This is a genomic window from Francisella salina (assembly GCF_000219045.1).
Taxonomy (GTDB): domain Bacteria; phylum Pseudomonadota; class Gammaproteobacteria; order Francisellales; family Francisellaceae; genus Francisella; species Francisella salimarina.
On record NC_015696.1, the window covers coordinates 1441788 to 1499458 of the forward strand.

Genomic DNA, 57671 nt, shown 5'->3' on the forward strand with positions numbered 1-57671 from the left:
CTATCAAAGTGATAATGTTGTACCTCAGCATCATGTCTAAGAAGTCTTTCAGCAAATAATAATCCCTCATCTTTTAAAGGGTCATAGCCTGCTGTCATAACTAAAGTTCTCGGCATATTATCCAATTCTTTAATATAAAATGGAGATATTTCTGGAGAACATTTGTCCATACCTTCAGGCACGTACAACTCAGAATACCATTTTGTTTTTGCTTTAGTTAAAATATAGCCACTAGAATAGTCTTCAAGCGATTTCGTAGGCATATGCGATAAATCTACAGATGGATATAGGATAATATTATTCCCAATTTTAACACTACCTTTTTGTAATAGATTATAAGTTGCTAAAACTGTCAAATTAGCTCCTGCGCTATCACCCATTAAAGTAAATTTCTTACGAGATACACCAAGTTTTTTAGAGTGTTGATAAACATATTCTGTAACAAACTCAACATCATTCAAACCAGCTGGAAATTTATGTTCAGGCGCAAGACGATAATCAACAGCAAAAACAGCCCTATTGGTAGTTAAAGCAAGCTTGCGGCAAAAAGCATCAAATGAATCTAAAGTACCAGATACAAATCCTCCACCATGAGAAAAGATTATTACTTTAAGTTTCTCATCAACTTTAGGATTATATACTCTAACAGGGATATTGTGACCATTATCAGCATGTTTTATTTCAATATCTTCAACACTTTCTAGATCTACCTTAGGATAACTATATAAGCCTAGCGATGCCGCTGCCTTTCTCGTTGCTTCGATATCTTGTCGATTGCTATCCCTATCAAATTTACTAATAAATGTCAGTAAGTCTTGAAGCTTAGGTGGTATAGTCTTAATACCTCCATATAGATCTGGAACCTTTTTAAGAATTTCAGCTTCAAGTGCTTCTTCATGCTCAGAGTTATCCTTAGCTATAACTTTTAGCCACTCTTTCTTATTTGGAGGCAATGACTCAATAGGTGTTGATAAATATCGAGCAATACCTAGTTCATGACAATCATTTTCAGCATAAAATGACAAGTTATTTACCATCCACTTGACAATTTTTTCAGCTTTATAATTATTTGTTTCCCTTATTTCTAATACATTATACAAATTTCTAACATCATATGACCAAGGAACATAGTCAACAATAAAGTTACAGCTAATATAATTAAGCCCCGCTTCTCTTGCTAAAGCAAACTCTGGAAAAGCTGTCATACCTATGACACCACCTCCCATACTCTGGAAGCATTTAGCATCAATTATAGTAGGAAATTGAGGTCCTTCTATACAAACGTAGCTCTGCTTAAAATGAATATCAAAATCAAACTCTTGTTTCTTTGACCTAATTTCTTCGGCAATACTTTCTGTTATTGGTTTAGAAAGAGATACATAGTTAAGCAACCCCTGTTCACAAAACGTAAATTCTCGTAGAGATTTTGTTCTATCAATAAACTGGTACGGAATAACCATATCCCCAGGTTTTAACTCTTCTCTTAAACTTCTAACTGAAGATAAGGCAATAATAGAAGTAGCACCATATTTTTTCAAAGCATATATATTCGCTTTGTAGTTTATTTGATGTGGTAATATATTCTGACCTAAACCAGTTCTATTTAGAAATAATGCTTCCTTATCTTCTATTTTTATTTTAAATAAACCATTAGAACACAAACCATATGGAGTTTCTCGAGAGAGTTCTTCTATAATCTCAAAATCATCAAAAGACTCAAAACCACTACTTCCTACAATTGCCCACATATCTATTTATCCAAAAGTTGTTTCTAATATTTTTTTATCTTTACAAAAAAGTTCTATTCTAAATTTATCATTGATACTTACTACCCCGACACCTTTGGGTGTTCCTGTCATTAACAAATCATTTTCAGCTATAGTGATTTCATTTTGTTTTAAAAAATCTATAATTTGTTGGGGTTTATAAATCATTAAATTATAACTGCCTTGCTGAATTAAAGATCTATTTTTATATGCTTTGAAGTTTAAAAATTCAACATCCTGATTATTGATTTTAACAAAGTCACTAATCACAGCACTATTATCAAAAGCTTTTGCTAACTCCCATGGAAGTCCTTTTGATTTAAGCTTTGATTGTACATTCCTATCAGTTAAATCTAAACCTAAACCTACCGCTTTTATATTTGAATCATTATCAAAAGCAAAAACTATCTCACACTCATAGTGTGTTTCTCTAGCTGACGATAATTTAAGATTTTTAGCTATACTTGAGTTAGGTTTGATAAATATTACCGGACTATCTGGAACTTCATTATTCAGTTCATGAATATGTTCAACATAGTTTCTACCTATACAAATTACTTTTGATTTTGTCAGATCAATTTGCATAATTTACTTCCTTTTATGAATTGTGAATATTACAACTTAAAGTCTTCTCCGAGATATACCTTTCTAACCGTTTCATCAGCTAAGACTTCTTCTGGTGTACCAGCAGCGAGCATATTCCCAGCATTAACAATGTATGCTCTCTCACAAATATCAAGCGTCTCTCGTACATTATGGTCTGTAATTAATACACCTATTCCTCTATCCTTAAGGTGTCTCACAACTTCTTTAATCTCTATTACAGATACTGGATCAACTCCGGCAAACGGTTCATCTAGAAGTATAAACTTAGGATCCATAGCAAGAGCCCTTGCAATTTCAACTCTTCTTCGCTCTCCTCCAGATAAGCTCATACCTAAACTTTTACGTATGTGCTGAATACTAAACTCATCCAAAAGTTGATTTAGTTTTTCTTCAATTTGGATTTTACTAAGTTCTTTACGAGTCTCCAAAATAGCTACAATATTATCTTCAACACTTAGTTTTCTGAAAACAGAAGCCTCTTGAGGAAGATAACCTAAGCCTCTTCTAGCTCTAAGGTGAATTGGCATCTTTGTTACATCATCATCCCCCATACGCACCTTACCACGTGTTGCAGCCACAAGTCCTACAATCATGTAAAAAGATGTTGTTTTCCCGGCTCCATTAGGTCCCAAGAGACCAACTATTTCACCAGTTGAAACTTTCATGGAGACATTATTTACAACCCATCGCGAACCATATTTTTTACCTAGTCTTTTTGCTTCTAATGTATATTTTTCCATTTTAAACCTGTCTGCTTTAATTAAGTTGTAGAGTTATATGTATTTAAGCCTCTAACACTTCCTTTTTGTCTATCTTTCTCATAGTCACTAATAGGAGTTAGACCTGTATCAATTTTAGTCTGTTTCTGTACTCCATCTAATATTATTGTTGATCTTTTATTTTCACTACCAGGAATTGATATTAGATCATGTTCAATATCAAAAATAACTTTTTCACCCTTATAAACATTATCGTTTTGGAAAGCTACAGCCTTTCTGTACATTTCTAGATGCTTGTCATCAACATGATAGATTATCATTTTTGACTTACCCTCAACAGGACCTCTTGTCGCAGTCTTAACGTCTTTATAGTCAGGGTTTGAATTTGTTGGATATGTATAGAATTGGGAATTATGATTATCATCTGAAATCATAGTAAAAGTCTTTAGTTTATTTTTATCATCTAAATTTATTACAAGTCTCTGTCCAGATATGAAGTTACATTCTTTTTGTTCGGAACATAGTTGTTTAGCTGTTTTTAACCAACTCTCTTGTAATTGTTCCAGAGATAAATTTGCATCTCTTTCAAAATAAATAACATCTTTTCTAGGTTCTATAGGTTTATGACAAAGTATATGATTATTATGGATTTGCATTGCAAATACATTGCCTAAATAGGTAATAACATGCTGACTATCATCATATGTAGCACTATCGGCACATATTGTTACCGGTCCATATTCTTTCAAGCTATTGCCCTCAGAATTATCCTCTTTTTCATTATCAGTAACACTATCTTCTTGTGCTGCTGCATTATACATCGGAAGAGCATCATCTATTTGATTCACTTGTGTTTCTGAGAAAGCATTAGAAACAAATACTAGTAGCGTTAATCCTATCATTCTAACTAGATGCATAATAACTCCTCACATTCTGACCTAGTCTTATAACTTTTGAGTCTGAATTTCCTGATACTCCAATACCGGTTGTATTGTTACCAGTCTCAGGATCATACATCTTTGTAAATCTAGCATTATAAAAATCTTTTGAACCAGAGTTATAAAACATCTCTGAAGTTTTAATAAAGATTCTATCTAAAGAGGAGTTTTTACCCTCATTAGTTTGATTACCTGATGAATCATTACTAGTATAAATAATTGCATCAACACCATCATATAAGTGAGTCAAATTTTGACCAGTAAACTGTTGAATATAGCCATACTTAGACTTAACTTGCCACTGTAACTTGCCTGTTTTATCATCATAACTTTTTTCTGTAAGATTAATCATAAATAAGTCTTGATTAATATAACGCCTTAACTCTTTTGAAAAATAATTCGTTACTAAATTACCTTTTACATCATATTTATTGTATGTAAAATCATAAGCCTTTAATTCAACTCTATTTTTCTGTTGGCTAGATTTTAATGGTTTTGCACCATCTAAAGCATTGTAACTTATATATAGCATAGCTAAGATAATAATGACTATGGAAAGTACGTTAGCAAATAAAGAATACTTAGTGAAAAACTTCATATTTTTGTTTATTTAACCTCACCAGTCTCAATAAAATCTTTAATAACCTTATCATAAAAACCTGATTGCTTAATAATATAGTCACAAAACTCCCTAACTGCAGCATTACCACCATTATTTTGGCATACATAGTTTGCATATTCTTTTACTACTGATATTGAATCTGTAGGCGTTGCAGACAACCCTACCTTATTCATTAACACAAGATCTGGCAAATCATCACCCATATAAGCAATATTCTGATCATTTAGACTATATTTATTTTTTAAGCTTTCATATGCCTTGATTTTATTTTTTTGGCCTTGATAAATATCTTGGGGATCTAGACCTAAACTTTGAAGTCTCTGCTGAACAATCTTTGATTCTTTACCAGTTATAATTGCAACTTTAATACCCAATTTCTGTAACAGAACGATACCAAGACCATCTTTAACATTAAAGTTTTTAAACTCATTTCCGTCATTTGAGATTATTATTCTACTATCTGTAAGGACACCGTCGACATCAAAGATTACTAGTTTAATACTATTTACGACATTTTGCTTCATACTAAGTTTCATGAAAATATTGAATTCGATATGAAATATTATCACAAATGACTTAGAGACTAAAATATTAAAAACAAAAGAAGAAATTATTTATAATTATTTACAGATTTTTCGATTTCTTTTTTAGCAAAAGCGACATCATCCCAGCCATCAACTTTTACCCACTTACCAGAATCAAGATCTTTATAATGAGTGAAGAAATGCTCAATTTTTTGTTTTAAAGAAACAGGCAAATCATCAACATCATTTATATGATCATATTCCTTAGTCAATTTAGAGCTTGGTACTGCAATAATTTTTGCATCAACACCACCATCATCTTCCATTTTGAAAACACCAACTGCTCTACAGTTAATCACACAACCTACCGCAAGAGGATATGGAGCCAATACTAACACATCAATTGGGTCGCCATCATCATAAAGAGTATTTGGTACGAAACCATAGTTACAAGGATATCTCATAGTAGACGACATAAATCTGTCAACAACTATCATGTCACTATCTTTATCAAACTCATACTTAATCGGATCACTATCTTGAGGTATTTCAATAACAACATTGAAATCATTAGGAATATCTTTTCCACAAGGTATATTTTTTAGCATAACAATTTCTCCTATATTTTTGCTAAAGCATAAACGCTTGATACACTACACAAGAGTCTATCATAAAAACCTTTGTATTTATAACCTATAAATATTAAAATACTTTGAGATATTACTTAATAAGTTACACTTTAACAAAAGTTTAAAGAGGAAAATTATGAAATTTAAAAAGATGGCTTTATTAACAGCTAGTTTGGTTGCAACTACAGCATTCGCGGCACCCAATATTTCTTCTAGCTCAGACCCATATTTTAATGGAGGTAACGGACTAGCACAGAAAGATATAATAGTAAGACCTGTAAATATTGAGCTAGATGCTCCAGCATGGGTAGCTATGAATTATCGCACTGGTGATGTAGTTAGTGAGAAAAATATGGATGTGAGAAGACCTCCTGCTAGTTTGACCAAAATCATGACATCTTATATTGTTGCCAGTGAAATCAAAGCAGGAAACCTTAGTTGGGATACTATGGTACCAATAAGTGCAAAAGCTGCTTCAACTGGCGGATCTAAAATGTATGTAAAAGCAGGAGCTAAAGTATCTGTTAAAAATTTAGTAACAGGAATGGATGTTGTATCGGGTAATGATGCTACTATAGCTTTAGCAGAATATATCGGTGGTACTGCCGATGCATTTACGGATCTTATGAATCAAACAGCAAAAGCAATTGGAATGAATAATACTCACTTTGCCAACCCAGATGGGTTGCCTGGAGGAGAACAGTATACAACTGCGCATGACATGGCATTACTAGCTAGATCTTACATATATAATTTCCCTGAAGCATATGAGATATACGATGACAGAGGTTTGGTTTGGAATGCTACAGAGCAAAAATCTGTAAGCATAGCAGATCGTAAGCAATGTTTACCTAAATTTGATCGTTCAAGCGGTAATGTTTTAGAAAGTTTTACTGCAAAGGGGCTAGACTCTCAAGCTCAAGATAAGTGCTCAAAACTATTCCCTAAAGGCGACAACTTTGTACTTCAAAACAATAGAAACAGGCTTCTATTCACTTTTGATGGTGCTGATGGCATGAAAACAGGCCACACAGATGCAGCTGGCTATTGCTTAGTATCCTCTGCAAAACAAGATGGCGAAAGATTCATCTCTGTAGTACTTGGTACTAGTAGCTCAGCTAAAAGAGATTCAGAATCTTCTAAATTATTGAGGTATGCTATAAGTAAGTACGAAAATGTCTTATTATACAAAGCTAACTCTCCAGTCACAATAAGTGCTGATAACATCCCTAACGCCAAAGCTGGACAAAAGATAACTGTAGCCTCAACTCAAAATATTTATAAAACTGTACCTAAAACCTATATTCCATTCTTAAAACAAGGTATTGTGTTTACATCCGGGTTAAAAGCTCCAATTAAAAAAGGACAACCAGTAGGTGAACTAGTCATAACTCTTGGAGATACTAAAGAAAAAATAGCAAGTGTACCAGTGATATCTATGAATGATATATCACAAAGAGGTTGGTGGTAACCCTAAAATAAGAGGATTTATAATGTCTGAAGATAATAACAGTAATCAGCCAGAAACTTTTTTTGAGTTTCCCTGTCAATTTCCAATAAAGATTATGGCAAACCCACAGAAAGAGACTGTTGAATTTATTCTTAAAGTCTTTGAAAAACATGTTCCAAAACATGATGAGATTGATTTTAATACCAAAGAAAGTAAAACTGGTAAATATATATCTATTACAGCCATATTTACAGCTGATAGCAAACAACAGTTAGATAATATTTACAAAGAAATTTCTAGCCATCCTGAAGTACACATGGTTTTATAATAATCGTTACTCTATGAAAGAAGATATCATAATTAGAGATTTAGGATTACAGCCATACTCTAATGTTTTTGAACGAATGGCTGATTTCACAACTGAACGTGACAATACTACTAAGGATGAGATTTGGCTTGTTGAACACCTGAGTGTTTTTACACAAGGAAAACACGGCAAACCCGAACATATCTTAAATCCACACAATATACCTATTGTTGAAACTGATAGAGGTGGACAAGTTACATATCATGGTCCTGGTCAAGTTGTAATATACTTTATGCTTGATATAAAAAGAAATAAACTTGGTGCAAAAAAATTAGTTGATGTAGTAGAGCAAGCCTGTATCAATATACTTCAAAAGCACTATAATCTTGACCCTCACATTATTGAGAATGCCCATGGCATATATATTGATAATAAAAAAATAGCTTCTCTTGGCTTAAGAATAAAACAAAGTAAAAGCTACCACGGCATTGCTATAAATACTAAAATGGATCTTACGCCATTTAGTTATATTAACCCCTGTGGATATAGTGATTTAGAGATGTGCCAACTATCGGACTTTATCGATAACATTGATACTAAAATAGTTCAAAAACAATATGTCGATGAGTTCATAAAACTAATTAAAGCTTAACAAAACTTTAATTATTTATTTAAAGCTGCATTTTTATGCAGATCTTCTTTAACATTTCTTAAGAATCTTTTCGATTGAACTTTATCACCAAAGATATCGTACTTAATAGTTAACGTTGATGAATTGTCAGCTATTCTAGTCACACTAATACTAAACGTCCCCTTGAATCTCTCCGAGTTAACATCGCCATCAATCTCTGATGCTTGATTAGTTATAATATTCTTAGTAATAGTGACACCTGGCATTTCCCTAAGAACGTGCAAGACTGAATTGCTAACATCTATAACAGAGTAGTCAAGGTTCTCAGAGTATGACGCAGCTTGATCAACACCATAAACACCTGCTCCGATTAATAAACAGCTATTAAGACTAAAGATACTTGATATCAGTATAAATATTAATACTATTTTTTTCATCATAAAATTGAATAAATAAAAATTAGCAAAAATATAGCACAGCTAAGTATAAAAAGCCATTTTAGTTGAGAAATTTATTAATAAGAAAATTTATAAAAATGTTTTTAAGAATGCCGATCTTGATGGGTGCTTTAACTTTCTAAGAGCTTTTGCTTCAATCTGCCTAATACGTTCTCTGGTTACATTGAACTGCTTACCTACTTCTTCAAGAGTATGATCGGTATTCATACCAATACCAAAACGCATCATAAGAACTTTTGCTTCTCTTTCAGTTAAACCCGTATCAATAAGCTCCTTAATAGCCTCTCTTAAGTTCTCTAAGTTTGCTGCCTCAATTGGAGAATAATTATTCTTATCCTCAATAAAGTCACCTACTGTTGAATCTTCATCGTCACCAATTGGACTCTCCATAGAAATAGGAGTATGAGAGATATTAAGAATCTTTTTAAGCTTATCTTTTGTCATATTTGGAGTGTATTCAATAATCTCCTCTTCTGTAGCCTCGCGTCCTTTCTCTTGAAGTATTTGACGCTTAATTCTATTAACTTTATTGATAGTTTCAATCATATGAACTGGAACTCGAATTGTTCTAGCTTGATCCGCAATAGAACGAGTGATTGCCTGACGAATCCACCAAGTTGCATAAGTTGAAAACTTAAAACCTTTTCTGTAATCAAACTTATCAACAGCCTTCATTAGACCAATATTACCTTCTTGTATAATATCCAAGAAATGCAAACCTCTATTAGTATATTTTTTAGCCTCTGAAACAACTAGTCTTAAGTTTGCTTCTATCATTTCTTTTTTAGCTTGAGTAATTTTTGCTTCACTCTTAGAAATTTCAACATTAACTTTTTTAAGTTCTTCAACTTTCATCATCATCAGAGTCTGAAATTGATTAATTTGCTTAGTTAAGTTATTAATTTCTTTGATAGTATTATCTGTAAATTTATATTTTTTAGTTAAAGGCTCCAGCCACTCAACAGAGCCAATTTCATATACCTTGATAAACTCCTGACGAGGAGTTTTTGATCTTTCTACGCACAATCTAAGTATTTTTCTCTCGAACTCTTTAACTCGAGCATAAGGGAGTCTAATGTAGTCAACCAATTTCTGCAAGTGAGAAGTAGATAACCTTAAACATTCAAACTCTTTGACTATTTTGTTATATAGCTTTTTATTAGGTTTTTCCTGGTACTCCTCAAACATTTTCTCAAGGTTTACAAAGAAATTATATGCTCTTTGAGTATCAATCTTCTCATCATGATCATCTTCCGCAACTTTTTCTTCTGTAATCTGCTCATCACTGAAGCCCGCTATAATTTCATTAAAGCGAATATACTTAGCTACAGACTCATCTTCAATATCTTGTGATGACATGTAATCATCAGCTTTTTCTTCTAATTCACGAAAGCGTTCAATATAAGTTTTAATAACTATTGGGTAACTCAAAATAGTACTAAAAACTTCCGTAGTACCTTCTTCGATTCTGATGGCTATATCAGTCTCACCTTTTTTATCTAAAAGATCTACTATACCCATTTCTCGCATATACATACGGATAGGATCAGAAGTCTTACCTTTCAAATCATCTAAGTTCGCCTCACTTACTTTTCGTTCATCATCTTCATCTAATTGAGGAGTTCTATCATAAACATCAATACCAGCATCTATAAGTATAGCTTCTATTTCTTCATACTTTTTAGGATCGTCTGACACATCTCCTGGTAATGCATCCAGAATATCTGCTCTAGTTAAATAACCTCTTTCTTTACCATCAACTATCAAATCTTTTAGATCAGAAAGTAAATCTTCTCTTGTCATCTATTAATACTCCAATAGAATTTTTTATATTTTATTACCTAATTTTGCTACTAAATACTTACGTTCCATCTCTTGAACATCTGTCCTAAAAGGTAGAGACCCTAAATGATTAAGCTGCTCTTTTACACTATTAGCTTCAATCCTTTTTAAGTCATTTAATATCTGACTGCAATACTGTTCACCATCAGATTTTTTTCTAGCCTTGTTAATGCCATAACTCAATAACTCAAAGAAATACTCTCTATAGTCAGGATAGTCCTCTGCCAAAAACTGTATCAACACCACAGTTTCTATTTGATTAGATGAGTCTTCTTTTAAAATTTTCAAGCTTTTTACAAGAATATCAAGATTTTTTGAAGTAGAAAATATTTCAAAGTCATTTTCTTTTAGTAGAATGCGAAAATCATCAATATTAACAAAAATTTCAGCTAACACTACCTCTTCAAGTAAAATATTTTTTGAAAGCCTTTTTTGCTTAATCATATGATTACTCTTATTCATAGTATCAATACTAAATTTTTGCTTTCCTAGCTTGATTAATCTTTTTACTTGATCAGAACTAATATTTATTTTCTCTGAGACGGTTGATACAATACTCTCTGAATAAATATTTTCATCAACATCAGATAAAAAATCTTTTAAATTCTCCAAAATTTCTGCTTTACACTCAGCTTTAGAAATATCTCTATTGCCTATTATATGTCTTATTATAAAATCTGAAACCAACAAAGAGTTATCTAGTTCACTCTGGAAACTTATCAACCCATGTTCTTTGATATAATCGTCAGGATCCTTTCCTTCCTTTAGAGTAAGTATTCTAAGTTTTTTATTACCATCTAAAATAGGTAAAATTATTTTAATACTTCGGATAGCCGCGTTTTGTCCAGCACTATCGCCATCAAAGCAAAGTATCACTGAGTTACTCTCACGGAATAGTATTTTTGCATGATTTTGTGAAAATGCTGTTCCTAACGTTGCCACAGCAGAATAAAAACCATATTGAGCCAACCCAACAACATCCATATACCCTTCTACAACAATAAGACTTTGATTTGCCAACTCAGGATGTTGTTTTTTTCTCTCTCTATATTCATATAATCCATACAAAATATTATTTTTTTGAAAAACTATAGTTTCTGGAGAGTTCAAGTATTTAACTGTATCAGAATCATCAATCACCCTACCGCCATAACCAATAACGCTTCCTTGAATATTTCTGATAGGAAACATTATTCTATTGCGAAAACGGTCATAAACATTTCCTTTATCATTCTTTATTGAAAGACCTGTATCAATTAATATATCTTCAGATACATTAACAGATTTAGCAAGCTGGGTAATATTATTCCAACCTTCTGATGAATATCCAATACTAAACACTTTAGCTAATCCACTATCGATTCCTCTTTTCTTAAGATACTCTATAGCTTTTTCTTTTGATACTGAATTACCAAGATTCCAACGATAATATTTTTGAGCTATCGCTAAAAAACCAATGCACTTATTAAAAAGATGTTCTCTTTGCAAATCTTCTTGTGAATAATTCTCATATTCAATGGGTTTCCCCACAATCTCTGCTAAATTATTAACTGCTTCTACGAAGTCTAAATCATTTATTTTTTTAACGAAAGTTAAGGCATCTCCAGATACACCACACCCGAAGCAATGAAAAAATTTCTTTTGAGTATTAACATAAAATGAAGGCGTTTTTTCATTATGAAATGGACAACATGCTTTATAATTTTTTCCAGATTTCTTGAGGTTGACATATCTAGACACAACATCTGCAATATCAGCACTTGCAACAAGCTCTTTTATAAAACTATTTGAAATCTTTTTTGCCATACTGATAAAATCTGAAAGTTAAGATAAGTTTGACTTTACTATAGCACTTACTTTACTCATATCTGTTCTACCAGCAAGCTCTTTTTTTACACTAGCCATTATTTTACCCATTTCTTTCATTGAGGTAGCTCCAACAGATTCTATTGCTTTTTGAACAATAGTCACAACCTCTTCATCACTAAGCTGTTTGGGCATATATTTAGTCAAGATTTCAATCTCTTTTTTTTCACCCTCTGCAAGCTCAGCTCTTTCTGCTTGTATGTATTGATTATAAGAGTCTTGTCTTTGCTTGATCATTTTTGTTATTACAGCTGTAACAATGTCATCTGTAATATCAACTTTCTCATCAATTTGTTTTTGCTTAATGGCCGACATAGCCATACGAATAGTAGTTAATCTATTTTTATCTTTATTTTTCATTGACTCTTTCATATCAAGAGTCAATTGATCAAAAATTTGTGACATTTTAAAAAAGAATTCCTAGTGAAAGGGAGAGTTAAACTCTCAACGGTGAATTAAATAATATACTACCTTCTAGCCATCATATTGCTTTTGTAAGCTCTTTTGACAGCAGCAGCTTTCTTTCTTTTACGTGCCCAAGTTGGCTTTTCAAAGTACTCTCTACGACGTAGTTCAGATACTATTCCAGCCTTCTCACAAGATCTCTTAAATCTTCTAAGAGCAACATCAAAAGGTTCTCTTTCTTTAACTCTAACGCTTGGCATACCCTCTCACCTCACTTAAATGCCAGTTTAATTTAAATTTAACAAAACTACAGCTCTTTACCCAAAGCTGATAGACAAATTTACAGGCTATAATTCTACCATATAACAATATAAATGCAACATAGCTACAACTTATTTACACTAACCCAAAACCTATCTATATATTACACAGTACCCCCACTATATTTATAGTGTATAAAATGCTATTATTCCAAATTAAGAAATTAGAAACATATATAGGTTTGTCACTTTGATAAAAAGAACTAAGCTTTTAGTAGCTATATCTATATTTGTAGCAAGCGCAAACCTATCTTACGCATCTACTCGTAGCGAAATACAATCTCTTGTAAAAAAGTATAACTTATCTAATGCTAAAATTGCTGTAGCAGCCCAAAGAACTATGACAGGTGCTGATCTGTATGCCTATGCTGAAAACAGATCAATGAAACCTGCAAGTAATAATAAGGTATTTACAATCGTCTCAGGATTATTTGCTATTCCTAGTAACTTTAGATTTACAACTACTGTTATGTATCCATCTAATAGAATATCAAACCATACTCTCTATGGTGATATGTATATAAAATTTACTGGTAATCCAGCCCTTACGGGTAGTCAGTTATCATCATTGATAAGAAAGATAAAAACAGAAAAAGGAATATCTAAAATTACAGGCGATGTATATCTTGTTGGTGTATTTTCAGGACCATATATCCCTAGGGGTTGGTCTAAAGAAGATAAAACATTATGCTATGGTGCACCGGCTTCTAGCTTTACATTAAATAGAAACTGTACTGTTATAAAACTAGTTAAAAATCCAAATAGTTTAACTACTAGAGTTGTAGAGCTTAGCAATGCTAGCAACATTGACATAAAAAATTCAGCTAAATATACAAGTGCAACAAAGGCTACGATTTTATCAATGAATGATGATAACGTGGTATATATAAGTGGATATTTATCTAGAACAGCTGAAAAAATGTTTAAACTGGCAATTAGAAACCCTGCTTTAAAGACAGTAGATACTGTTAATGATTTTTTAAGTTCTAGTGGAGTAAAACATGGTAAGGTACTTATTGCTAGTGATATTCCAGCTGGTTATGAATCACAAATAACAACAAGATCAGCAACAATTGGACACTTCTTTGACCAAACTCTTAAACACTCTGACAATTTATATGCAGAAACTATACTAAATACTATTGGTTTACAAGAAAAAGGAATTGGCTCAACTAAAGCGGGTACTGAAGCTGTTCAAAGCATCTTATATTCAAAACTAGGATTAGACACGTCTGCTTTGACTATGTATGACGGATCTGGATTATCACATCTGGATAGAGTTAGTCCTGAATTTATGGTTGATTTCTTGACTAAAACTTTTAACAGTAAAGTTGGTAAACAATTCTATAATTACCTACCTTCATCTGGAATAAGTGGTACCATCGCATATAGAATGGGAGGCAAACTGCTTGGTCGAGTACATGCAAAAACAGGTACATTATCTGGAGTATCAACACTATCAGGCTATGTTTTAACTGCAAAAAACCATCGCATCTCATTTTCGATCATGCTAAATGATCTCAAGTACTCTGATCGTTACAATGCTCGTAGATTCCAAGATAAAGTTGTGGATGTTTTTTATAGGAATTTATAATGAAAAAGATAGTAAAACTAATACTGATTACCACAGTCATATTACTCTTGAGTTCATGCTCAACAGAACCTCCAAAAAATATAAATAATGCGTGTAGTATAATCCACCAATATCCTGACTGGTACTATGACATGATAGACTCCTACGATCGTTGGGGGATACCTCTAAATATACAAATGGCATTCGTACGTCAAGAATCTTCATTCAGGGCTGATGCACAACCTTCTATGCAATATTATTTTGGTTTTATTCCAAAAGGTAGAGCATCCAGCGCTTATGGTTATGCACAGGCTCTAGATGGCACATGGGAGCATTACAAGAAAGAAACTAAACAATCTTTTGTCTCACGTTCTGATTATGCTGATGCTGTAGATTTCATAGGTTGGTATTTAAACAATGTCCATAATAAAACAGGTATAAGTAAAACAAATACTTATGATTTATATCTTGCATACCATGAGGGTATTGGAGGATATAGAAGAGGCAGCCATAGAAATAATTCATTCTTAAAAAACTATGCCCGTAAAACCGCTGATGTAGCTCAAAAATATGCTATACAATTACAAAACTGTGAAGTACCTCGCAAACCCCTACTGTCATATATTTTCTAAAGGTAAGTTATGAAATCAAATATTTTTAAGCATACTGTAAATATTCGCTTTGCTGACACTGATAAATATGGACATGTAAATAACTGTACCTACTTTAACTATTTTGAAGAAGCTAGAACAACATGGGCATATGAAAATAGTGGATTAATGTCTTGGGCCACTCAAAACTCTATCCAACTTGTAATTACAGAACAAACCTGTAAATACATCTTACCACTACTACACCCTAATAAGATTGAAGTAACTCAACATATTACTAAAATTGGTGCAGTAAGCATCGAATTTGATTATGAGATACGCTTAATTAATAATGAACAAGTTATTACAAAAGCAAGTGCTAAACTTGCTTGTTACAATACAAAGACAGGAAGATTACAAAAAATACCTAATGAACTAAAAAAGATGATTTTTGAAAAAAATGACAGAAACTAATAAACAACCTTTAAAAAAGCTAGAAAAACAAATACTTAGAAAAACAGCCCAAGCAATTAATCAATACAACATGATTGAAGATGGCGATAAAATAATGGTGTGCCTATCTGGCGGTAAAGACTCATACTGTTTGCTTGAAATGCTTTTATTACTGCAAAAGAAAGCTCCTATAAAATTTGATATCATAGCTGTAAACTTGGATCAGAAGCAACCAGGATTTCCTGAAGAGATTTTACCTAATTATCTTAAAACTAAAGATATAGAATTTAATATCATTGAAAGAGATACTTATAGTGTTGTCAAAAGAGTTATACCAGATGGTAAAACCACATGTGGATTATGCTCGAGAATGAGGCGTGGCATTCTGTATGATTTTGCTGAGGAAAACAATATTACAAAAATTGCTCTAGGACACCATCGTGATGATATCATAGAGACATTTTTTTTAAATCTCTTTTATAACGGCACTATTAAATCAATGCCTGCAAAGTTATTAAGTGATGATAAACGCAATATTGTAATTCGTCCTCTTGCTTTTGTAAGTGAAAAGGAAACACTAGAATATTCTGAACTAAAAAATTTTCCGATAATTCCTTGTAACCTATGTGGTTCACAAGATAATTTGCAAAGAGTATTTATAAAAGATATGCTTAATAGATGGGAGAATAATAACCCTGAAAGAAAAAATGTTATATTCAAAGCTCTATCAAATATTTCTCCATCTCAAATGTTAGATAAAGAGCTTTTTGACTTTTTTAATATCACAAAAGATGATATTCAAAGATAAATAAGGAGATAAGATGAAACTAAAAAAAGTAGTTGCGATAATGTCATGTACTGTCCTAGGAGTAGCAATCGGTTCATGCTCAACAAAAGAAACAAATAGTGAGACTAAAACTCAAGCTATAGCTACTAGTACTCCAAGTACTCAAACTCAAACTCAAACTCAAACTCAAACTCAAACTCAAACTCAAACTCAAACAAAGGGTACTTCAATTAATAACAGTTTAAAAATGAGTTCTGATGCAAGTTATGTAGTCGGGTACCAGGTTGGGTCTGGAATTGCTAGACAAGATTTTGGGCTATATGACAAACAAACAGTCGCAGGTTTTGCTGATGCTCTCAACAATGAGAAGCCTAGAATTTCTGAAAGTCAAATTAGAAGAAATATGGAAACTCTAAAAGATAGGATGATTAAAAAGCAGTTAGACATAGCTAAGCTAAATAAAGTCAAATCAGATGAGTTCATGTCGCAAATTGCTAAAATGGATAATGCTGTTGAAGTAAATGATGGTGTTTACTACCAAATGGTTAAACAAGGTGATGGTAAAAAACCTTCTGCAGATAGCACAGTAACTATTGCTTACAAAGGAACAACACCAGTAATAGCTTATGAAGACGACAAATCAAAGCTTAATGATGTAAAAGAAGCTAAACTTATAGGACCAAGTTTTGACTCAAGTGAAAACGCAACCTTTCCTCTTAGAAACCTAATAGAATGTTGGAAAGACGCTATCCCTAAGATGCCTAATGGTTCTACTTTTATATTATACTGTGCTCCCAACAAAGCTTATGGGACTAGAGCTCCTGCTACAATAGGACCTAATCAAGCGTTAGCTTTCGAAATTACACTTAAAGATTTTAAATAATAACTAATTTTTTCTCTTCACAGCTAAATCACACAGTAAGATCATAGCTTGCTTATATTCTGATTCTGGTAAGAAACTTATCGATTCTTTTGCTTTATCAGCATATTGACATGCAACTTGATAAGAGTATTCAACTGCTCCACTACTTTTGACGATATTAATAATTTCGTTTATATCATAATGTCCTTTTTCAATGGCATTTTTTATTTTCTTTTGTTCAGCACTTGAAGTATTTGCTAGGGCATAAATTGTTGGTAGGGTCATTTTTCCCTCATCAAGATCATCACCAATATTTTTACCAAGACTTTCTGCATCAGAAACATAATCTAATACATCATCGGCTATCTGAAATGCATTTCCTAAGTAAACACCATAGTTTTTAATACTATTTTGAAGTTTACTATAGCTTTGCTTATCAAGACTAATTACACCAGCTAACTCACATGATGCTTCAAATAATTTAGCGGTTTTACAGTATATGACATTAGTGTAATCTTCCTCTGTCAAATCAATGTTTCTAGCGTTTAATAGTTGAAGCACTTCACCTTCAGATATTTTATTAGTAGCATCTGCTAATATTTGCATAATTTGCATATTATCTAAACCTACCATCATCTGAAAAGCTCTAGAGTATAGAAAATCTCCGGTTAATACACTTGCAGCATTGCCAAAAACATTATTAGCTGTCTCTTTGCCTCGACGTAGATGCGAATCATCAACTACATCATCATGTAGAAGAGTTGCTGTATGAATAAACTCTATAATTGCAGCACATGCTAGATGATCTTTGCCAGTATAATTTAGAGCTCTAGAAAATAGCATCACTAACAAAGGCCTAAGTCTTTTGCCACCACTATTTATGATATAGTGACTAATTTGATTGATAAGAACAACATCTGATGAAAGAGAGTTGATTATAAACTCATTGTTATTTTCAATATCTTGTTTAATTAACTTCTGAATATCTTTTAAGCTTTGCATTTTATTTATATATTTTAAGACTTTGAGTTAGTTAGATTTAAGAATAAAGTAGCAGAATATATTTATCAACCATATTTAGTTGATATTATCTAGTTGTCCTCATCTTTTGAAATTCTGAAATGTTTTAATATCTCTTTATCTTCTGGGGTTAAAGACTGATCTTTACTATTAGCTCCATCATCAAAACCTTTAATAAACTCTTCACAATTTTGTTTGTTTATGACAATCATTTTTTTTAGTTTTGACTTATATTGAGTTGCAATAATCATTCCCACTTCATAAGAATCTTTATCTGAAATTTTGTTTATATCAGGTTTATGATCTAAAATAGTATCATCAAAACCTGAAATGAAGTCTTTTTTAATAATTTCTTGATTCATAGCACTAAAACTTTTATGTGAAACTTTACCCAGTGCATCACCAATTGAATAAGCTGTATATGTTTTTGAGGTATTATCCAATGCAAATACTAGAGAGCAAGCACCTAAAGATAATATACACACTAAAAATTTAATAATTTTTTTCATACTTTAATTTTTTCTAAAAATACTGATCACTAATTTTAACATAAAACACGTGGTGTTCTATAACTCTAGTTATATAGAAGTATTTAATATTTGCTTTGAAAGCATTCCTTTATAATAGAAATATTGAATAATTTGTATAGATACCAAAATAAATAGGCAACTAGAAACTATTATTGATACGATAGGCCATCCTAAAAATATAGCACTATTTATATCACACATAAGGCTAAGTACAGAAAGTCCTAAATAGAATATACTAAACCCTTCTGCTTGTTTTTGGCGAAAATTTTTATATATCTGAGGTAACCAATATACATTATATATTACCCCACTAATTGAGCCACTCCATAACAAAGTCTGTTGGCTCAGCGATATAAATTTGACTATATAAATAACAATCAGTAAGAATAACAAAATAAACACAGTATGTATAAATATATTTCTCTGCCTTCTGTCATTTAAGATTTGAAGTTGCTGGACTGTTAAAAAGCTTAAAAGAATAATATCAACTAAGATATATTGCCATTGCATATTAAACCCTATCGCATATATAAGATCTAAAGAATTAGCAAATATCATTAACGAATGAGTCCAGAGACTAATTTCAAATGTCTTATGCTTGAACTGATTATGGATGGTTTGTGGTAAAAAATGAATAAAATATATTACTAATGATATGTTTAAAGTTATATAACCTAAATATTCCACGGTTAATCTCCTATTATTTCTAAGTTAAATAATAAGAATTTGAATGATATTTATAGAAAATAATCAAACAAACTCCCTACGCTAATACTAATTAGATCAGGTACAAAGGGTTATTTTCTCAGCCATCTTATTCGAGTAAGATAGCACCCCTGTTGTCTTTAGGCGTTAATATAGCATAGGCAAAATTAATTTGATATATTTAATCGGTAAATCAAAGCATCACTGAAATAACCATTAGCTTTTTTATAATAGTTTTTGCGCAATGATACCTCAATAAAATTGACTTTTTTATATAAAGATATAGCTTTAGTATTATTGATGTCGACTTCTAATAATATTTCTTTAACTTCTTTCCTGGCAAGATGATTAATTGAATATTTCAAAAGCTTATATGCAACTCCTCTACCTTGCGTAGCTGTATCAACACATATATACAAAAGTTCTGCTGTTTCAAATATATAGTTAAAAATAGCAATAGCAGCAAGCTCACTATCAATCATTAAACCTAAAACGGTGTCATTAGTTAATGAATCTTCGATTTGTTTATCTGACCAGCTAAAATCTTTATCAGTAGCTCTTACTAGCTGAATGGTTTTTGTTAGAAATCTAATATCAAGCTCTAAAATCTGCATACTTGTATAAATTTGATAATATCGCTTTTTTATTCTGAATCTTTAATAACTCACAATCATCACAGATAAAATCTTTTTCTGAAAGATTAATCCCCTTTAAATCATTAAAATCTTTAATATCATTAGATTTATATATAGATACACTGGACTTAAAAAATAAACTATTAACAACTTGTTTTAAAAAACCAATATCTAATTTTTCACTTAAAAGTATGTTTATAATTTTAGAACTATCTACCATATTAGTGTAGATAATTTCGAGCTCTTTTTTTGTTGCATCGTGAGAATTTTCATCTATGATTTCACTTTGAGTTTGTTTTATAGAACTATATGCTGGCTTCAACTCCCAGATATCAATATCAAAAACATCTTCTACTTGACGCACAAAATCCATTATTTTTTCTCTAATCTTTCAACTAGTTTTTTAGGAAACTTATATTCTTTTAACTTAACAGATTTTCTCAGTTTATTAACTTCTGAAGGATTAAGTTCTAGTGTTTTTCCTCTTGCAACAAACTTAGGAAGAACAATATCTCCAAATCTAACTCTAGTAAGTCTACTAACTGTAACACCTACAGCCTCGAACATTCTTCTAACCTCTCTATTACGCCCTTCAGATAAAGTTACATAATACCAGAGGTTTGCTCCTTCACCACCAGAAAATTTTATGCTGTTAAACTTGGCTAAGCCATCTTCTAGTTGTATTCCCTCTTTAAACTTACTTAAAGTTTCATCTGATAATTGTTGACCAAAAACTCTTACAGCATATTCTCTTTCGATTTCATAAGATGGATGCATCATTCTATTAGCTAAATCCCCATCTGTCGTAAAAAGCAATAATCCTGTAGTATTTATATCTAACCGTCCTACCATTATCCAACGTGACTTAGCTAGTTTAGGTAGCGAATCGAAAACAGTCTTTCTATCTTTCTCATCTTTACTAGTACAGACTTCACCTTCTCTTTTGTGGTAAATAATGACTCTTGGTCTAGTCATAGGTTGACCATATAAATGTAAGGCTTTTCCATCAAAACTAATTTTATCTTTATCTGTAGCCTTATCTCCTAGAGTCGCTACTTTACCATTTACACGTACCCTTCCCTGTTGGATAAATTCCTCTATCTTTCTACGCGAACCTATGCCATATTTTGCTAGTAATTTCTGTAATCTTTCTGGAGTACTTTCACTCATTTGATTAATTCTACGCATTTTCATTTATATCCTTTTGATCTGCCGCTGAAAAGAATTTTTCAATATCCTCATCATTATAGTTATTAGAAGATAAAACTAGTCTTACAGCCGCAGCTTCATTTTTATTATTCGCATACTCTGCCAACTTTAACCTCATATCTAGAATAAGCTTATTATTAAAAAACGCTGTGTCATTCTTCATGCCATAAATAACCTTATAACATTCTTTGTACTCACCTCGTTCAAAATACATTTGGGCTAATCTTAATTTGGCTGCCTTATAGTCCTCTCTAAACTTATCTGCTCTTTTCATATACGCTAGAGCATCATCTTTTTTACCTTGTTTATACATACATTGAGAGTATAAAAATAATGTTTGAGCCATATCATTATTATTTGACATAAACAATGATTCTTCAAAGAGTTCTTGAGCGCGACTATAGTCACTTTCTTGCATGCATAAAAACTGAGCATAAAAATTCATAGCTTCATAGTCTTTAGGATGATTATCAAGAGCTCTTTTGTAGTATTTTTCAGCAATTGTATTCGCTCCTATGCTTTGATAATAATATCCACCTGCATAATCTACAATTGCCAAATTATTATTGTGTTCTTTTGCTAACTCTTGTGCTTTTATAAGCTTAGTCTTAGCCCTTTCAAGATACCCTTCCGTAGAATATATTATAGCTAATTCAGAATTAATTCTCGTTGCTTCTTTATAGTTAGCTTTGGGGAAAGAGCTATTATCAAAAGAGTAATTGACCTCTTCTACATTTTGATTTCTATTATCCTTTTGAACTTGAGGGCTTGAACTACTGTTTGAACTATTAGGAGTTGAACACGAAGTTAGCATCCCAAAACATATTATAGTAACTAAAGCTCTTTTAAAACTAGCCTGCATTCTTATCACCAAGCTTCTTTAAATATCTTTGTTTTCTACTTGTTTTATCCATAACATCACCAGCTAACTGTCCACATGCAGCATCAATATCATCACCTCTAGTTTTTCTTACTGTAGTGACAAAACCATTATGTTGTAAATACTCTTTAAATCTATGGATACGATTATTACTAGGCTTCCTATATGGTGTTCCTGGATATGGATTAAATGGAATAAGATTTATTTTAGCTGGAACATTTCGAGAGCGTAACAATTCAACTAACCCTTCAGCATCTGATAAATTATCATTAACTTCTTCCATCAATGTATACTCAAATGTTATGTGCTTATGAGGACCTTTCTCAGCATAAAGTTTACATGCTTCAAGAAGTTCGTCAATATTATACTTTTTATTGATCGGTACTATTTCATTACGTAAAGAATCAGTCGCTGCATGTAATGATACTGCTAAAGACACTCCTGATTGCTCAAGTAAATCATATATTCTAGGAACAACACCAGATGTACTAAGAGTCACTTTACGTCGAGATAGCCCATATGCTAAATCATCCATCATAATATCCATAGCTGGAACCACATTCTCAAAATTCATCAATGGCTCACCCATACCCATCATAACTATGTTTGTAACACTAAAATCATGTTCGCCATTATTTTTTGATAAGGTTCTAGCAGCTATCCAAAGCTGAGAAATAACTTCGGCAGATGAAAGATTTCTATTAAACCCTTGTTTACCAGTAGAGCAAAAACTACAATTCAAAGTGCATCCAACTTGTGAAGATACACAGAGGGTGCCTCTACCATCTTCTGGAATAAAAACTGTTTCAACAGCACTTCCACCGACATCAATTAGCCATTTATGCGTACCATCTTTCGATGCTTTGCTAAAAACTACTTTTGGAATAAATATTTCTGAAGTTTCCTGTAGCTTATTACGCAAATTTTTACCAAGGTCTGTCATCTTATCAAAATCAATGACCCCTTTCTTATGTATCCATTTAAAAACTTGTCTTGCATGAAATTTTTTTTCATTTATAGAAACAAAAAACTCTTCCATAGCTTTTTGATTTAACCCAAGTAAATTCACTTTATCTTGTTGCATAGAATTTCTCTTTCATTCTTATAAAATTATTCATTATAACCTATATCACCAGGTAAAATATTGTCATTCTCATAAGTCAAATTAGCAAAGCTTGCAAACTGCCCATCAAAACGAACATGAACTGTGCCAATAGGACCATTACGCTGTTTCCCAATTATAATTTCACCAAGATTTTTATTATCTTCTTTTTCTTTATTATAAACTTCATCGCGATAAATAAACATTATCAAGTCAGCATCTTGCTCTATTGCTCCAGATTCTCTCAAGTCAGACATTATCGGACGTTTATCTTGACGTTTTTCAAGATCTCTACTTAACTGCGATAATGCTATAACGGGAATATCTAACTCTTTTGCAAGTGCTTTTAATGATCTAGATATCTCTGATACCTCTAGGGTTCTATTATTTTCATAACCAGGTATTTTCATAAGCTGTAGATAGTCTATTAATATCATTGATAGACCACCGTGCTCATTATATAGTCTTCGAGCTCTTGAGCGCATCTCAGCTGGGGTTAAGCTTGATGTATCATCTATATATAAAGGCATATCACTCAATGATTTCATTGCACTTGTAATCTTAACCCAGTGAGCATCATTAAGCCGATTACACTCTTTAAGCAAATTCATTTCTACACGAGCCTGTGAAGCTAGCATCCTTGTGACAATATCCTCTGACGGCATCTCTAAACTAAAAACTAAAACTGGTTTATCTGCAATTTTAGCAACATTTTGAGCTATGTTTATTCCTAGTACGGTTTTACCCATTGATGGACGAGCTGCAATGATACCCATATTAGCTCGTTGTAAGCCAGAGGTCATTTTATCAAGATCAATAAAGCCTGTAGAAACCCCTGTCAATCCACTACCTGCATCGACTATTGCACTCATCCTATCAACTAATTTAGGAATAACTGATTTAATTGATTCAGGGCCCTTAACTAAAGTCTCTCTTTCCTTAGCCACATCAAGAATCCGGCTTTCGGCATAATCAATAACATCGTCAGGATTCTTAGAGTCTGCTGAATATATTTTTTGAACTATATCATTAACACTTGTTTGTAGACTTCTCAGCTTAGCTTTATCTTTTACAATATTTGCATATGTTTTTATATTTGAAACTGTTGGCGTATTAGTTGCCAAATCAATAATATATGATTCGCCTCCAGCATCATTTAGTAAACCTTCAGTTGCTAAATATTCACTCAAAATTAGAACATCAAATGGAGTATTTGACTGATTTAAAACAGCTATCTGCTTATAGATAATTTTATGTCTCTTATCAAAAAAATCATCAATTAGAAGAAAATCTTCAACTAGCTCTATATTATCATTGTTGAGAAGAATATTGCCTAGTATTGCCTTTTCCGCATCAACTGAATAAGCAGTTTCAGCAACTTTAAATTGATAATCCATTGACATCAAAATCCTTATTTCATATACAAAAAAACCATGCCTAACACATGGTTTTTATATTAATTAAGATATTGTGTTAGTTTATATATTATAAAACTAAGCTTCTGCAGCTACAACATTTACTTTGATATCTGCATCTACATCTGTATATACATGAACAGTAAGTTCGAACTCTCCAGTAGTTCTAATAACTCCTTCCGGCATACGAACTTGGCTCTTTTCAATTTCTTTACCAGAAGCTTGAGATACTGCTTCAGCAACTTCAGCAGTACCAACAGATCCAAATAGTTTACCACCTTCTCCAGCTTGAGCTGCAACAGTGTAAACTTTATCTTTGATAGCATCTGCAGTTACAACTGCAGCATCAAATCTTGCTTTTTCTGCTTTTTCTAACTCAGCCTTTTGAGCTTCAAAAGTTTCGATGTTAGCTTTAGTAGCTTGAACAGCCTTACCAAAAGGGATAAGGAAATTTCTAGCATAACCAGGCTTAACATTAACTATATCACCTAATACACCAAGGTTTTCAACTTTTTCTTTTAAAATAACTTGCATTGTAATCAACCTCCAGTATTAGTTAAAGTGACGATCACAGTATGGTAATAACGCCAAGAATCTAGCTCTTTTAATAGCTGTAGCAAGCTGTCTTTGATACTTAGCTGATGTACCAGTTACACGACTAGGTACGATCTTACCTGTTTCAGTAATATAAGCTTTTAACTTATTCACATCTTTATAATCAATTTCTTTTACACCATCAACAGTGAAACGGCAAACTTTACGACGACTCATCTTAAAATCCTTCTATTAAATTACTTCTTTTTCATTAGTTTCCATCATAATTGATGGCTCTGTAACAGCTTCTTTCTTAGAAATTACTAAACGACGTAAAACTGCATCGTTATACTTTAAGTTTTCTTGAAGCTTCTCTAGAGACTCAACGTCACATTCAACATTGAATAACACATAATGTGCTTTATGAAGTTTCTCGATAGGATAAGCTAATTGACGACGTCCCCAATCTTCGAATCTATGGATTTTTCCACCTTTTTCTTCAATGATTCCACGATATTTACCAAGCATAGCATCAAGCTGCTCAGATTGATCTGGATGAATCATTAACACGATTTCATAATGTTTCATTTTGTAAACTCCTTCCGGTTTATCATTGTTAGTTTTTTACTGATAAGCTATACAAAATTATTTTGCATAGCAAAGAGCAAGACATTATTATACTAATATAAACTCTTAATAACAATATAATATTTACAGAATATTATCCATTTAAATGAATACTGCCTTCTCTAATTACTATTTTTTTTCTTTTTAACAAAGTTCCTATAGCTCGCTTAAAAGCAGCCTTACTAATTCCAAACTCGCGCACTATATCATTAGGGTTAGATTTATCATTAAAAGGAGCAGAACCATTGTGCTCTACAAGATACTTTTCTACCAAATCAGCATTTCTATCTAAATCTTTGTGCACTAGCTGTAACGACAGATCTATACGCCCATCATCTCGAATATTTTTTATATATCCCTTAACAGATTGGCCAAAACTTAATCTCTTAAACACCTCTGAAGAATAAATGATTCCCCAATAACTGTTATTAATTATTGCTTTATAACCTATGTCTGTAGAATTCGCGATTATAAGATCCACTTCTTGATTTTGAGTTATATCATTACCTGCGTAATCTTTTATGAACTTATTGATCTTTGAAGAAGCTGTTATACGCCCATTAATCTTATCAAGATATAAATAGACAATATACGACTTTCCAACTTCAAATGGTCTATGTTGCTCGGCTAATGGTACAAAAAGATCCTTATCAAGTCCCCAGTCTAAAAAAGCTCCTATACCTGTAATATTTTTGACTCGCAAATAAGATACTTGACCTACGGTTGGAACTCTTTTTGTAGTCGCGATAAGCTCAGCCTTTGAGTTATGATACAAAAAAACTTCTACACTTTCGCCAACGCTTACTGTATCACAGAATTCCGAACTAGCAATGTTTGCTGTACCAAGCTCCAAAGCATCTAGAACCAGCCAATTCGAAGTTTTTTCAAGAATCTTTAATCTAGAATATTTTCCTATTGAAATCAAAATATATACCATTTACTTAAAACAATTCTATATTATCACAGATAAAAACAATTAATAAATTTTTGATATTGTATTAAGGACAACACCTCTTATTTAAGATTATTATATTAGTATATAAAACCTTTTATCTATAAGCTTTTTCTTTTATAGTCTAATTACACACTTCAAATTAAAATTTCTAAAATAATATGAAAAAAGCTTTTAATATAGTTATCTTTTTAGTAGTTTTAATCAACTGTTGTTTTGCAAAACAACTAGTCCTACCTAAAAATACAATCGCTTTCTCTAGCTTACAAGGACAGTATTTATTAAAATCAGCACCAGAAAAATACTCACAACAATATTGGCAGCTTGCAGAATATTTTACCACTGAGAAAGGCACTACATTCTGTGGTCCAGCCTCCGCTGTCATGGTATTAAATGCTCTAAAAATTGAGCCAAGTCTATCACCAGCTCATATGCAATATTCAATATTTGATCAAAATAATATTTTCTATAATAAAGCTTTAATTAAATCTGGTATAACTCCTCAATGGGTATATGCAAAAGGGTTATCTATTGAGCAAACTGCTGAGCTAATCAACAAACAAAAAACGATAGGCCCTAAGGCTTATGCAAAAAGTAATTTACGCGAGCGAATTTAAAAATCAAGAACAGTTCCTTAATACAACTCTATCATCAATGAAGAAAGGAGATTATATAATTATAAATTATAAACGTAGTGATATGGGAGCTCAAGGAGGAGGACATTTTTCGCCACTAGCAGCATACAACCCTAAAAAAGATATGTGGTTGCTTATGGACGTCGCCAGATATAAATACCCTTCAGCTTGGATAAGAACTATTGACTTATATCAAGCAATCCAGTCCAAAGACTCTTCGACTAACAAGTCACGAGGAATAATTATAATTTCTAAGAAAAAATATTAATCTAGCTAAACATATCTTTAAGTGCTGATATATTCTGCTTAGAATTTTGCTGACGCGTTTCTGCACACTCTTTTTCTGTGCCTACCCAGTATAGATCCGATTCTGGCAATTCATCAATAAATCTACTTGGAATAGAAATCTGTTTTTCACCAAATTTTTTACGATGCTTTGTCATTGTTATAGTCAAATTTTCTCTAGCTCTAGTGATCGCAACATAAGCTAATCGGCGCTCATCCTCTATGGAATCTTCCTCGATACTTTGCTGATGTGGCAAAATTCCTTCTTCCATTCCCATTATATAAACTTTTTTGAATTCCAAACCTTTGGAAGCATGCATAGTTATGATTTGAACCTGATTATCATTTTTATCCTCATTATCTCTATCTAAGATATCGATCAAAAGCATTTTATTTAAAACTAAAGCAAGTGACTCAAGAGCATTATATGATTCGCCTTCAAGCTGGTTAACAATCCATTTAACAACCTCAATAACATTCGCATATCTAAACTCTGCTTGTTTCTCTGAAGAACTAGAATCTATAAGCCACTGTCGGTATGAAATATTATCAATAAAATTATTAATTATATTTTTTAGCTCTTGAGCAGATATACTTGAATTTATTTCTTGCTGTGTATTCAGTATCAAATCTTTAAAAGATGATAAGTTTTTTTTGGTAAAATCACGTATTTCAAACTCTTCTAAATTATATAAAGTATGGAAAAAGCTACAGTGATGATAACTTGCATACTGTCCTAATTTATGAATAGTAGCACTTCCAACCTCACGTTTGGGAGTATTTACAACACGTAAAAATGCTCTATCATCATCCGGATTAACTATTAACCTTAAATACGAAATGATATCTTTGATTTCTGATTTGGAAAAAAATGAACTTCCGCCGCTAATTGTATAAGGGATTTTGTGCATTTGCATATATCTTTCAAGTAAGTATGCTTGGTAATTACTTCTAATTAGTATGGCGTAATCAGAGTTTTTAGATTTTGTTTTTACCCTATCAAAAAAAATATCACTAGTTATAAATTGTGCCTCATCCTCATCATTTGTAAGACTAATAACTTTAATTTGCTCACCATAATCTTTATTTGACCAAAGTTTTTTGTCAAAAATATGGCTGTTATTTTCAATAAGCTTATTTGCAACATTAAGTATTCTGCCTGTAGAGCGATAATTTTGTTCTAGCTTAATAACTTTTAGGTCTTTGAAATCTTCTTGCAAATGGCGTAAATTTTCGGGTCGAGAACCTCTCCATGCATATATAGACTGATCATCATCTCCTACAACTGTGAATTTATTTTTACCCTGAGTCAAATACTTTAAAAGCTGATATTGCGACTCATTAGTATCTTGATACTCATCAATGAGAATATATCTAAACTTGTCTGACCATAATTTCTGAATATTTGAGTAATTTTTAAATAACTGTATCGGTTGAAATATAAGATCATCAAAGTCAAAAGAGTTATAAGATTTTAGATATTTCTGATATTCTTTATATATAAAAGTTGCTTGCTCTTCAAGATCGTCCTTAGGTTGTATTTCATTAGGTGTTAGTAACGCTGATTTCCAAAATGATATTTTTGATTGAATAAACCCAGCATTTTGTTTAGGTAATTGATATTCCTCGTATGCAATATCGTATATTAACGCAAGTGAGTCTTGACTATCAAAAAGTGTAAAGTTTTTCTTATACCCCAAATCTAAAAAGTGTTTTTTTAAAATTGTTAAACCAAGTGAATGGAACGTTGAAATCATCAACCCCTTTGATTTTTCTTTATCAAGCCGAGATTTAACGCGCTCTTGCATCTCTCTAGCTGCTTTATTCGTAAATGTAACAGCTAAAACACTCTTAGCGGGATACAAAAGTTGTTCTATTAAATAAGAAATTTTTTCAATAATTACACTAGTTTTGCCACTACCCGCTCCAGCTAGTACTAGTAAGGGGGTACTAGTATATTTTACAGCTTGCTGTTGCTGCTGATTAAGATTATTTAGCATTTAGTTATAATTATTTCATTTTCTAGCTGATACTCAACCTCTGTTGCTTCTTTATGAAACACCACCAGCATATAGCATACACTGTCTACATAGACTTTATTTATAACATTTGCTAGAGGTTTACTATCACAAGTCTTCAGGTCCAAAGCTTCAATATCTTTGTCTGCTTTTACAACTGCAAGCTCTTTTTTTAACTTAGCTTTATAATGCATCCTAGCTATTACTTCTTGTCCCATATAGCAACCTTTAGTATAACTAATAACTTTTTCTACGTTATCAAGATCTAACTCTGCTGGAAGAAACTTCTCAATATTATTTTGATTGATGACAGCAAGTTTATTCAAAATATTAGTTTTTTGTATTTGCTCGTATGTAGTATCAGAATTTAGAGCATTCTTAACTAAAATATTATGATTTAAAAATCCTTCTTTAGTAAAAAACAATGCATAATCTTCATTAACTGCAAAACTAATTTTAGAAAACATTCCATACTTTTTTAACCAAGTAAGTAAATTATCAACGATGCCCTGTTCAACTGAAAGCAATAGCTTTTCGCTAGAAATATACTTCACAAAACATAAGGAAATTATTCGTCCTTTTAAGTTGGCAAAAGCAGTCATCAATAAGTTATTATCATTAGATAGTTGGCTTAAATCTGATGTTGCTAAACCTTGAAGAAACCTTATGGTATCTAATCCATTTATTTCTAAAATTTTAAAATTATTATACTGAAAGTTCATTTAAAGACCTAAGCGAATTAAATTATTTAAACTAATAGATTTTAGTATATTTGGATAATGTAAGCAATTATGTTTTGACTATAGGTTAGCACTCGAGCCACCAATACCTCTTGGCTGATTATTTTGAAAACCACCTTTAAACATCATCTGCCTATTTAATGCTCTATCTTCATCACTTATTGATAAATTACTATGAATATTTTTAGGCGCAGGATTAGCTAAATCAGATAAGTTAGGGTTTTCATCATCCGAGTCTTCATTACTCTTTGACTTTTTTTCTTGTTCATTAGCACTTCCCCAACCCTTTTTAGTACTCATATTATGAGATTTACTACTTGATTCGCCGGAAACTCTCATATCTTCTTCTGTGATACCTAATTGATGTTTCTTAGGCATTTGTGAAGCTTGACTATTTCTCTGGTTGATCATCTGACGCTGAGAATGCAATTGTGTGTCACTTCTAGGATTTAAGTATTCTTGATCATCATTAGCAAAAGAAACAAACGGAGCCATAAAAATAGAACTCAATGCCGATACTAATAAAGTTTTTTTCATATTAACCTCTTATTTATAAATGTTTTGTTATTATGTTTTCCAATTCAACGGTGTCTTTTGCAAATTGCCTAATTCCTTCAGCTAATTTTGTAGTTGCCATAGAATTCTCATTCATTTGCCAACGAAAATCAGATTCTGTAACTTGTGGCACTTGGGTACTAACGTCATTAGAACGTTTTAACTTAACTTCTAAGCTTTCAAAACTATTTTCAAGCTCTTCAAGCAATGCTGGTGATATAGTCAAAGCATCACAACCTGCTAATGCTACCACCTGCTTGGCACTTCTAAAGCTTGCTCCCATCACAATGGTTTTAAAACCACAATCTTTATACAATTTGTATATAGCTCTAACAGAATTTATACCATCATCATCAACTACAGCAGGAAAATCATCAAGTCTGCTCTGTTGCATTTGCCAATCTGTGATTCTTCCAACAAATGGTGATACTAAGTAAACTCCAGCCTCAGCGCATGCCTGAGCTTGAACCTGGTCAAAAATAAGTGTTAAATTACAATTAATACCTTCTTTTTGTAATAATTTAGCAGCCTTTATACCTTCCCAGGTAGCTGCTATTTTTATCAAAATTCGATCTTTTGAAACTCCGTAAGACTCATATTTTTTAATTATTTTTCTAGCATAATCAATTGTTTCTGCAGAGTTAAAGGATACTCTTGCATCTACTTCACTAGACACCTTCCCATCAATCACATCCAATATTTTTATTCCAAAAGATACTAATATCTCAATAGCAACTTCTTTAATAAGATCATCTTTTTTGAGCTCAGGATTATTTTGCTTAAATTTATCTATAGTATCTGTAACTAACTTAGAATATTTTGGATCTTTAACAGCTTTTAAAATCAAACTAGGATTTGTAGTAGCATCAACTGGTTTGAATTTTTCAATTAACTCAAAGTCACCTGTATCAGCGACTACCATAGTTACTTCTTTAAGCTGTTCTAATAACGATTTTTGCATAGTTATATAATAAGATTTTTTATAATTCATTAATAAAGTATACAACTTCGAAAATATTAGTAAATAAAGTAAATATTAATTATTTAAAATTTATTTGCTGTATTTCTCTTCCAACATTTTAAACATTGTTCTAACACCCATCATTTCTCCACCTTTTGGCTTACCTGGAGAGTTAGCAACATTCCAAGCCATTATGTCAAAATGAATCCAAGTAGGAGCAATTTCAACACCTACAAAGTGCTCCATAAACAGTGCTGCCTTTACAGCTCCTGCAAAAGTTGACAGCTCACAGTGTGATATATCCGCAAACTCAGTATCAAGATTTTTTCTATAACAATCAGCTAACGGGAGTCTCCAAGTCTGATCTTGCTCGATTTCTCCATAATTGTAAACATCTCTTGCAACATCATCATTATTACAGAAAAATGCTGAAATTTTATCACCCACTGCGACTCTTGCAGCTCCTGTTAGAGTTGAAAAGTCTATTAGATATTCAGGATTTTTAGTAGCCTCTTCATGTAGTGGTTCAGCTAAAATCAATCTTCCTTCAGCATCAGTATTAGTAACTTGAACTGTTGTTCCATTTTTCATCTTAATGATATCACTAGGGCGATATGACTTCGCATCTACAGCGTTTTCAACTGTCGGTATTGATAAAGTCAATCTTACTGGAAGATTATGTTTCATAATCATATAAGCAAGACCTATAGCATTTGCAGCACCACCCATATCTTTATGCATCAGCAACATAAACTGAGCTGCTTTTACATCAAGGCCACCTGTATCAAAAGCCACACCTTTACCAACTATAGAAATTTTAGGATGATTATCATTACCCCAATTTAATTTAACTAATCTTGGAGGTCTATGACTAGCCTTACCAACAGTATAAATTCCCATATACCCTTGTTCTTTAAGCTCTTCACCAACAACTTCTTCAATTGTAGCCCCAAACTCTTTAGCAACATTTTTGATAATATTAGAAATATCTTCAGGACCCATATCTTCAGCAGGAGTCGTAATCATATCTCTAACTATATAATTTGCCTCAACTGTTGTTAAAAGGTGAATATAATTCTCTGGTAAGAATAATTTAACATTAATCGGCTGTGATTTAGATTTATATTTTTCAAACTTATAACTAGCCAATGCAAAGCCAATATAGTAGAGGGATAAATCCCCAACCTCAGAATACTCTATATGATAATTACCTCTAGGTAATTCACTAGTTAGTGCAGCTAAACTGTACATATCTTTTGTAACTATACATACTATTTTCTCGATATTGCCGTTATTATCAGGAATAGCTAGAACTGTTTTTTTGCTTTCAAACAGTTTTACAAAATTTTGAGTTAAACTATCTTGCTTGCAAAGCCAATCTGCGAAATTTGATTTTTTAATTAGGTAAACAGGCTTAGAGTCACTTTCTTGCTGATATAAAAAACACTGTAGTTTAGTTGAAATATACATAATTATAACTCCACATCTTGATTTAGTATTAACCAGTTATTAAAATCCTGAACGGTATTAGAAGTTAAAATACCTGCAGTTTTATACAAGCTCAAAAAGCCCATAATATAATCAAACTCAGTATTATTTAACTGGATAAGAAATTGATAATAATTATTTAAAAGTATAAAGTACTGAGTAATAGTTGTCGTTCCTTGATTATATCTTTCTTTATACTTTTCATAAGCTATTTTTGCAGCTGCAACAGATTTACGCAGAGATTCGATTTCTTTCTTTTTAAGCTGAACAAACCTAAAAGCATACATCGCGTCATTCTGAGCAACCCTTCCTGTTTGGATCATATCAAATTCAGAAGACTGATAATTATATGCAGCCTTTTTAAGTAGAGCATAATCTGTACCACCAGAAAAAATACTCCAAGTAAGATTAATCCCAAAATAAAAAGCATTTACTGTACCTTTTGATGATAGGAATTTATCGAATACGGGGTTACCCAGCGAACTAACATCATTAAAACCTGGAGAGTATTTAACTTCAAAATTAACTTTAGGCATAAATGAGCTTGTCGCAGATTGATAGTTATAGTAATTACTCTCTTTTGTATGTACAGAACCTAAATATGATGGGCTACTTCGCATTGTAAGCTCTTCCCAACCTTCTTCAGTATTAGGTGACGGATCCTTAATCTTAAAGTCATTACTATATAAAACAACATCATCATCATTATTAGTGAACTTACGCAACTCTGCTCGGGCAACTTTTTCTTCTCGTTTAGCTGCTGCATAGCTAGCTTCAGCAATATAGTAGTTTGCTTTTACTGTTTCATAATCAGCGATATCGGCTGTACCCGCTTTAAATTTACTTTCTAATTCATTTAAGCTTTGTTTATTTGATTTTAAGTTATACGAAGTATACTCAACATTTTTTATTGTTTTGGCTAAATTAAAATAAGCATAACTTGTGTCATATAAGAACTGCTGATAATTAGTTCTATAATCCTGTTGAGCAAACTGTGCTGTTTCTTGTGCTGATTGAAGATCCTTATAAGCTCCGTAATCATATAATGGCTGAGTTAATGAAATATTTCCCTGGATAGAATCAAAACGCCCTCCAGCAATATCTCCATCTGCCATAGTTTCTTGATCTATAATGTTTGTCGCTTTAATAGATCCTCCAATATCTATCCTAGGTAATAATCTACCTAGTTGAATCGCTGGATCCATCTGCCTGGAGTTTAACTGAAAGCCAATAAACTTGTATTGTGGTGAATTTTGTATAGATTGTTTTACTGTATCTGTATAATCAGCAATAGTATTAGCTACAGAACTAACACAAAAGCCAAATATTCCAAAAGATATTAATAAGTGTCTATACAGCCTTTTCAAAACCAAACTCTACTGTCTTATATTATTTATGATATATTGTTCTAAGTTACTTAGAGCCTCATCAATGTTAGCAGAGTTGTTCCCTCCACCTTGAGCCATATCTGGACGACCACCGCCTTTACCATCTATATACCCACTAAACTCCTTAGCTATATCTCCAGCCTTGATTAATGATGTAATAGATTTACTCACTCCGATCACAAATTGCACTTTATCAGCATTTATAGTACTCAACACTGAAACTATCTTATCATTTTTAGATTTATAATCATCAATCTTTTCTCTCAAAGTCTTAGTATCTACTTCTTTCAAATTAGCTACTACAACTTTAATGTCACCAATTATAGACTCTTTAATATCATTACTTGTTCCAGATAGTAGGTCTTTTTTAAGCTTTGTGATTTCTTTTTCTTGTTTTTTTAACTGCTCTAACAATGATTGTAGCTTTTCTAATAAGTTAGCATCATTTGATTTGATAGCTTCTTTCACAGCTGTCAACTTATTTTCATAAGTAAATGTATACTTTATAGCCTTATCTGCGGTAATAGCCTCTATTCTTCTAATACCAGATGCAATACCACTTTCTGACACTATTTTGAATAATCCAATATCTCCAGTATATGCAACATGAGTTCCTCCACAAAGCTCAATAGAAAAATCTCCCATTGAAATTACTCTTACTATATTTCCATATTTCTCACCAAACAGAGCCTCTGCTCCTAGTGATTTAGCTTTTTCTTGTGATGTCTCAATAGTAGCCACAGGATAGTTCGCTCTAATTTGCTGATTAACTAAAATTTCAATTTGTTCAATTTCAGCACGAGATATCGCCTTATCATGAGTAAAATCAAACCTTAACTTACCATCGTCAACAAGTGAGCCTTTTTGTTCAGCATGATCACCTAGAACAACTTTTAAAGCCTTATGCAACAGATGTGTCGCACTATGATTAGCAGCAGTTGCAAGCCGTTTCAAATCATTAACTCTTGCAGAAACTTCATCACTAGTGTTTAAAACTCCTTTAGCCAATTTACCGATGTGTAGAACTGCTTCACCAGACTTTTGGACATCATCAACTATAAATTCAACACCTACACCCTCTAATATGCCTTTATCACCAACCTGTCCGCCTGCTTCAGCGTAAAAAGGTGTTTTATCAAGGACAATAACTGCCGAAGATCCATTACTAATAGTATTTACCTGTTGTCCATCTTGGAATATCTCTAGCACTTTAGCATCTTCAAATAACGTTGAATAACCTTTAAACTCTGATTTTACTTGTGAATTAATAGTATTATTATAATCAATATTAAATTTACCAGCCTCTTTTGACCTTTGTTTTTGTTGTTGCATTTGCTTTTTAAATGCTTGTTCATCAACTTTCAAACCTTTTTCCCTTGCCATATCTGCAGTCAAGTCAAAAGGGAAACCATAAGTATCATAGAGCTTAAATGCTATTTCACCAGAAATAATATCTCCTTTTAACCCAGATACTTCTGCATCAAAAATTTTAATACCATTTTCAATTGTTTTTAAAAATAGTTCTTCTTCTTTGATAAGAGTCTTTTCAATAAGCTCTCTCTTATCTATTAGCTGAGGATATGCCTCACCCATTTGATTAATAAGCTCTGCCACTAACTTGTAAAAGAATATATCCTTAGCGCCAAGCTTATTACCATGACGAATTGCTCTACGAATAATTCTTCTTAAAACATATCCTCTACCTTCATTTGATGGTAAAACACCATCTGCAATTAAAAAAGCACATGAACGTATATGATCTGCAACCACTTTTAAGGATGGTGAACTTGTATCACACGCATTAGTAACTTCTTGGGATTTTTTAATTAGCGCCTGAAATAAATCTATATCATAATTACTATGAACATCTTGTAGTACTGCTGCGATTCTCTCTAACCCCATACCAGTATCGACAGATGGTTTAGGTAAATCAGTAGTTGTACCATCAGCATGGCGATTATACTGCATAAACACTATATTCCAGATTTCAATATATCTATCTCCATCTTCTTCAGGTGTACCAGGTAAGCCTCCTGCTACATCTTCACCATGATCATAAAAGATTTCAGTACAAGGACCACACGGACCTGTATCTCCCATAGACCAAAAATTATCATTTGAGTCTATTCGTATGATTCTTTCTTTTGGTAAACCAATATGATTATGCCACACATCAAATGCTTCATCATCTGTAACATATATAGTCACCCATAGTTTTTCCGCAGGTAGTTTAATTTCTTTAGTTAGAAACTCCCAAGCAAAACTAATAGCATCTTTTTTAAAATAATCACCAAAACTAAAATTACCAAGCATCTCAAAAAAAGTATGATGTCTAGCTGTATAGCCAACATTATCTAAATCATTATGTTTACCACCAGCTCTGAGACATTTCTGAACTGTTACAGCTCGAGAAAAATCTCTCTTTTCTAACCCCAAAAATACATCTTTAAATTGCACCATACCTGCATTTGTAAATAACAACGTATCATCCCCAAATGGTATTAAAGATGAGCTTGGCTGGTGTGAGTGATTCTTAGACTCAAAATAGTTGATAAATTTAGTACGTAATTCTTTAGTAGAAATCATAGTTTACCTTCCAGTAGATAGCGCCTACAGATATTTAAATTAAATTCAAAACAGCTAGTATTATAAACTATTTTGGTAAACAAAATAAACTCTACCAATCGCATTTGAATATAATTAAGTATATAATCGTAAATAAGTTGTTATTTTCATGTAAGTTTTAAAATGAAAAAGAAGTTATTTATCTTCACAATAATAGTAGGTCTAATAATAGCTGTTTCAGGTATTACTTATTATTTTCACTATCAGTCTGAGCTAGAGGAAAAAGCTGCTGAAGCAGAAAAAGAAGCTCAAATGCCAAAACCACATGATTACTGCTTGATAACATATTTAGAGTCATCTGATAACGGTAAAACCTGGCACAAAACTAATGTTACCACAGGTAAAAAAGCCATGTTTAAAGCACAGTGTTGGAAGAAATATATTCAAATTCTTGATGGCTTTTCGGCTAGCATTGATAAGAATGGCCAGTGGTGTAACAAGATAGATGACAACAAAATCATAGCTCATCCAGCTATGTATTTCTCAGACCAACCTTTTGAATCTAAAGATGATTTAGCACCGAAAGTTGACACTCCAAATGAATCTTTACAAGATAAATCTAATTAATTCTCTTTTGATAGCTTTTCATAGTATCGTCTGAAGATCTTGTTAGAAGACTTTCTTTCATTATCATTTATATTTTCTAAATGTAATTGGCAGTCTTTCAGATTACCTTCATATAGAAATCTCAAGCTATTTTTACATTTCAAATCCTTTGGGTATGTGTTTTTTTTGATTTCATACCACGATGACAAACGACTAATATCATCAGAGGATACTATAAAGAGGTGTTTTTTAACTCGTGTAATTGCCACATAGAACAATCTTCGTTCTTCTTCAATTGTCTCATCACTAATTTTAGAGTTCTTTTCTCCAAAAAAACCTCCTTCTGTAGCATCATGAACAACAACATAATCCCATTCCAGACCTTTTGCTCTATGCATTGACATGATCTGAATTTGATTTGGATCATTTTCACCTTGTTGATCTGATTTTATATATAGCTGATATAAAAGCTCTATAAACTCTGATAGCGAACTCTTCTTACCCTTAGCAAAACTACTCATTCCGTCTATAATCTGTAGTTTAGATTTACTTGAATGTGTTTCACCAGAGACTTTAGAAATTTGTTTTTCAAGATCTAGAGTTTCTAATATAAAATTTATAGCTCTCTCAGACTTTTTAATCCGAGTATTATTAAAAATAGCTCTCCAACTAGCTGATACTGCTAATATATTTTTCTCTTTAAATGGTTTATCAACTGTTTTGGTGAGTTCTGAAATTATATTCATGCTAGCTGAAATATCTTGTGCTATTTTATTTGCTAAATTTTGTTTAGCATCTTTTTTGAGATATAGTGATGGATAGTCAAGCATAGATTTAATAAAATCGACTCTTTGCTCAACACTATGCTTTGCAAATCCTTTAGCTTTGTTAAATAACATCAAATAACCATATATGGCTTTAAATAGGTTTTCACTAAAAATATTTTTATCCGCAATGACATTGTAAGCTAGATCATGATAAAGACAACTTAATTCAAACACTGTTGTTGAGTTATATTTACGCACAAGAATTGCTATATCGCTAGCTTTAACACCACTATCAATCAATGCTTTAAGTTTAAGAACAACTTTATCACTACTATCAAGAATACTAATATCAGTTGTTTTATCTAGTTTTGGATATGTTATACATAAATTATCATGACGTTTTCTATTATTAGTTATAATATTATTTGCCATCAAAGATACTAAGTCCCCATATCTAAACGTATATGAAAGACTATACTGCTTTACATCCTTAAAATCTTTTTTGAAACCCTCTAACATATAATACGGAGTAGAGCCTCGCCACTGATATATAGTCTGATCAACATCTCCTACAGCCATAATATAGGTATTCTGCCCAACCAAACACTTTAAAAAAAACTGTTGAGCCTGATTAATATCCTGATACTCATCTATAATTATGTGAGAGTATAAACTACTAGCCTGAGTAACACTATTTTTATCTTTTTCAAACAGCTTAGCTGGAAGATATATCATATCATCATAAGTTATGGCTTGCTGAATCTCACACTCCTTAAGAAATACTGAGAACACCTTATCTAAAAGTTTCTTCTCTTTAGCATTAAGATCATTGATTTTCTTATTACTGAGAGATAAATCTGATTTCAATAATGAAATATACTCTTTAAATACCTCTACTCTCTCACTATCAACTTCTTTAGTTATTTTAAACTCTTTTTGGTGCAGTTTAAGTAACTTTAGAATTATTGTATCAACCTCATATTCTTTGAGGATTTTATTTACTTTGACATACCCTGCTTTTGCGAAAGCTTGTAAAAAACTATTTCCCAAAGAATGCATTGTTCTGACATTAATTAATCTTGCAATATCAGCTTTAATGACTTTTCTAAGTCTCTCTGCAAAATCAAGTTGAGCTGATTTGTTATACATTAGAACCAATATCCTATTAGGTGGAACATTATTACTAATCAGATACTCAATCCTGGCTATTAAGGTTTGAGTCTTTCCACTGCCTGCGACTGCAGAGACTAAGGCATGCTTATTCAAATCATGGGTAATGATTTTTTGTTGTTCAGCTGTATATTTCATTTATGAGTTTAGTCTTACTTACTTTCTGATGAGTCTTTAGCAAATAATCGTGTAACAAGATACATTATGGTTAAACTAGCTTCTTTAATAATAGTGACAACTATTTGAGCTACTTTTAGAATACTTACTCCTAAATATTTAAAGTAATTGATTATATTTACTTTTGCTTTGTTATCTTTAATAAACTTAAAAGGTGTAAATACAAACAGAGTAATTCCTATCATTACAATATATGAAAATATTGTTCCTAACTTTTGCTCATACCATTGAGCAAATCTATAGAATAAAACCAAAACTATTACAGTCAAAATTACTAAAAGTATGAATAGAAATAAATTCTTTTTCTTCATCTTTGATCCTCTGAAACTATTTGTTTATATAATGATATCATTATTTAAACTAACTTATGGTATAATCTTAGGCTAAATTTATAAACAATAATTAAATCAAATTCATGACTACTGATCAAAGACTACAGATTATTCTAGATGCTCTAGATGATTTAAAAGGCCAAAACATTCAAGCAATTGATGTAGAGCACCTTACTGACATGATGGATAAAGTAGTGATCGCTACAGCATCATCAACGACTCACGCCAAATCACTTGCAAGAAATCTAGAACAAGAGCTTAAAAACAATAAAGTATCAATACTAGGTGTTGAAGGCGACAATAAATCAGACTGGGTTTTGGTCGATATTGGCGATATTGTTGTACATGTAATGCTTGAAGGAACTAGAGAATTATATGCACTAGAAAAGCTTTGGGATATTCAACGTAAAGAAGACTAATAATGAAGCTAAAGCTTTCTCTAGAGCAGTGGCAACAAGTACAAAAATTTGCTACTACAAATCTTGGTTTATCATCCATTTCTGAATCTGATTGCGACTTATCTGAATATATTCCTCATTATAATAAATGGATAGAAAACAACTATCAGGCTGATCTTGAATATATGACCAAACATGGTTCAAAAAGATTTGTACCAGATGAACTAGTCCCTGGAACTAATAGTGTAATTGTTGCTACATTAAACTACCTCAATAGACCCGTAGCTATTAAAAATGAAGTCAAAAGACTAAGATCGCAAACTAACATTGCAGAAATCTCGATATATGCTCATGGTAGAGATTATCATAAAGTAATGAAAAAAAAACTTCAAAAACTCGGAGAATATATAGACGATCTTACAGGTGGCCATCAATTTAGAGTTTTTACAGATAGTGCCCCAGTCTTAGAACGCCCACTAGCCGAAAAAGCAGGTTTGGGCTGGCAAGGCAAGAGTTCTATGCTCATGAATAAGTTACAAGGTTCATTTTTTTTCATCGGTGTTATTTATAGTAATCTTGATCTGTCAGACTTACCTAACTTACCAAAGCATCAAGATTCTTGTGGCAAATGCCAAGCATGTATCAAATTATGTCCAACTGGAGCAATTCAGCATGGTAAAATGATTGATTCACGAAAGTGTATCTCATATCTAACAATAGAAAACAAAGGGCCTATACCTCTAGAGCTTCGAGATAAAATTGGCACAAGAATATACGGTTGCGATGACTGCCAATTAGTCTGCCCTTTTAACAACAATGCTCCAGTAACTACAGAAAAAGACTTCCAACAGCGAGATTTTTTAATAAACAAGCCACTTCTTGAACTATTCTCATGGTCTAAAAAAGATTTTGATAAATATACACAAGGTTCGGCAATTAGAAGAATTGGTTATGATGCTTGGATAAGGAATATAGCAGTTGGTATTGGAAATTCACCATATAAGCAAGAAAATATACTATCATTAGAAAATAAGAAAAATGAATTTATAGACAATAAAATCATTTTAGAACATATTGAGTGGGCATTAAATAAACAAATTAAGCTAAGTAAAATAGATAAAAGATTGTGATTTACAACCGGTTTGTTAGAATAACTTAGGATAGACATTTCCAAAACTACAGGAGAAACTAAATAATGAAATTAACTAAAACTCTACTTATAGCACCATTAGTTGCTGGTTCACTTATTGGTGGCGCTTTTGCAGCTGCAGATAATCAGGATGATCTTAGCTACTCAGTTGGCTACACTATGGGCCAAGCATTGAAAACTCAAATGGACCAAAACAATATTACTACTGACAATCAAGAAGTTGTTAGTGGTCTAAAAGATGGTATTTCTGGAGGTAAATCTAAGCTTACTCCAGATCAAATGCAAAATGCAATATTGCAATTCCAACAACAAGCCGTTGCTGCTCAGAAGAAATAATTAAGGGAGTTAATTATAATGACTAAAAAGAAACTATTAAAAGCTTTAGCTGTAGCTGCAATAGCAACAAGCTTAGTTGCATGTTCTGATAGCTCAAGTAAAGATAAGTCTACTACTGATGCTATTACAAACTCTGGATCTTCAGTTGCTACTCCGACTGCTGACGTTGCAACACAGAATACAGACACTATTACTAAAAATGCTAGTTATACTATCGGATATGGTATGGGTGCTACTGTAGAAGCTGATAAAAATGTAAAATCATACAACCTTAACGATGACAAAATTGTTGAGGGCTTCTCTGATGCTCTAAATGCGAAAAAACCTGCTATCTCTCCTGAAGAAATAGCAAAAAATATGGAAACTCTACGTAACAAAGTACAGCAAAAAATGAGTGAAGAAAGAGTTTCTAGCTTCTTAAAGGTTAGAGATAGTATTTATGGATCTGATCTTACACCGAAATCTGATGTTAAAAATCCGAAAGTGGTTGTATATGAATTCTTTGACTATCAGTGTATGTATTGTTCGAAACTTGCTCCACAAATAGAAAAAATAATGCAAGATAATAGCAATGTACAAATCGTTTTTGCAGAATTCCCAATATTTGGTGAAAGAGCTCCAGCTTCTGAATACGCTGCCGAAGTAGGTACTGCAATATATAAACTGTATGGTGCTGATGCTTATGTGAAATACCATAACGGTATCTTCGCTACAGGTGAGGATGAAGGTAAACTCAAAAACTCTACTGTAGACAAAGTAGCTACTCAGTCAGGTGCTGATCTTGCTAAAGTCAAAAAAGCAATCAAAGATGATAAAATTTCAGATCATCTAAAAGATACTTTGAAATTAGGTTTTGAGGATCTTGGTATTCAAGGAACTCCATTCTTAGTAATCGCTCCAGCAACTAATGCTAATGCTGATAATACAACTGTGATAGGTGGCTACACAGGTGCTAGCGATATTCAATCAGCAATTGACAAAGCAAAATCAACAACTACTAATGGAACGGTCACGGATAATACATCGGCTCCTAGCACGACTACAACTAGTAGTGATACAAATACTGCTCAACCAAGCCTAACTGAAGCTCCTGTTACAGATTCAGGCAGTTCTGTTGCAGCTAATCAACCTAGCAGTTCAGATGATAACGTTGAAGCTTAATTAGTATCTATAACTTACTCTAATCATTTCTTTATTATTCATGGCACTTAATTACTAAATATTGCCTAATTTATCTGATAAGATATATCATCAAAATTAGTAAAAATAATTCTTATGTTAAAAATTAGAAAAGGTAGTAAGTATCTTGTTTTCTTTGTCGTAATCTTTGTGGCTCTACCGCCCTTTGCCATAGATGCTTATATCCCAGCTTTTGGTAATATAGGTAACTTCTTTAATGTTGATGTAAATAAACTTGCTATTACCATCTCTACATACTTTATAGGTTTTGGCGTAGGTATGTTTTTCTGGGGCGCGTTATCAGATAGCTTTGGTCGTAAGAAGATACTTATTATCGGTATGATTATCTATATTGCAAGTACTATCTTATGCTCATTTACACATAGTTTTGATACTTTGATATTCATGAGATTTTTACAAGGTCTTGGAGATTCTCCAGCATCTGTTGCAGCTATGGCAATATTAAAAGACTGTTATAGAGGTCAAAAACTAGTCAAAACTGTAGCAACAATGGTAATGATATTTATGATTGCTCCAATAGTTGCTCCTATAATAGGTAGTATTATCATTTATACAACTGGAAGATGGCAAGATATCTTCCACTTCCTAACTATCTATGGTGTTGTTTTATTAGTTATAACATTGATTATGCCAGAAACACTCCCTACACATAAGCGCTCTAAGAGTTTAGCTAGAAGTTTTAAAGTATATATCATTCACATGGCTAACTTACCATTTGTTGTCGGAGCTCTGACAGGAGCTTTATGTTTTGGCGCATTGTTTAGCTTTATTAGCACATCATCAAATTTGATAATTGAATATTATCACCTTGGCTACACTCAATATTGCATATTATTTGCATTAAATATGTTTGGCATAATATTTGCAGGCAGCTTTATCAAGAGAAAACAGACAGTACATAATCAAAAAGATCTTATTGTAACTGGATATTATTTAGCCATAGCAGTAATATCGCTTAACATATTAAACTCATACTTATTTAATAATATCTATATATTTATTATATTAAATGCTTTAGCAACAGGATGCTTTGCTTTAGTAAATATTATTACTACATCAAAAGCTCTTGATATTCTTAAAGAAGGTTATGCTGCCGGCAATGCGATAATTAGACTAGTAAAATTTATGGTTGCTGCCTTAGCAGGTTTTTTCTTAAGCTTTATATCAATATCAAAACTAATGGTTGGTATCCCAGCTCAACAACTCGCATTTATTGTAATTTCAATTATTATCTTTATGAGCATTAAGAGCAGACTTTTTCCAGAAGAAAAATCTTTTATTTAAAATATTTTTTTGCGTGCATGACAGTATGGAAGAGAACCTTGCTTCATATAATAGTCTAGATGATATTCTTCAGCTACATAATATGGCTTAGCTTCTCTAACATCTGTAACAACCTTATATCCTTTATCAATAAGCTCAGACTTTATGCTTTCAGCTATCTTTTTCTGCTCTTCATTATAATAAAATATTGCTGATTTATATTGCTCCCCAATATCTGGACCTTGACCATCAGCTTGCTCAAAATCATGTATTTCAAAAAAATATTTTAGAACTTCTTCTAGTGATATTTTTTCTTTCTCAAAAATTATTCTGACAACTTCTAAATATCCAGTATTTCCTGCACAAACTTTTTTATAATCTGGGTTTGGCTGGTCTCCACCACAATACCCTGATTCAGCAAATACAACTCCTTTGAGTTTTTTCATGTAATATTCCACACCCCAAAAACAGCCTGCTGCTACGATAATCTCTTCAGTTTCACCTAAATTTTCTGCTGCAACAAAATCTACAGATGCTGAGTTGACACAGTAACGCGTATTTAGTTTAGTATATCCTTCTCCATGAAATATATGTCCCAGGTGGCCATCACATTTATTACACAGAATTTCTGTCCTTCTGCCATCAGCATCTGGTAACTCTTTTACATTGTTATCAATATGTATATCATAACTAGGCCACCCACATGTTGAAATAAATTTACTATCAGCCTTGAATAATGGTGTACCACAATTACGACAGATGTACGTACCTGCTTGATCTAAATCATTGTATCTTCCTGTGAAAGGATGCTCCGTAGCTTTATTAATTATAATTTCATATTGTTCTGGTGTTAAACTTTTAGTTTTTAACATTATAAGACCTCTAGCTATTAAATATTGTTAATAATTATCATATAAACTCAAAAAAATGTATATTCTAATCTACAATATTTATATGATATTAAAAGCTATTTTTCAGCACGATTAAGGAGAAAGCAAATTGACTTGTAATATAAAAGGTAAAGACTATATCTCTTTAACTTTCTTTATAATAGTTATTTTAGGAATAGGCATGTGTGTCGGCGCCCTAACATCAACAAACATTCCAACATGGTTTGTAAAACTTGAACATCCTTTTTTTGCACCACCTAACTGGTTATTTGCCCCAGTTTGGACAGTTTTATATATTATGATTGCAGTATCTGGATGGATAGTATTCAAACAAAAGGCTCTAAGAGAAAAAAATTTTATTATTTACGCAATTCAGTTAGGCTTAAACTTTTTGTGGAGCTTCATATTTTTTTGCTGGCAAAACATTGATTTAGCTCTTATTGAGATGTCTATCTTATGGGTGCTTATAGCATGGAACCTAAAGGTATTTCTAGATATAAACAAAATTGCTGGGTACTTGCTTATACCATATCTTTTATGGGTAGGTTTTGCGTGGATACTTAATCTCAACTACGCAATGCTTAATTAAGAATATCTTTATCAGCAACAGCTAAATGTAAGTAATGCAAATGTTTATCATATTGATTGACTATATCTGCAATAACCTGATCTTTTGAATATCCCATAATATCATAGTACTGTCCACCATGACTCAAAAGCACCTCGACCCTATTATAATTGTCCAACTTCGACTGATATGCTCTTAACATAACACTATATATAAAGTCTTCATTACCCTCTATTGAAATTGTTAATTGTATATGATCATGGTCTCTAATCACTTCTGTATTAATACCATTTTTTTCCATTTCATCTGCAACTTCGATTATAGCTGTTGTGACATCTTTTTGTAAAAACTCTATGGCCTGATCTTTCGATGGCTTATGAGCAATTGCTTCTAATCTTTTTTGCCAAGATGTGTTTGCTTTTGCAAATTGAACAACAGTTGAATGTGTCTCAATACTTTTAAGCCTCAAATAATCCAACCTTAAAGATTTAATTAAAGAAATACACATTAAGAGTAAGATAAATAATAGCGGAAACGCACTAATTATAGTTGCAGACTGAAGAGCCTGTAATCCACCTGCTAATATTAAGGATATTGCAAGCAAGCCGCTAAGTACTGACCAAGCAATACGCTGTAATGTTATTGATTGTTTGGCATTACCTGTGGCTAAGATATCTATAACTAAGGCTCCACTATCTGCAGATGTGACAAAGAATGTTACAATCAAAAATACTGCTAATATTGATAATACTGTAGAAAATGGAAAATGTTGTAAAAATTCAAATAATGCTACGGGTATATTATTATTCGCGGCATCTATCAAAGCTTCACCGTTACCATTCATAGCTATTTCAATAGCAGAATTTCCAAAAACAGTCATCCACAAAAATGTAAAACCAACGGGTATAAATAGTACGCCAATAGTAAACTGACGAACTGTTCTTCCTTTGGATACTTTAGCAATAAACATCCCAACAAATGGAGACCAAGCTATCCACCATCCCCAATAAAATAGAGTCCAGTTTTGTAACCATTCTTGATTCTCTCGATTATATGCGTAGAGATTGAAGGTCTGATTCACTATAGTACTCAAATAGTAGCCAATATTTTGGATATAATCACGTACCAACCCTGCTGTATTACCTAGCAATAATACAAAAACTAACAGTACTACTGCTAATACAATATTAAAGTTACTTAATGCTTTAATACCTTTATCAAGTCCTAATGCAACAGATATAGTCGCTAATGCTACAATAAATACAATATATATAACTTGCATATTTATGGTATCAGGTAAACCTGTCAAAAAACTCATTCCTGCACTTACTTGCATTGCACCAAAACCAAGAGATGTAGCAACACCAAATAAGGTTCCTAAAACAGCAAATACATCTATTGCGTGACCTATAGGACCATATATATGTTTACCTAAAATTGGATAAAGTACTGAACGAGGTAATAATGGTAAATCATGTCTATAAGCGAAATAAGCTAGCGATAAACCAACAATAGCATATACAGACCAGGCTTCTACTCCCCAGTGAAAGAATGTCGTATTCATAGCTTCTTTAACGACTTCTAATTGGTCTGAGGATATATTAGGTGGCGCTAAAAAATGCTTCAAAGGCTCTGCAACTCCATAAAACATCAAACCAATTCCCATACCTGCTGCAAATAGCATAGCAAACCATGAAACATTTGAATACTCTGGTAAATCATGATCTTGACCGAGTTTGATATCTCCAAATCGACTGAACATTAATATCAAACACAAACACAAAAATATACTCATTGCCAATATGTATGTCCAACCAAATTTCTCCAAAATTAAATTTTGTAAATTTTGAATATGACTGACAAACTCATTTGGATAAAAAATCCCTGATAAAGAAAGAATGATAGCTAAAATAATTGCAGGATAAAAAACTGGTGCATAGGCACCTTTTTCTCGTTGCATAATAATTCCCAATATTGAATAAAATTTATATTACCATAACATTTATATGTATCTATATCAAAAATACATACCGTAACTATTTAATCTCATGATTAAAACCCATACAATATCAACCAAAATATTTTAGATATTTACTCAATGAAAAATCTAAGTCAAAAACTACTCAGAGAAATCAAAAAACTTCATTCACCTCAAGGTAGAAAAAAGTCTATATACTATGTTATAGAAGGGTTAAGATGCTGTAATGAAGCTTTAACAAGACTACCCAAGAAAGACATAGTCGCATTATTAACAACAGAAAGCTCCGATAGTGATGACTACCCTACTGATATAAAACATACTCTTCCAGAGAAAGATTTCCATCAACTAACACAGACACAAAACTCCCAAGGAGTGCTAATCTTAGCTAAGAAAAGAGATACCTTATCTGACATTAAATTTAAGGATGATTTTATTCTAGTACTAGATAGAATACAAGACCCTGGAAATATTGGCACAATATTAAGGACAGCCATTGCAGTTGGCTTAACAGAGATAGTGCTTATAAATGGTACTGTAGATCCTTTTAATCCCAAAGCTATAAGAGCTGGTATGGGAGCACAGTTTAGTCTTAATTTTAGATATTTTGAAAATCTAAGTGCTGTAAGAAATTATCCAGCACTGAAAGAACGAAAAATTTGGCTAACAACACCACATGAGGGAGTTTCTTGCTATTCTAGAGAATTTAGATTAAATGATAGTATCTTAGTATTTGGTGAGGAGGCTAATGGTATCCAAGACTTTTCAGTAGGCCAAAAGACGATGATACCAACATTAAGTGATATTGAATCTCTTAATGTAGCCCAAGCAGCCACTATATATTTATTTGAGGGGCTAAGACAAAAAATGTTAAAATAACAGTGTAAACCTACATAGGAGAAGTTTATGAGTAAATGTAAAGTACACGAAAATCACGATCATGAACATAAGGACGGTTGTGGTCATACTAAAATTAAACATGGCGATCACTATGATTATATACATGATGGGCATCTTCATCATGAGCACAATGGTCACTATGATGAGCATACGCTAGATGTCACAGCTAATAATCCAGATGGGTGTAAGCCAATCAAGGATGAATGTTGTGATCATGTTCATGGTCCAGATTGTGGACATGAGGCAGTACCTCATGGGGACCATATAGACTATATTGTTGATGATAGATTACATCATCCTCATGGTGATCATTGTGATGATCATGGTCCAGTTGAAATAGTGAAAAACAACAAAAAGTAAAATTTAAATATTTAACTTTAACTAAAATCCTCTGTAAACGATGATTTTTTTATAACTTAATAAATATTTTTAAACACCGACTTCTATAAAACCATTAGAGCCTTACAATTTCTCTAATATATATGTACCTGCCGCTCCAATTGGTCTGTTAGGCCATGGGAAAAGTACAATATGATTATCTGATGGTACTTTATATATAACCTCTCCATTCTCATAAGCAAGGACTGTTCCTTTCTTATATTTAGTAAAGTTTTTTAGACAAATATTATTATTTAACTCAAAAGTTTCATTATTTTTAATTACTGGTGGACAAAATTTATATTTTTCAATTTGCTGAGAGTTTCTTTGTATCTTTTGGTTATACTTCTCAGATACTTGAGTATATAGATAGTTAGAGATATTCTCCAAATTCAATGGATTATTATCACCTAACTTATGGGCATGTCCAAGTTCAAATACCATACTTGTAATATAAGGATATTTCTTTACTATAAAAGAAACTAGAGTTCCTTTCATATTAATATCAGTTATAACTTTACCAAGATTACAAGCAAATAAAATTTTCTCATGAGATAAATTATACGGTTGTTCTTTGACACAAATTGCAAGCTGTGTTTTATCATCTTGATATTCACAAAAATAATCTGGATAAACATAGCTATGTAAATCAAGTAATAGCTCTATTGAAGTATTTTCAGCATCAAGTTCTTTTTTAAAATGATCTATCACTGTAATAATATCTAACGCTCTTTTATGCTCTAAAGAATTATTTAAGCTCAATTCATCAATATCAAAACATCTATTTAAATTAACTTCAATCTGACGTTTTCCTTGTCTAATTGCTTCTAGGTTACCTACTATAATCATTAATGGACGGTTAATAGTAATATTGCCGTTTATAAGATCATTAAAAAGTTTATAAACTAATTCCACAGGCCCTGTCTCACCACCATGTATAACCTACTGAGACTATCATAGCTTTTTGTGAAGTTTTAGCAGTAGGAAAAATAGCAACAATACAATCATTATAATATTTTATAAGATTACCATTTTTTACTTTAGTTACTTTTGGATAATGCTTTTGAGAAAAAAGATCTATAATTTCATCTGCCATATTCATATCTACGGCTCCTTAAATCATTAATATAAAAATTAAATCAACGTAGCTACATCATCAATTTCAAAATCATTATATTTATCAAATATTTCAACTAATTCTGCTGGTATTTTTACAGGTCTGCCTTTCTGAGCATTTATCATTACCCAAAGGGTATCTGCTTTACACAGAAGAGCTTTATCTGACTTTCTATAAATATGATACTTTCTAAATGTAGAAATCTTGGTAATACTCTCTACCCACGTAACTACAGCGATATCATCACCTAAAAATCCTTGCGATAGATACTCTATAGTATGCTTCTTAGCAAACCATGTAAGTCCTTGAGACTCCGTTAAGTCAAAAACCTTATTAGCCTTGACATGCTCAATAGCCACATCCTGCATCCATTGAAGATAGACAATATTATTAAGATGATTATTTGGATCGATATGTTCAGGTAATACCTTAGTTGACAAAACAAAGTATTTTAACTGCTGATTCATTTCTGACCTAAGAACTCAAGCAAATCACTATAACCACCAATTTGTTTATCATCAATAAATATTAAAGGTGTAGTTTCTAAATTATACTTATGTTTAAAAGCATCTGTTTCAGCTCTAGTTTTTAAAATATGGTCTTCAAAACACCAACCCTTTTCTTCAAATAACGCTTTTGCTTTTAAACCATACGGACAAGTTTTCTCTGGTGTTACCATTCTGTATAAAACAATCTTATTAAACTCTTGAGTCATTCTCTTATATTCCAAAATAATGTAGTATTAATATTGTAAGTATAGCACCAGCAATGAAATTTGAAAGGTAAGATTACTATGTGTACTAATGTTTTTATAAATAAAAATCAATACAAAATCGAAGCAAGATCTATGGATTTTCCAATAAATATTGCCTTTAAAAATGGTTGGGGTTATGTCGGTATTGAAAATGTAACAGATGTTGTAATAGATGCTGATAAAATTCCTGAAAGCAGAATCGCTAAGTGGACTTCAAAATATGGTTATTTTTGTAGATTAGGATTTGAGAGTTATGTAACAGATGGTTTAAACACTCAAGGCTTTTCATATAGTATCTTGTATTTGGATGGTACGATATATCCAAGTTATGATGATAATGATAATAGGCCTGCACTAGCGGTGTATGAGTTAGGTAATTTTTTGTTAGCTATGGCAAAAGATGTAGCTGATGCTCTTAAATTAATATCTGAGTATCAGGTAGTGAATAGTGCTGTAAAGTTAAAAGATGGCATATATATAAAAAATATTCCTCTTCACATGTGTCTAAGAGATGCTAATGGCAACAGTGCTGTGATAGAGTTTATTGATGGTAAAATGTACATTCATAAAAATGCTGGTAATGTCTTAACTAATGCACCTACTTACGAATGGCATCTAAGCAATATCGAAGAATATAAATCACTACTACAACCATCAGTAAATAATAGTAATCCTAAATTTAGTGGTAGAGTTATTAATTATGCTGATACAATTTCAAGTTCTCGTCCAGAAGTAGCTCAATTAGTTGGACTACCTGGAGATTTTAGTGCAGCTGCAAGATTTGTTAGATCTTATATATTATCTGAACTGATGCTTGAGCCAAAATCTAATAGAGAAGCTATATTTCATGCAGCATCAATAATTGCCAATGCTTCTGTACCACCTTATGAGAAATCTATGACGCTATGGACAACTATTAAAGACCTCAAGAATCTAACTGTAGCATATAAAGATAATGCTGTATATCAAGGCACAGGTCCTGTAGGAGTTTATGCTATGAATATAGATAACGGTTATGTTACTTATGACCTAAATGCGATGAACTTCTATGATATACCGCCAGCTGAACAAGATTCTGGGCTAAAAGTAACATCTCCGAATGAAATCAAACAGATCATAGATATGTCAGCTGTTGTTGGTTTAGAAAGACAGTAACTTCAAGATTTATTTGCGATACTTGGATACTTTAATGACTTATTTATTTTTGTTGTTTTCTGATTGTTTCAGTTTAATTGGCATATGATTACAAAATGGCTCTTCTGCAAGATAGCTACCATGAATATTATAAGCTCTAGCTCTACAGCCTCCACAAATTTTGATAAATTCACATGAGCCACATTTACCTTCATAAGCACTAAAATCACGCATATCATGCATCACATCACTATTTTGCCAAATATCTGCAAATGATTTCTCTTTGACATTACCTGCACTCACAGGTAAATAACTACATGGATAAACATTACCATCAACATCTAGCAAACATATACTTTGGCCTGCGATACAGCCTTTGCCACCACCAGTACCAAAGCTAAGAGCTCGTGATCGAACTTTTGCATTATCTTCCTTATTGCGCTCAAATCTAATGCGATAATAGTGTGGAGCACAAGTTGGACGCACAAGCATATCTTGCTCATCAGCTTCCATATCATAGTGCCAATTTAGGATTTCTTGATAATCATTGACATCTATTAACTCTTGCATAAGCTCTTCGCCACGCCCTGTTGGTACAATCATAAAAAGGTACCATGCTGTAGCTTCAAGAGATTTTGCTAGTTTATAAACATCTTTGATTTCATGTTGATTACGTTTGGTAAATGATGAGTTTATCAAAAATGGTATATCATGCTTTTTGAATAGTTTCGCAGCTCTTACAGTTGCTTCAAAGGCGCCTTTTTGGCTTCTAAAATCATCATGTGTCTCAGCTGTAGCACCATCTATGCTTAAAGATACTATGCTTATACTTGAGTTTTTGATTTTCTTACAAATCTCATCTGTAACTAATGAGCCATTAGTAGCTAAAGCCATACGTAAACCTTTAGTAGCACCATATTTTGCTAGCTCAAAAATATCTGCTCGTAAAAGTGGTTCGCCTCCTGATAATACTAATACAGGATTTGCAAACTCGACTATATTATCAATGATTCTAAAACCTTCTTCGGTAGAAAAATCAGGGTGACCAAGCACCTCACATTCTGAAGATGAACGGCAATGTACACATTTGAGATTACAACGTCTAGTTGTCTCCCATGCCATCCATTTAAGTTGATGTTTCACTATAGTTGCCTATCTAGGTATTATGAAATATTATAACAAATAAAAGACATCTCTAGAAAAATAATTTTTAGTCCTATAATATATATGCAAAATTTAATATATTAATCACAAGTTATGAAATTAAAAAAAGTCTTATTTGCTTGCTCAATTGCTATATGTTGCATCAGTTTAAATAGCTGTATATTGAAGCTTCCTTTTCAAATTGTTGGCGATGTAATCGACGACATCACTCCATTTTAGTCTATGTCTTTAATTATCATTGATACTGACTAATAGTCAAATTATTAATCTTTGTTAATTTTCGTAATTTACTAGCCTACAGCTCTAGTATATCAAAATTATATATGTAATATTTATAAATACTGGTTTAATACTAAGTTATAAGTTTATAAATTATACAGGAGATATAAAATGTTAAAGAAAGTCGCGCTTGCTACAAGTACATTAGTTAGTGGATTAGTCTATGCTGCTCCGTCAGCAGACTTTGCTAAAGTAGAAGAACAAGCTAGTTAAAAATGATAATTACTCTGGTCACTTCATCCAATCACGCAAAATTCAAGGTTTAGACAAGCCTATTCTTGCATCTGGTGAATTTGAGCTATCTAAGAAAGATGGGTTAGAGTGGAACCAAAAGAAACCGTTTAAATCTTCTCTAAAAGCAACAAAAGATAATATCACAATTAAGACTGCAGATAGTCCAAAATCTGTATTTGGTGAAGAAGATAGCCCAATGGTATTCTCATTCTCTAAAGTATTCTTGTCTGTATTAGAGGGTGACTCAAAAGTAATCTACGATAATTTCAATACTAAATTTAGCGGTACTATAGATGATTGGACATTAGTATTAACTCCTAAAACTGAATTACTGTCAAAAGCTCTTAAAGAAGTAACCCTAAAAGGTGGTGAAACTATAACTTATGTAGAAGTAGTTGATGCTCAAAATAATGTTATGGATATCCAATTTAGTGATATAGAAATCGACTCTTAATTAAATCTGATGCTAAAAACTAAGTTTTCTCTTAGTTTTATTTTATTTTCTATATTTTTTTCTTTTAGTATGTCAAATGCTCAAGATAGCAAAAACTCATCTAAAATTATCAAAGAAACGGCTAATATTTCTCTAAATATTGCGAGTTCCAACTACGATATTTTTTATCAAAAATCTAATCGAAATTTACCAGTAGTTATAGTCGTACATGGTTTCTCAAGATCAAAAGATAATATGTCTGGTTGGGGGAATTTCCTAGCTAGCCATGGATATTTTGTAGTAGTGCCTAATCTACCATTTTGGGCTAATCATACTAAAAATGCTAAATTTATATCTGAACTAATAAACTATATCTATAACAATACCGGCTATACAAGCATTATAAATAATAATCTTGCTTTGGTTGGTTTCTCCGCTGGAGGATTAGCTACTTTGATAGCGACATCAGAGAGTACTAGGGTCAAGCTTTGGATAGGATTAGACCCTGTAGATGTAGGCAATCTTGGCTCTCAAGCCGCCAAGAAAATAAATTGCCCAACCTATATAATAGCTGCCCCAGCAAGCGCATGTAATGCCAATAATAACTACAAAGACTTCATAACAAGTCTAATAGATAATACTCTTATCAAAGTTAGTGGAGCTGTACATGTCGATGCTGAATGGCCAACTACTAGATTCGCTGAGTTGTTCTGTGGTAGATCTACACAGCAAAAAAGAGAGAGATTTCATGATGATGTGTCGACGATTTTGGATAAGAGTTTTAAAAATGACTTATTGACAACTAATAATTATTCAAAATAATACTAATCTCCTCAGCTACTCTACTAGGAAATATTCCAACATAGCCACCTAGTCTTTTAACGATATTACCTCCAGCTAAACCATGAACATATACTGCTAATCTACTTGCTGATAGAGTATCCAAACCTTGAGCTAAGAACGCTCCAATAATTCCAGACAACACATCTCCTTGCCCTGCCACTGCCATACCTTGATTGCCTGTAGCATTTATATAGATTTCATCAGATTTATAAATTAAGCTACCAGCTCCTTTTAGTACTACTGTGGAGTTATATTTTTTAGCTAACGCTCTAACTGCTACAAATCTATCATCTTGGACTTCATTGGTAGTGCAACCAAGTAGTCTTGCTGCTTCTGCAGGATGTGGTGTAATTATTTTATTTTCTAACTGGATAAATTTTTCTCTAATTTGTTGATTAGTTGAGATTATATTTAGGGCATCTGCATCAAAAATTGCTGGTTGAGTTAAATTATCAATTATTAACTGCAAAACTTGTTGAGAGTCATCAGTTGTATCAAAACCAACACCTACTACCAAAGCTGAGAAAGTATTTAGATTTTTAGGAATATCTTCTAGAGATTTTGTCATTAGCTCAGGTATAGACATATCGGCACGAAAGTCTTTATCTAAAGATATCATCGAGACCTTACCACAGCCACTATATAGCGAGCTTCTACCAGCTAATTGCAAAGCTCCATTCATACCAATATTACCACCTATTATAGCTAGATTTCCATAAGTACCTTTATTGGTATTTTTCTTTTTCCTAAGGATATTATCAAGATTTATATCTTGAATATCATTTTTGTAAACTTGATACTCCGATTGAGTAATATTGATATTTTGATTATCAATCAGCTCTTTGACAGTTACCTGACCAGCATAATCTAAACCATCACCTGTGTGTAGCCCTTGCTTATCTGCTAAGAATGTAATTGTCTCATTAGCTTGGATTGCCTCACCATATACTTTGGCATTAAAAGCACCTAATCCACTCGGTACATCTATAGCTAATGTGTATTTTGAATTTTGATTTATAACTTTAACAAGTTCTAAAATATCTCCTTGTAAATCTCTATCTAGCCCTATGCCAAATATTCCATCTATTACGACATCATAATTATTAATATCCAGCAATTTATCTAAAGGAGCCTTTAACTTTGAAAACTTTTGATAATAGTTTCGGTTGTCTTGATTTCCCTTAGCAAAAACTCTATAAACATCAACACTATAGCCATTATTTAAAAGCTTGATCGCAGCTGCAATTCCATCACCACCATTATTACCAGAACCCGCTATTACTAAAACTTTACTTTGTTTATCAAACTTAGCACTAATCAATTTAACAATTTCATCTGAAGCATTTTCGATTAGATTTAATCCTTGAGAAATAGCATACTCTTCAATTTCACGGTTTTGTTTTTCTGTTAAGAAATACACTTTTAAAAATCCTAAAAATTACTAAGTCTATAAATATAATAAGTGAAAGATAAAACTTTTGATATCATAAAATACCTTTTAGAGTAAGTTATAAATCCCAGCGCTGAACCGCTTGTACACTATCCGTTGGTCCTGTATTAAAACAAATTTTTGCAGTAGTTGCATATTGATGAACTACGTTCACTAATTTTTCAAATAGATAAAAACAATCATCATCTTTACGTACACCTGCACCTATTAGAACAATATCAAACCTTCTATTGGAAAGTAGATCAACAACCTCTTTAACTGCAGATTCTTCACTAGTTATATATCCCATTTGAGCATCATAACCAATATCATTTAACTTTTGTAAATCTACTTCAAGTACACTACGAAGCCTTTCGGGATCCATACCAGGATATTTGGAGTAATCAACAGAATTTGGCTCCCATCCTATACAAAGAACTTTCTTTTTATCCATATACATCTCCTTGTATTTTTACGACTAAATCATTGTATATTAATGGCTATCTATTATCTATCTAGTATCCAGCATGATATATGATCAGATAAAAGATCTCTAAATCAATATCCATTTATAAGTTA

General features: G+C 32.2%; 66 protein-coding genes and 1 riboswitch (1 of these 67 only partly in view). Of the genes, 23 read left to right on the forward strand and 43 right to left on the reverse strand.

What is annotated here, in order from left to right; translation table 11 throughout:
- The 7 genes from F7308_RS07040 to ppa all read right to left on the reverse strand — a co-directional run.
- On the reverse strand, positions 1-1748 hold the 5' portion of the coding sequence (locus F7308_RS07040) for an alpha/beta hydrolase fold domain-containing protein (RefSeq protein ID WP_013923169.1). 88 nt of this gene lie to the left of the window's left edge; 1748 of the gene's 1836 nt are visible here — the first part of the coding sequence; its start codon is at positions 1746-1748; its stop codon lies off the left edge, out of view.
- Positions 1749-1754: 6 nt separating this feature from the next.
- Entirely contained in the window at positions 1755-2351 is a 597-nt protein-coding gene (locus F7308_RS07045; RefSeq protein ID WP_013923170.1) for a fumarylacetoacetate hydrolase family protein, read from the reverse strand.
- A 29-nt stretch (positions 2352-2380) separates the two neighbouring features.
- Complete coding sequence (lptB, locus tag F7308_RS07050; RefSeq protein ID WP_013923171.1) at positions 2381-3112, reverse strand: LPS export ABC transporter ATP-binding protein; 732 nt, start codon at positions 3110-3112, stop codon at positions 2381-2383.
- A 20-nt stretch (positions 3113-3132) separates the two neighbouring features.
- Positions 3133-4008: an LptA/OstA family protein gene (locus F7308_RS07055; RefSeq protein ID WP_013923172.1), complete on the reverse strand. Its 876-nt coding sequence runs from the start codon at positions 4006-4008 to the stop codon at positions 3133-3135.
- Positions 3995-4627, reverse strand: coding sequence for an LPS export ABC transporter periplasmic protein LptC (gene lptC, locus F7308_RS07060; RefSeq protein ID WP_013923173.1), 633 nt, complete (start codon positions 4625-4627; stop codon positions 3995-3997). Before lptC ends, F7308_RS07055 begins: the two co-directional genes overlap by 14 nt.
- An 8-nt stretch (positions 4628-4635) precedes the next feature.
- Positions 4636-5175 carry a KdsC family phosphatase gene (locus F7308_RS07065; RefSeq protein WP_013923174.1) on the reverse strand — a complete coding sequence of 180 codons (540 nt, stop codon included), beginning with the start codon at positions 5173-5175 and terminating at the stop codon, positions 4636-4638.
- Positions 5176-5261: 86 nt separating this feature from the next.
- Positions 5262-5783, reverse strand: coding sequence for an inorganic diphosphatase (gene ppa / locus F7308_RS07070; RefSeq protein ID WP_013923175.1), 522 nt, complete (start codon positions 5781-5783; stop codon positions 5262-5264).
- 157 nt (positions 5784-5940) lie between these two features.
- Between ppa and F7308_RS07075 the strand changes: the two genes are divergently transcribed.
- Genes F7308_RS07075 through lipB form a run of 3 tightly spaced genes read left to right on the forward strand, consistent with a single transcriptional unit; the run spans position 5941 to position 8213 of the window.
- Entirely contained in the window at positions 5941-7275 is a 1335-nt protein-coding gene (locus F7308_RS07075; protein ID WP_013923176.1) for a D-alanyl-D-alanine carboxypeptidase family protein, read from the forward strand.
- A 22-nt stretch (positions 7276-7297) separates the two neighbouring features.
- The gene (locus F7308_RS07080; RefSeq protein ID WP_013923177.1) at positions 7298-7582 is read left to right on the forward strand and encodes an HP0495 family protein; all 285 of its coding nucleotides are present in this window, start codon (positions 7298-7300) and stop codon (positions 7580-7582) included.
- Between the two features lie 13 nt (positions 7583-7595).
- A complete protein-coding gene (lipB, locus tag F7308_RS07085) occupies positions 7596-8213 on the forward strand; it encodes a lipoyl(octanoyl) transferase LipB (protein WP_013923178.1) in 618 nt (205 codons plus the stop codon).
- A gap of 11 nt (positions 8214-8224) precedes the next feature.
- On the opposite strand, the gene F7308_RS07090 is transcribed toward lipB, so the two are convergent.
- The 5 genes from F7308_RS07090 to rpsU form a co-directional block, all read right to left on the reverse strand.
- Positions 8225-8632 (reverse strand): DUF3568 family protein, encoded by a 408-nt coding sequence (locus F7308_RS07090; protein ID WP_013923179.1) that lies wholly within the window; start codon positions 8630-8632, stop codon positions 8225-8227.
- Positions 8633-8719: 87 nt separating this feature from the next.
- The gene (rpoD, locus tag F7308_RS07095; RefSeq protein WP_013923180.1) at positions 8720-10453 is read right to left on the reverse strand and encodes an RNA polymerase sigma factor RpoD; all 1734 of its coding nucleotides are present in this window, start codon (positions 10451-10453) and stop codon (positions 8720-8722) included.
- Positions 10454-10477: 24 nt separating this feature from the next.
- Positions 10478-12298 (reverse strand): DNA primase, encoded by a 1821-nt coding sequence (gene dnaG / locus F7308_RS07100; RefSeq protein WP_013923181.1) that lies wholly within the window; start codon positions 12296-12298, stop codon positions 10478-10480.
- Positions 12299-12316: 18 nt separating this feature from the next.
- Positions 12317-12763, reverse strand: coding sequence for a GatB/YqeY domain-containing protein (locus tag F7308_RS07105; protein ID WP_013923182.1), 447 nt, complete (start codon positions 12761-12763; stop codon positions 12317-12319).
- Between the two features lie 62 nt (positions 12764-12825).
- Entirely contained in the window at positions 12826-13023 is a 198-nt protein-coding gene (rpsU, locus tag F7308_RS07110) for a 30S ribosomal protein S21 (RefSeq protein ID WP_013923183.1), read from the reverse strand.
- Between the two features lie 250 nt (positions 13024-13273).
- Between rpsU and dacB the strand changes: the two genes are divergently transcribed.
- Genes dacB through F7308_RS07135 form a run of 5 tightly spaced genes read left to right on the forward strand, consistent with a single transcriptional unit; the run spans position 13274 to position 17369 of the window.
- The gene (dacB, locus tag F7308_RS07115; RefSeq protein WP_013923184.1) at positions 13274-14677 is read left to right on the forward strand and encodes a D-alanyl-D-alanine carboxypeptidase/D-alanyl-D-alanine endopeptidase; all 1404 of its coding nucleotides are present in this window, start codon (positions 13274-13276) and stop codon (positions 14675-14677) included.
- Positions 14677-15288, forward strand: coding sequence for a transglycosylase SLT domain-containing protein (locus F7308_RS07120; RefSeq protein WP_013923185.1), 612 nt, complete (start codon positions 14677-14679; stop codon positions 15286-15288). Before dacB ends, F7308_RS07120 begins: the two co-directional genes overlap by 1 nt.
- 9 nt (positions 15289-15297) lie before the next feature.
- Positions 15298-15720 carry an acyl-CoA thioesterase gene (locus tag F7308_RS07125; RefSeq protein ID WP_013923186.1) on the forward strand — a complete coding sequence of 141 codons (423 nt, stop codon included), beginning with the start codon at positions 15298-15300 and terminating at the stop codon, positions 15718-15720.
- Positions 15707-16507 (forward strand): tRNA 2-thiocytidine(32) synthetase TtcA, encoded by an 801-nt coding sequence (ttcA, locus tag F7308_RS07130; RefSeq protein WP_013923187.1) that lies wholly within the window; start codon positions 15707-15709, stop codon positions 16505-16507. The genes F7308_RS07125 and ttcA overlap by 14 nt, the downstream gene beginning before the upstream one ends.
- A gap of 13 nt (positions 16508-16520) precedes the next feature.
- Positions 16521-17369, forward strand: coding sequence for an FKBP-type peptidyl-prolyl cis-trans isomerase N-terminal domain-containing protein (locus F7308_RS07135; protein ID WP_013923188.1), 849 nt, complete (start codon positions 16521-16523; stop codon positions 17367-17369).
- A 3-nt stretch (positions 17370-17372) separates the two neighbouring features.
- Here the strand turns inward: F7308_RS07135 and F7308_RS07140 are convergent, their stop codons facing one another.
- The 13 genes from F7308_RS07140 to F7308_RS07200 form a co-directional block, all read right to left on the reverse strand.
- Positions 17373-18350: a polyprenyl synthetase family protein gene (locus tag F7308_RS07140; RefSeq protein ID WP_013923189.1), complete on the reverse strand. Its 978-nt coding sequence runs from the start codon at positions 18348-18350 to the stop codon at positions 17373-17375.
- An 89-nt stretch (positions 18351-18439) separates the two neighbouring features.
- Positions 18440-18877, reverse strand: a complete 438-nt coding sequence (locus tag F7308_RS07145; RefSeq protein WP_013923190.1) for a hypothetical protein — start codon at positions 18875-18877, stop codon at positions 18440-18442.
- Positions 18878-18946: 69 nt separating this feature from the next.
- Positions 18947-19585, reverse strand: a complete 639-nt coding sequence (locus tag F7308_RS07150; RefSeq protein WP_013923191.1) for a PQ-loop repeat-containing protein — start codon at positions 19583-19585, stop codon at positions 18947-18949.
- A gap of 55 nt (positions 19586-19640) precedes the next feature.
- Positions 19641-19746: riboswitch (TPP riboswitch) on the reverse strand.
- Positions 19747-19770: 24 nt separating this feature from the next.
- A complete protein-coding gene (locus F7308_RS07155) occupies positions 19771-20217 on the reverse strand; it encodes a GNAT family N-acetyltransferase (RefSeq protein WP_013923192.1) in 447 nt (148 codons plus the stop codon).
- A complete protein-coding gene (locus F7308_RS07160; RefSeq protein ID WP_013923193.1) occupies positions 20198-20611 on the reverse strand; it encodes a hypothetical protein in 414 nt (137 codons plus the stop codon). Before F7308_RS07160 ends, F7308_RS07155 begins: the two co-directional genes overlap by 20 nt.
- Positions 20611-21426 (reverse strand): 23S rRNA pseudouridine(2605) synthase RluB, encoded by an 816-nt coding sequence (rluB, locus tag F7308_RS07165; RefSeq protein ID WP_013923194.1) that lies wholly within the window; start codon positions 21424-21426, stop codon positions 20611-20613. Before rluB ends, F7308_RS07160 begins: the two co-directional genes overlap by 1 nt.
- A complete protein-coding gene (locus tag F7308_RS07170; protein WP_013923195.1) occupies positions 21419-22309 on the reverse strand; it encodes a CDC27 family protein in 891 nt (296 codons plus the stop codon). The genes rluB and F7308_RS07170 overlap by 8 nt, the downstream gene beginning before the upstream one ends.
- A complete protein-coding gene (locus tag F7308_RS07175; RefSeq protein WP_013923196.1) occupies positions 22299-23411 on the reverse strand; it encodes a bifunctional tRNA (adenosine(37)-C2)-methyltransferase TrmG/ribosomal RNA large subunit methyltransferase RlmN in 1113 nt (370 codons plus the stop codon). Before F7308_RS07175 ends, F7308_RS07170 begins: the two co-directional genes overlap by 11 nt.
- Before the next feature lie 26 nt (positions 23412-23437).
- Positions 23438-24832: a replicative DNA helicase gene (dnaB, locus tag F7308_RS07180; protein ID WP_041263756.1), complete on the reverse strand. Its 1395-nt coding sequence runs from the start codon at positions 24830-24832 to the stop codon at positions 23438-23440.
- Between the two features lie 90 nt (positions 24833-24922).
- Positions 24923-25378: a 50S ribosomal protein L9 gene (gene rplI / locus F7308_RS07185; protein WP_013923198.1), complete on the reverse strand. Its 456-nt coding sequence runs from the start codon at positions 25376-25378 to the stop codon at positions 24923-24925.
- A gap of 18 nt (positions 25379-25396) precedes the next feature.
- Entirely contained in the window at positions 25397-25615 is a 219-nt protein-coding gene (rpsR, locus tag F7308_RS07190) for a 30S ribosomal protein S18 (protein WP_004287690.1), read from the reverse strand.
- 15 nt (positions 25616-25630) lie between these two features.
- Positions 25631-25966, reverse strand: coding sequence for a 30S ribosomal protein S6 (gene rpsF / locus F7308_RS07195; protein WP_013923199.1), 336 nt, complete (start codon positions 25964-25966; stop codon positions 25631-25633).
- Between the two features lie 133 nt (positions 25967-26099).
- The gene (locus F7308_RS07200; protein WP_041263958.1) at positions 26100-26930 is read right to left on the reverse strand and encodes a CvfB family protein; all 831 of its coding nucleotides are present in this window, start codon (positions 26928-26930) and stop codon (positions 26100-26102) included.
- Between the two features lie 188 nt (positions 26931-27118).
- Here F7308_RS07200 and F7308_RS10410 point away from each other — a divergent pair, with 188 nt between their 5' ends.
- Both F7308_RS10410 and F7308_RS10415 read left to right on the forward strand, forming a co-directional pair.
- Positions 27119-27574: a phytochelatin synthase family protein gene (locus tag F7308_RS10410; protein WP_013923201.1), complete on the forward strand. Its 456-nt coding sequence runs from the start codon at positions 27119-27121 to the stop codon at positions 27572-27574.
- Positions 27543-27860, forward strand: a complete 318-nt coding sequence (locus F7308_RS10415) for a phytochelatin synthase family protein (RefSeq protein ID WP_041263758.1) — start codon at positions 27543-27545, stop codon at positions 27858-27860. Before F7308_RS10410 ends, F7308_RS10415 begins: the two co-directional genes overlap by 32 nt.
- A 1-nt stretch (position 27861) precedes the next feature.
- Here F7308_RS10415 and F7308_RS07215 read toward each other — a convergent pair whose 3' ends face one another.
- From F7308_RS07215 to alaS, 7 genes are all read right to left on the reverse strand, one after another.
- Positions 27862-29877, reverse strand: a complete 2016-nt coding sequence (locus F7308_RS07215; RefSeq protein WP_013923203.1) for a UvrD-helicase domain-containing protein — start codon at positions 29875-29877, stop codon at positions 27862-27864.
- On the reverse strand, positions 29871-30617 hold the full coding sequence (gene ygfZ / locus F7308_RS07220) for a CAF17-like 4Fe-4S cluster assembly/insertion protein YgfZ (RefSeq protein WP_013923204.1): 747 nt from the start codon (positions 30615-30617) through the stop codon (positions 29871-29873). Before ygfZ ends, F7308_RS07215 begins: the two co-directional genes overlap by 7 nt.
- A gap of 78 nt (positions 30618-30695) precedes the next feature.
- A complete protein-coding gene (locus F7308_RS07225) occupies positions 30696-31172 on the reverse strand; it encodes a hypothetical protein (protein WP_013923205.1) in 477 nt (158 codons plus the stop codon).
- Between the two features lie 13 nt (positions 31173-31185).
- Positions 31186-32151: a transaldolase gene (tal, locus tag F7308_RS07230; protein ID WP_041263961.1), complete on the reverse strand. Its 966-nt coding sequence runs from the start codon at positions 32149-32151 to the stop codon at positions 31186-31188.
- A 90-nt stretch (positions 32152-32241) separates the two neighbouring features.
- Positions 32242-33621, reverse strand: a complete 1380-nt coding sequence (locus F7308_RS07235; RefSeq protein ID WP_013923207.1) for a M17 family metallopeptidase — start codon at positions 33619-33621, stop codon at positions 32242-32244.
- A gap of 2 nt (positions 33622-33623) precedes the next feature.
- Positions 33624-35006, reverse strand: a complete 1383-nt coding sequence (locus F7308_RS07240; protein ID WP_013923208.1) for a TolC family protein — start codon at positions 35004-35006, stop codon at positions 33624-33626.
- A gap of 9 nt (positions 35007-35015) precedes the next feature.
- Positions 35016-37613 (reverse strand): alanine--tRNA ligase, encoded by a 2598-nt coding sequence (gene alaS / locus F7308_RS07245; RefSeq protein ID WP_013923209.1) that lies wholly within the window; start codon positions 37611-37613, stop codon positions 35016-35018.
- 162 nt (positions 37614-37775) lie between these two features.
- On the opposite strand from alaS, the gene F7308_RS07250 reads away from it, so the two are divergent.
- A complete protein-coding gene (locus F7308_RS07250) occupies positions 37776-38219 on the forward strand; it encodes a hypothetical protein (protein ID WP_013923210.1) in 444 nt (147 codons plus the stop codon).
- Here the strand turns inward: F7308_RS07250 and F7308_RS07255 are convergent.
- Both F7308_RS07255 and F7308_RS07260 read right to left on the reverse strand, forming a co-directional pair.
- Positions 38216-40273 carry an ATP-dependent helicase gene (locus F7308_RS07255; protein WP_013923211.1) on the reverse strand — a complete coding sequence of 686 codons (2058 nt, stop codon included), beginning with the start codon at positions 40271-40273 and terminating at the stop codon, positions 38216-38218. The genes F7308_RS07250 and F7308_RS07255 overlap by 4 nt on opposite strands.
- 14 nt (positions 40274-40287) lie before the next feature.
- Positions 40288-40623, reverse strand: a complete 336-nt coding sequence (locus tag F7308_RS07260; RefSeq protein ID WP_013923212.1) for a hypothetical protein — start codon at positions 40621-40623, stop codon at positions 40288-40290.
- Positions 40624-40727: 104 nt separating this feature from the next.
- Here F7308_RS07260 and rsfS point away from each other — a divergent pair, with 104 nt between their 5' ends.
- The 5 genes from rsfS (at position 40728) to F7308_RS07285 (ending at position 45012) form a co-directional block, all read left to right on the forward strand.
- Complete coding sequence (gene rsfS / locus F7308_RS07265; protein ID WP_013923213.1) at positions 40728-41063, forward strand: ribosome silencing factor; 336 nt, start codon at positions 40728-40730, stop codon at positions 41061-41063.
- 2 nt (positions 41064-41065) lie between these two features.
- A complete protein-coding gene (gene queG / locus F7308_RS07270) occupies positions 41066-42172 on the forward strand; it encodes a tRNA epoxyqueuosine(34) reductase QueG (RefSeq protein ID WP_013923214.1) in 1107 nt (368 codons plus the stop codon).
- Positions 42173-42237: 65 nt separating this feature from the next.
- The gene (locus tag F7308_RS07275) at positions 42238-42528 is read left to right on the forward strand and encodes an FKBP-type peptidyl-prolyl cis-trans isomerase N-terminal domain-containing protein (RefSeq protein WP_013923215.1); all 291 of its coding nucleotides are present in this window, start codon (positions 42238-42240) and stop codon (positions 42526-42528) included.
- Positions 42529-42546: 18 nt separating this feature from the next.
- Positions 42547-43689 (forward strand): DsbA family protein, encoded by a 1143-nt coding sequence (locus F7308_RS07280; protein WP_013923216.1) that lies wholly within the window; start codon positions 42547-42549, stop codon positions 43687-43689.
- Positions 43690-43803: 114 nt separating this feature from the next.
- A complete protein-coding gene (locus tag F7308_RS07285) occupies positions 43804-45012 on the forward strand; it encodes a multidrug effflux MFS transporter (protein WP_013923217.1) in 1209 nt (402 codons plus the stop codon).
- Here the strand turns inward: F7308_RS07285 and F7308_RS07290 are convergent.
- The gene (locus F7308_RS07290; protein ID WP_013923218.1) at positions 45009-45863 is read right to left on the reverse strand and encodes a bifunctional methionine sulfoxide reductase B/A protein; all 855 of its coding nucleotides are present in this window, start codon (positions 45861-45863) and stop codon (positions 45009-45011) included. The genes F7308_RS07285 and F7308_RS07290 overlap by 4 nt on opposite strands.
- Positions 45864-45990: 127 nt before the next feature.
- Between F7308_RS07290 and F7308_RS07295 the strand changes: the two genes are divergently transcribed.
- A complete protein-coding gene (locus F7308_RS07295) occupies positions 45991-46470 on the forward strand; it encodes a TspO/MBR family protein (RefSeq protein WP_013923219.1) in 480 nt (159 codons plus the stop codon).
- Here the strand turns inward: F7308_RS07295 and F7308_RS07300 are convergent.
- Positions 46463-48409 carry a BCCT family transporter gene (locus F7308_RS07300; RefSeq protein ID WP_013923220.1) on the reverse strand — a complete coding sequence of 649 codons (1947 nt, stop codon included), beginning with the start codon at positions 48407-48409 and terminating at the stop codon, positions 46463-46465. The genes F7308_RS07295 and F7308_RS07300 overlap by 8 nt on opposite strands.
- A gap of 138 nt (positions 48410-48547) precedes the next feature.
- On the opposite strand from F7308_RS07300, the gene F7308_RS07305 reads away from it, so the two are divergent.
- Both F7308_RS07305 and F7308_RS07310 read left to right on the forward strand, forming a co-directional pair.
- Positions 48548-49306 carry a TrmH family RNA methyltransferase gene (locus F7308_RS07305; protein WP_013923221.1) on the forward strand — a complete coding sequence of 253 codons (759 nt, stop codon included), beginning with the start codon at positions 48548-48550 and terminating at the stop codon, positions 49304-49306.
- A gap of 27 nt (positions 49307-49333) precedes the next feature.
- Entirely contained in the window at positions 49334-49687 is a 354-nt protein-coding gene (locus tag F7308_RS07310) for a hypothetical protein (protein ID WP_013923222.1), read from the forward strand.
- A 102-nt stretch (positions 49688-49789) separates the two neighbouring features.
- On the opposite strand, the gene F7308_RS07315 is transcribed toward F7308_RS07310, so the two are convergent.
- Genes F7308_RS07315 through F7308_RS07325 form a run of 4 tightly spaced genes read right to left on the reverse strand, consistent with a single transcriptional unit; the run spans position 49790 to position 51537 of the window.
- Positions 49790-50620, reverse strand: coding sequence for a succinylglutamate desuccinylase/aspartoacylase domain-containing protein (locus F7308_RS07315; RefSeq protein ID WP_041263762.1), 831 nt, complete (start codon positions 50618-50620; stop codon positions 49790-49792).
- 10 nt (positions 50621-50630) lie between these two features.
- Positions 50631-50807 carry a hypothetical protein gene (locus F7308_RS10115; RefSeq protein ID WP_013923224.1) on the reverse strand — a complete coding sequence of 59 codons (177 nt, stop codon included), beginning with the start codon at positions 50805-50807 and terminating at the stop codon, positions 50631-50633.
- A 32-nt stretch (positions 50808-50839) separates the two neighbouring features.
- On the reverse strand, positions 50840-51289 hold the full coding sequence (locus F7308_RS07320) for an acyl-CoA thioesterase (protein WP_013923225.1): 450 nt from the start codon (positions 51287-51289) through the stop codon (positions 50840-50842).
- Positions 51286-51537, reverse strand: coding sequence for a glutaredoxin domain-containing protein (locus tag F7308_RS07325; protein ID WP_004287665.1), 252 nt, complete (start codon positions 51535-51537; stop codon positions 51286-51288). The genes F7308_RS07320 and F7308_RS07325 overlap by 4 nt, the downstream gene beginning before the upstream one ends.
- A gap of 78 nt (positions 51538-51615) precedes the next feature.
- Between F7308_RS07325 and F7308_RS07330 the strand changes: the two genes are divergently transcribed.
- A complete protein-coding gene (locus F7308_RS07330; protein ID WP_013923227.1) occupies positions 51616-52731 on the forward strand; it encodes a linear amide C-N hydrolase in 1116 nt (371 codons plus the stop codon).
- 39 nt (positions 52732-52770) lie between these two features.
- Here the strand turns inward: F7308_RS07330 and F7308_RS07335 are convergent, their stop codons facing one another.
- Positions 52771-53853 carry a radical SAM/SPASM domain-containing protein gene (locus tag F7308_RS07335; RefSeq protein ID WP_013923228.1) on the reverse strand — a complete coding sequence of 361 codons (1083 nt, stop codon included), beginning with the start codon at positions 53851-53853 and terminating at the stop codon, positions 52771-52773.
- Positions 53854-53967: 114 nt separating this feature from the next.
- Here F7308_RS07335 and F7308_RS10420 point away from each other — a divergent pair, with 114 nt between their 5' ends.
- The 3 genes from F7308_RS10420 (at position 53968) to F7308_RS07345 (ending at position 55642) form a co-directional block, all read left to right on the forward strand.
- Entirely contained in the window at positions 53968-54093 is a 126-nt protein-coding gene (locus tag F7308_RS10420) for a hypothetical protein (RefSeq protein ID WP_263477956.1), read from the forward strand.
- A 313-nt stretch (positions 54094-54406) separates the two neighbouring features.
- Entirely contained in the window at positions 54407-54841 is a 435-nt protein-coding gene (locus tag F7308_RS07340) for a LolA family protein (protein ID WP_232215368.1), read from the forward strand.
- A 69-nt stretch (positions 54842-54910) separates the two neighbouring features.
- Positions 54911-55642, forward strand: a complete 732-nt coding sequence (locus F7308_RS07345; protein WP_232215344.1) for a dienelactone hydrolase family protein — start codon at positions 54911-54913, stop codon at positions 55640-55642.
- Here F7308_RS07345 and F7308_RS07350 read toward each other — a convergent pair.
- Together F7308_RS07350 and F7308_RS07355 are read right to left on the reverse strand one after the other, a co-directional pair.
- Positions 55623-57083 carry a bifunctional ADP-dependent NAD(P)H-hydrate dehydratase/NAD(P)H-hydrate epimerase gene (locus F7308_RS07350; protein ID WP_013923231.1) on the reverse strand — a complete coding sequence of 487 codons (1461 nt, stop codon included), beginning with the start codon at positions 57081-57083 and terminating at the stop codon, positions 55623-55625. The genes F7308_RS07345 and F7308_RS07350 overlap by 20 nt on opposite strands.
- A gap of 88 nt (positions 57084-57171) precedes the next feature.
- Entirely contained in the window at positions 57172-57546 is a 375-nt protein-coding gene (locus tag F7308_RS07355; protein WP_013923232.1) for a hypothetical protein, read from the reverse strand.
- Between the last annotated feature and the right edge of the window lie 125 nt (positions 57547-57671).

What these genes read in the sequence shown, in the direction of transcription:
- F7308_RS07045 (WP_013923170.1), bottom strand. Translation starts at nt 2,351, where the DNA reads ATGCAAATTGATCTGACAAAATCAAAAGTAATTTGTATAGGTAGAAAC.
- lptB (WP_013923171.1), bottom strand. Translation starts at nt 3,112, where the DNA reads ATGGAAAAATATACATTAGAAGCAAAAAGACTAGGTAAAAAATATGGT.
- F7308_RS07055 (WP_013923172.1), bottom strand. Translation starts at nt 4,008, where the DNA reads ATGCATCTAGTTAGAATGATAGGATTAACGCTACTAGTATTTGTTTCT.
- lptC (WP_013923173.1), bottom strand. Translation starts at nt 4,627, where the DNA reads ATGAAGTTTTTCACTAAGTATTCTTTATTTGCTAACGTACTTTCCATA.
- F7308_RS07065 (WP_013923174.1), bottom strand. Translation starts at nt 5,175, where the DNA reads ATGAAGCAAAATGTCGTAAATAGTATTAAACTAGTAATCTTTGATGTC.
- ppa (WP_013923175.1), bottom strand. Translation starts at nt 5,783, where the DNA reads ATGCTAAAAAATATACCTTGTGGAAAAGATATTCCTAATGATTTCAAT.
- F7308_RS07075 (WP_013923176.1), top strand. Translation starts at nt 5,941, where the DNA reads ATGAAATTTAAAAAGATGGCTTTATTAACAGCTAGTTTGGTTGCAACT.
- F7308_RS07080 (WP_013923177.1), top strand. Translation starts at nt 7,298, where the DNA reads ATGTCTGAAGATAATAACAGTAATCAGCCAGAAACTTTTTTTGAGTTT.
- lipB (WP_013923178.1), top strand. Translation starts at nt 7,596, where the DNA reads ATGAAAGAAGATATCATAATTAGAGATTTAGGATTACAGCCATACTCT.
- F7308_RS07090 (WP_013923179.1), bottom strand. Translation starts at nt 8,632, where the DNA reads ATGATGAAAAAAATAGTATTAATATTTATACTGATATCAAGTATCTTT.
- rpoD (WP_013923180.1), bottom strand. Translation starts at nt 10,453, where the DNA reads ATGACAAGAGAAGATTTACTTTCTGATCTAAAAGATTTGATAGTTGAT.
- dnaG (WP_013923181.1), bottom strand. Translation starts at nt 12,298, where the DNA reads ATGGCAAAAAAGATTTCAAATAGTTTTATAAAAGAGCTTGTTGCAAGT.
- F7308_RS07105 (WP_013923182.1), bottom strand. Translation starts at nt 12,763, where the DNA reads ATGTCACAAATTTTTGATCAATTGACTCTTGATATGAAAGAGTCAATG.
- rpsU (WP_013923183.1), bottom strand. Translation starts at nt 13,023, where the DNA reads ATGCCAAGCGTTAGAGTTAAAGAAAGAGAACCTTTTGATGTTGCTCTT.
- F7308_RS07120 (WP_013923185.1), top strand. Translation starts at nt 14,677, where the DNA reads ATGAAAAAGATAGTAAAACTAATACTGATTACCACAGTCATATTACTC.
- F7308_RS07125 (WP_013923186.1), top strand. Translation starts at nt 15,298, where the DNA reads ATGAAATCAAATATTTTTAAGCATACTGTAAATATTCGCTTTGCTGAC.
- ttcA (WP_013923187.1), top strand. Translation starts at nt 15,707, where the DNA reads ATGACAGAAACTAATAAACAACCTTTAAAAAAGCTAGAAAAACAAATA.
- F7308_RS07135 (WP_013923188.1), top strand. Translation starts at nt 16,521, where the DNA reads ATGAAACTAAAAAAAGTAGTTGCGATAATGTCATGTACTGTCCTAGGA.
- F7308_RS07140 (WP_013923189.1), bottom strand. Translation starts at nt 18,350, where the DNA reads ATGCAAAGCTTAAAAGATATTCAGAAGTTAATTAAACAAGATATTGAA.
- F7308_RS07145 (WP_013923190.1), bottom strand. Translation starts at nt 18,877, where the DNA reads ATGAAAAAAATTATTAAATTTTTAGTGTGTATATTATCTTTAGGTGCT.
- F7308_RS07155 (WP_013923192.1), bottom strand. Translation starts at nt 20,217, where the DNA reads ATGCAGATTTTAGAGCTTGATATTAGATTTCTAACAAAAACCATTCAG.
- F7308_RS07160 (WP_013923193.1), bottom strand. Translation starts at nt 20,611, where the DNA reads ATGGATTTTGTGCGTCAAGTAGAAGATGTTTTTGATATTGATATCTGG.
- rluB (WP_013923194.1), bottom strand. Translation starts at nt 21,426, where the DNA reads ATGCGTAGAATTAATCAAATGAGTGAAAGTACTCCAGAAAGATTACAG.
- F7308_RS07170 (WP_013923195.1), bottom strand. Translation starts at nt 22,309, where the DNA reads ATGCAGGCTAGTTTTAAAAGAGCTTTAGTTACTATAATATGTTTTGGG.
- F7308_RS07175 (WP_013923196.1), bottom strand. Translation starts at nt 23,411, where the DNA reads ATGCAACAAGATAAAGTGAATTTACTTGGGTTAAATCAAAAAGCTATG.
- dnaB (WP_041263756.1), bottom strand. Translation starts at nt 24,832, where the DNA reads ATGTCAATGGATTATCAATTTAAAGTTGCTGAAACTGCTTATTCAGTT.
- rplI (WP_013923198.1), bottom strand. Translation starts at nt 25,378, where the DNA reads ATGCAAGTTATTTTAAAAGAAAAAGTTGAAAACCTTGGTGTATTAGGT.
- rpsR (WP_004287690.1), bottom strand. Translation starts at nt 25,615, where the DNA reads ATGAGTCGTCGTAAAGTTTGCCGTTTCACTGTTGATGGTGTAAAAGAA.
- rpsF (WP_013923199.1), bottom strand. Translation starts at nt 25,966, where the DNA reads ATGAAACATTATGAAATCGTGTTAATGATTCATCCAGATCAATCTGAG.
- F7308_RS10410 (WP_013923201.1), top strand. Translation starts at nt 27,119, where the DNA reads ATGAAAAAAGCTTTTAATATAGTTATCTTTTTAGTAGTTTTAATCAAC.
- F7308_RS10415 (WP_041263758.1), top strand. Translation starts at nt 27,543, where the DNA reads ATGCAAAAAGTAATTTACGCGAGCGAATTTAAAAATCAAGAACAGTTC.
- F7308_RS07215 (WP_013923203.1), bottom strand. Translation starts at nt 29,877, where the DNA reads ATGCTAAATAATCTTAATCAGCAGCAACAGCAAGCTGTAAAATATACT.
- ygfZ (WP_013923204.1), bottom strand. Translation starts at nt 30,617, where the DNA reads ATGAACTTTCAGTATAATAATTTTAAAATTTTAGAAATAAATGGATTA.
- F7308_RS07225 (WP_013923205.1), bottom strand. Translation starts at nt 31,172, where the DNA reads ATGAAAAAAACTTTATTAGTATCGGCATTGAGTTCTATTTTTATGGCT.
- tal (WP_041263961.1), bottom strand. Translation starts at nt 32,151, where the DNA reads ATGCAAAAATCGTTATTAGAACAGCTTAAAGAAGTAACTATGGTAGTC.
- F7308_RS07235 (WP_013923207.1), bottom strand. Translation starts at nt 33,621, where the DNA reads ATGTATATTTCAACTAAACTACAGTGTTTTTTATATCAGCAAGAAAGT.
- alaS (WP_013923209.1), bottom strand. Translation starts at nt 37,613, where the DNA reads ATGATTTCTACTAAAGAATTACGTACTAAATTTATCAACTATTTTGAG.
- F7308_RS07250 (WP_013923210.1), top strand. Translation starts at nt 37,776, where the DNA reads ATGAAAAAGAAGTTATTTATCTTCACAATAATAGTAGGTCTAATAATA.
- F7308_RS07255 (WP_013923211.1), bottom strand. Translation starts at nt 40,273, where the DNA reads ATGAAATATACAGCTGAACAACAAAAAATCATTACCCATGATTTGAAT.
- F7308_RS07260 (WP_013923212.1), bottom strand. Translation starts at nt 40,623, where the DNA reads ATGAAGAAAAAGAATTTATTTCTATTCATACTTTTAGTAATTTTGACT.
- rsfS (WP_013923213.1), top strand. Translation starts at nt 40,728, where the DNA reads ATGACTACTGATCAAAGACTACAGATTATTCTAGATGCTCTAGATGAT.
- queG (WP_013923214.1), top strand. Translation starts at nt 41,066, where the DNA reads ATGAAGCTAAAGCTTTCTCTAGAGCAGTGGCAACAAGTACAAAAATTT.
- F7308_RS07275 (WP_013923215.1), top strand. Translation starts at nt 42,238, where the DNA reads ATGAAATTAACTAAAACTCTACTTATAGCACCATTAGTTGCTGGTTCA.
- F7308_RS07280 (WP_013923216.1), top strand. Translation starts at nt 42,547, where the DNA reads ATGACTAAAAAGAAACTATTAAAAGCTTTAGCTGTAGCTGCAATAGCA.
- F7308_RS07285 (WP_013923217.1), top strand. Translation starts at nt 43,804, where the DNA reads ATGTTAAAAATTAGAAAAGGTAGTAAGTATCTTGTTTTCTTTGTCGTA.
- F7308_RS07290 (WP_013923218.1), bottom strand. Translation starts at nt 45,863, where the DNA reads ATGTTAAAAACTAAAAGTTTAACACCAGAACAATATGAAATTATAATT.
- F7308_RS07300 (WP_013923220.1), bottom strand. Translation starts at nt 48,409, where the DNA reads ATGCAACGAGAAAAAGGTGCCTATGCACCAGTTTTTTATCCTGCAATT.
- F7308_RS07305 (WP_013923221.1), top strand. Translation starts at nt 48,548, where the DNA reads ATGAAAAATCTAAGTCAAAAACTACTCAGAGAAATCAAAAAACTTCAT.
- F7308_RS07310 (WP_013923222.1), top strand. Translation starts at nt 49,334, where the DNA reads ATGAGTAAATGTAAAGTACACGAAAATCACGATCATGAACATAAGGAC.
- F7308_RS10115 (WP_013923224.1), bottom strand. Translation starts at nt 50,807, where the DNA reads ATGAATATGGCAGATGAAATTATAGATCTTTTTTCTCAAAAGCATTAT.
- F7308_RS07320 (WP_013923225.1), bottom strand. Translation starts at nt 51,289, where the DNA reads ATGAATCAGCAGTTAAAATACTTTGTTTTGTCAACTAAGGTATTACCT.
- F7308_RS07325 (WP_004287665.1), bottom strand. Translation starts at nt 51,537, where the DNA reads ATGACTCAAGAGTTTAATAAGATTGTTTTATACAGAATGGTAACACCA.
- F7308_RS07330 (WP_013923227.1), top strand. Translation starts at nt 51,616, where the DNA reads ATGTGTACTAATGTTTTTATAAATAAAAATCAATACAAAATCGAAGCA.
- F7308_RS10420 (WP_263477956.1), top strand. Translation starts at nt 53,968, where the DNA reads ATGAAATTAAAAAAAGTCTTATTTGCTTGCTCAATTGCTATATGTTGC.
- F7308_RS07345 (WP_232215344.1), top strand. Translation starts at nt 54,911, where the DNA reads ATGTCAAATGCTCAAGATAGCAAAAACTCATCTAAAATTATCAAAGAA.
- F7308_RS07355 (WP_013923232.1), bottom strand. Translation starts at nt 57,546, where the DNA reads ATGGATAAAAAGAAAGTTCTTTGTATAGGATGGGAGCCAAATTCTGTT.